The organism is Gemella sp. 27098_8_155 (assembly GCF_041433725.1).
GTDB classification, from domain to species: Bacteria; Bacillota; Bacilli; order Staphylococcales; family Gemellaceae; genus Gemella; species Gemella haemolysans_D.
Genome location: NZ_JAPWCA010000013.1, coordinates 1 through 56,379 on the forward strand (window position 1 = coordinate 1; position 56,379 = coordinate 56,379).

At 30.5% G+C, this 56,379-nt stretch carries 46 protein-coding genes, 1 pseudogene and 1 other annotated feature; of the genes and pseudogenes, 12 read left to right on the top strand and 35 right to left on the bottom strand.

All coding sequences use genetic code 11. The features are described from left to right. The 10 genes and pseudogenes from O5Y44_RS06250 to O5Y44_RS06295 form a co-directional block, all read right to left on the bottom strand. Positions 1-256, bottom strand: a pseudogene (locus tag O5Y44_RS06250) (ribonuclease HII); the annotation flags it as partial. Continuing rightward, positions 246-1,124, bottom strand: coding sequence for a ribosome biogenesis GTPase YlqF (gene ylqF, locus O5Y44_RS06255; RefSeq protein ID WP_271965400.1), 879 nt, complete (start codon positions 1,122-1,124; stop codon positions 246-248). The gene ylqF and the pseudogene O5Y44_RS06250, both read right to left, overlap by 11 nt. Before the next feature lie 276 nt (positions 1,125-1,400). Further along, entirely contained in the window at positions 1,401-2,726 is a 1,326-nt protein-coding gene (locus O5Y44_RS06260; RefSeq protein ID WP_271965399.1) for an MFS transporter, read from the bottom strand. 493 nt (positions 2,727-3,219) lie between these two features. Beyond that, the gene (locus O5Y44_RS06265; protein WP_003146643.1) at positions 3,220-3,882 is read right to left on the bottom strand and encodes a methionine ABC transporter permease; all 663 of its coding nucleotides are present in this window, start codon (positions 3,880-3,882) and stop codon (positions 3,220-3,222) included. Further along, complete coding sequence (locus O5Y44_RS06270) at positions 3,882-4,895, bottom strand: methionine ABC transporter ATP-binding protein (protein WP_003146644.1); 1,014 nt, start codon at positions 4,893-4,895, stop codon at positions 3,882-3,884. Before O5Y44_RS06270 ends, O5Y44_RS06265 begins: the two co-directional genes overlap by 1 nt. Positions 4,896-5,249: 354 nt before the next feature. Continuing rightward, a complete protein-coding gene (locus O5Y44_RS06275) occupies positions 5,250-6,242 on the bottom strand; it encodes a DHH family phosphoesterase (protein ID WP_271965398.1) in 993 nt (330 codons plus the stop codon). Positions 6,243-6,258: 16 nt separating this feature from the next. Continuing rightward, positions 6,259-7,566, bottom strand: a complete 1,308-nt coding sequence (locus O5Y44_RS06280; protein WP_271965397.1) for a DRTGG domain-containing protein — start codon at positions 7,564-7,566, stop codon at positions 6,259-6,261. 270 nt (positions 7,567-7,836) lie between these two features. Beyond that, positions 7,837-9,219, bottom strand: a complete 1,383-nt coding sequence (gene glmU, locus O5Y44_RS06285; protein ID WP_316447219.1) for a bifunctional UDP-N-acetylglucosamine diphosphorylase/glucosamine-1-phosphate N-acetyltransferase GlmU — start codon at positions 9,217-9,219, stop codon at positions 7,837-7,839. Next, a complete protein-coding gene (gene purR / locus O5Y44_RS06290; protein WP_003146651.1) occupies positions 9,212-10,066 on the bottom strand; it encodes a pur operon repressor in 855 nt (284 codons plus the stop codon). The genes glmU and purR overlap by 8 nt, the downstream gene beginning before the upstream one ends. A 215-nt stretch (positions 10,067-10,281) precedes the next feature. Further along, a complete protein-coding gene (locus tag O5Y44_RS06295) occupies positions 10,282-11,583 on the bottom strand; it encodes a hemolysin family protein (protein ID WP_271965394.1) in 1,302 nt (433 codons plus the stop codon). A 200-nt stretch (positions 11,584-11,783) separates the two neighbouring features. On the opposite strand from O5Y44_RS06295, the gene O5Y44_RS06300 reads away from it, so the two are divergent. Continuing rightward, complete coding sequence (locus O5Y44_RS06300; RefSeq protein WP_271987577.1) at positions 11,784-12,707, top strand: alpha/beta fold hydrolase; 924 nt, start codon at positions 11,784-11,786, stop codon at positions 12,705-12,707. Between the two features lie 12 nt (positions 12,708-12,719). Further along, positions 12,720-13,547, top strand: a complete 828-nt coding sequence (locus tag O5Y44_RS06305) for an acetylxylan esterase (RefSeq protein ID WP_271987576.1) — start codon at positions 12,720-12,722, stop codon at positions 13,545-13,547. A 52-nt stretch (positions 13,548-13,599) separates the two neighbouring features. Here O5Y44_RS06305 and O5Y44_RS06310 read toward each other — a convergent pair whose 3' ends face one another. The 4 genes from O5Y44_RS06310 to O5Y44_RS06325 all read right to left on the bottom strand — a co-directional run bounded on the left by O5Y44_RS06310 (position 13,600) and on the right by O5Y44_RS06325 (position 20,069). Then, the gene (locus O5Y44_RS06310) at positions 13,600-14,859 is read right to left on the bottom strand and encodes a Glu/Leu/Phe/Val family dehydrogenase (protein WP_271987575.1); all 1,260 of its coding nucleotides are present in this window, start codon (positions 14,857-14,859) and stop codon (positions 13,600-13,602) included. 262 nt (positions 14,860-15,121) lie between these two features. Next, complete coding sequence (gene polA, locus O5Y44_RS06315; protein WP_271987574.1) at positions 15,122-17,761, bottom strand: DNA polymerase I; 2,640 nt, start codon at positions 17,759-17,761, stop codon at positions 15,122-15,124. A gap of 163 nt (positions 17,762-17,924) precedes the next feature. Beyond that, positions 17,925-19,127 carry a glycosyltransferase family 4 protein gene (locus tag O5Y44_RS06320; RefSeq protein WP_271987573.1) on the bottom strand — a complete coding sequence of 401 codons (1,203 nt, stop codon included), beginning with the start codon at positions 19,125-19,127 and terminating at the stop codon, positions 17,925-17,927. Between the two features lie 213 nt (positions 19,128-19,340). Further along, entirely contained in the window at positions 19,341-20,069 is a 729-nt protein-coding gene (locus tag O5Y44_RS06325; RefSeq protein ID WP_271987572.1) for a rhodanese-like domain-containing protein, read from the bottom strand. Between the two features lie 148 nt (positions 20,070-20,217). Here O5Y44_RS06325 and O5Y44_RS06330 point away from each other — a divergent pair, with 148 nt between their 5' ends. Then, complete coding sequence (locus O5Y44_RS06330) at positions 20,218-21,741, top strand: ClC family H(+)/Cl(-) exchange transporter (RefSeq protein WP_271964592.1); 1,524 nt, start codon at positions 20,218-20,220, stop codon at positions 21,739-21,741. 142 nt (positions 21,742-21,883) lie between these two features. Here the strand turns inward: O5Y44_RS06330 and O5Y44_RS06335 are convergent, their stop codons facing one another. The 3 genes from O5Y44_RS06335 to O5Y44_RS06345 form a co-directional block, all read right to left on the bottom strand. Then, complete coding sequence (locus O5Y44_RS06335) at positions 21,884-22,681, bottom strand: Cof-type HAD-IIB family hydrolase (RefSeq protein WP_271987571.1); 798 nt, start codon at positions 22,679-22,681, stop codon at positions 21,884-21,886. Between the two features lie 2 nt (positions 22,682-22,683). Beyond that, a complete protein-coding gene (locus tag O5Y44_RS06340) occupies positions 22,684-23,688 on the bottom strand; it encodes a LacI family DNA-binding transcriptional regulator (RefSeq protein ID WP_271987570.1) in 1,005 nt (334 codons plus the stop codon). Positions 23,689-23,846: 158 nt separating this feature from the next. Continuing rightward, positions 23,847-23,975: a hypothetical protein gene (locus O5Y44_RS06345; protein ID WP_371465749.1), complete on the bottom strand. Its 129-nt coding sequence runs from the start codon at positions 23,973-23,975 to the stop codon at positions 23,847-23,849. A 143-nt stretch (positions 23,976-24,118) separates the two neighbouring features. Between O5Y44_RS06345 and O5Y44_RS06350 the strand changes: the two genes are divergently transcribed. From O5Y44_RS06350 to O5Y44_RS06365, 4 genes are all read left to right on the top strand, one after another. Further along, positions 24,119-24,853 carry an ATP-binding cassette domain-containing protein gene (locus O5Y44_RS06350; RefSeq protein WP_271987569.1) on the top strand — a complete coding sequence of 245 codons (735 nt, stop codon included), beginning with the start codon at positions 24,119-24,121 and terminating at the stop codon, positions 24,851-24,853. Further along, positions 24,846-25,517 (top strand): methionine ABC transporter permease, encoded by a 672-nt coding sequence (locus tag O5Y44_RS06355; protein WP_271964588.1) that lies wholly within the window; start codon positions 24,846-24,848, stop codon positions 25,515-25,517. The genes O5Y44_RS06350 and O5Y44_RS06355 overlap by 8 nt, the downstream gene beginning before the upstream one ends. A gap of 4 nt (positions 25,518-25,521) precedes the next feature. Then, entirely contained in the window at positions 25,522-26,346 is an 825-nt protein-coding gene (locus O5Y44_RS06360) for a MetQ/NlpA family ABC transporter substrate-binding protein (protein ID WP_271964587.1), read from the top strand. A 90-nt stretch (positions 26,347-26,436) separates the two neighbouring features. After that, on the top strand, positions 26,437-27,267 hold the full coding sequence (locus tag O5Y44_RS06365; RefSeq protein WP_271987568.1) for a MetQ/NlpA family ABC transporter substrate-binding protein: 831 nt from the start codon (positions 26,437-26,439) through the stop codon (positions 27,265-27,267). A gap of 450 nt (positions 27,268-27,717) precedes the next feature. On the opposite strand, the gene O5Y44_RS06370 is transcribed toward O5Y44_RS06365, so the two are convergent. The 4 genes from O5Y44_RS06370 to malQ are packed head-to-tail and all read right to left on the bottom strand — an operon-like array spanning position 27,718 to position 33,893. After that, positions 27,718-29,304 carry an alpha-glucoside-specific PTS transporter subunit IIBC gene (locus O5Y44_RS06370; protein ID WP_271987567.1) on the bottom strand — a complete coding sequence of 529 codons (1,587 nt, stop codon included), beginning with the start codon at positions 29,302-29,304 and terminating at the stop codon, positions 27,718-27,720. A gap of 18 nt (positions 29,305-29,322) precedes the next feature. After that, complete coding sequence (locus O5Y44_RS06375) at positions 29,323-30,117, bottom strand: endonuclease/exonuclease/phosphatase family protein (protein WP_271964584.1); 795 nt, start codon at positions 30,115-30,117, stop codon at positions 29,323-29,325. A 25-nt stretch (positions 30,118-30,142) separates the two neighbouring features. Then, positions 30,143-32,401, bottom strand: a complete 2,259-nt coding sequence (gene glgP, locus O5Y44_RS06380; protein WP_271987566.1) for a glycogen/starch/alpha-glucan family phosphorylase — start codon at positions 32,399-32,401, stop codon at positions 30,143-30,145. 1 nt (position 32,402) lies between these two features. Continuing rightward, on the bottom strand, positions 32,403-33,893 hold the full coding sequence (gene malQ / locus O5Y44_RS06385; protein WP_271964582.1) for a 4-alpha-glucanotransferase: 1,491 nt from the start codon (positions 33,891-33,893) through the stop codon (positions 32,403-32,405). Between the two features lie 251 nt (positions 33,894-34,144). On the opposite strand from malQ, the gene O5Y44_RS06390 reads away from it, so the two are divergent. Continuing rightward, positions 34,145-34,852 carry a UTRA domain-containing protein gene (locus O5Y44_RS06390; RefSeq protein ID WP_271964581.1) on the top strand — a complete coding sequence of 236 codons (708 nt, stop codon included), beginning with the start codon at positions 34,145-34,147 and terminating at the stop codon, positions 34,850-34,852. A gap of 204 nt (positions 34,853-35,056) precedes the next feature. Here O5Y44_RS06390 and O5Y44_RS06395 read toward each other — a convergent pair whose 3' ends face one another. The 7 genes from O5Y44_RS06395 to O5Y44_RS06425 form a co-directional block, all read right to left on the bottom strand. Further along, on the bottom strand, positions 35,057-36,406 hold the full coding sequence (locus tag O5Y44_RS06395) for a glucose-6-phosphate isomerase (RefSeq protein ID WP_271964580.1): 1,350 nt from the start codon (positions 36,404-36,406) through the stop codon (positions 35,057-35,059). 22 nt (positions 36,407-36,428) lie between these two features. Continuing rightward, positions 36,429-37,412, bottom strand: a complete 984-nt coding sequence (locus tag O5Y44_RS06400; RefSeq protein WP_271987565.1) for a gluconeogenesis factor YvcK family protein — start codon at positions 37,410-37,412, stop codon at positions 36,429-36,431. Positions 37,413-37,416: 4 nt separating this feature from the next. Next, a complete protein-coding gene (gene rapZ, locus O5Y44_RS06405; protein WP_271987563.1) occupies positions 37,417-38,277 on the bottom strand; it encodes an RNase adapter RapZ in 861 nt (286 codons plus the stop codon). 182 nt (positions 38,278-38,459) lie between these two features. Further along, complete coding sequence (locus O5Y44_RS06410; RefSeq protein ID WP_371465750.1) at positions 38,460-41,021, bottom strand: transglycosylase domain-containing protein; 2,562 nt, start codon at positions 41,019-41,021, stop codon at positions 38,460-38,462. A 367-nt stretch (positions 41,022-41,388) separates the two neighbouring features. Next, positions 41,389-44,025, bottom strand: coding sequence for a pyruvate, phosphate dikinase (gene ppdK / locus O5Y44_RS06415; protein ID WP_371465751.1), 2,637 nt, complete (start codon positions 44,023-44,025; stop codon positions 41,389-41,391). 53 nt (positions 44,026-44,078) lie between these two features. Beyond that, a complete protein-coding gene (locus O5Y44_RS06420; RefSeq protein WP_371465752.1) occupies positions 44,079-44,888 on the bottom strand; it encodes a pyruvate, water dikinase regulatory protein in 810 nt (269 codons plus the stop codon). 1 nt (position 44,889) lies between these two features. After that, entirely contained in the window at positions 44,890-45,507 is a 618-nt protein-coding gene (locus O5Y44_RS06425; protein ID WP_048803178.1) for a CBS domain-containing protein, read from the bottom strand. 251 nt (positions 45,508-45,758) lie between these two features. Here O5Y44_RS06425 and O5Y44_RS06430 point away from each other — a divergent pair, with 251 nt between their 5' ends. Together O5Y44_RS06430 and O5Y44_RS06435 are read left to right on the top strand one after the other, a co-directional pair. Beyond that, positions 45,759-46,358: a hypothetical protein gene (locus O5Y44_RS06430; protein ID WP_371465753.1), complete on the top strand. Its 600-nt coding sequence runs from the start codon at positions 45,759-45,761 to the stop codon at positions 46,356-46,358. 17 nt (positions 46,359-46,375) lie between these two features. Next, positions 46,376-46,513, top strand: coding sequence for an LPXTG cell wall anchor domain-containing protein (locus O5Y44_RS06435; protein ID WP_371465754.1), 138 nt, complete (start codon positions 46,376-46,378; stop codon positions 46,511-46,513). 135 nt (positions 46,514-46,648) lie between these two features. Here O5Y44_RS06435 and O5Y44_RS06440 read toward each other — a convergent pair whose 3' ends face one another. Next, entirely contained in the window at positions 46,649-49,291 is a 2,643-nt protein-coding gene (locus O5Y44_RS06440) for a valine--tRNA ligase (protein WP_271987557.1), read from the bottom strand. 101 nt (positions 49,292-49,392) lie between these two features. Then, positions 49,393-49,611: a binding site (T-box leader), on the bottom strand. Between the two features lie 178 nt (positions 49,612-49,789). On the opposite strand from O5Y44_RS06440, the gene O5Y44_RS06445 reads away from it, so the two are divergent. Then, positions 49,790-50,062: a type II toxin-antitoxin system Phd/YefM family antitoxin gene (locus O5Y44_RS06445; RefSeq protein ID WP_271987556.1), complete on the top strand. Its 273-nt coding sequence runs from the start codon at positions 49,790-49,792 to the stop codon at positions 50,060-50,062. Further along, a complete protein-coding gene (locus O5Y44_RS06450) occupies positions 50,049-50,363 on the top strand; it encodes a type II toxin-antitoxin system RelE/ParE family toxin (RefSeq protein WP_271987555.1) in 315 nt (104 codons plus the stop codon). Before O5Y44_RS06445 ends, O5Y44_RS06450 begins: the two co-directional genes overlap by 14 nt. Before the next feature lie 78 nt (positions 50,364-50,441). Here the strand turns inward: O5Y44_RS06450 and O5Y44_RS06455 are convergent, their stop codons facing one another. The 6 genes from O5Y44_RS06455 to O5Y44_RS06480 form a co-directional block, all read right to left on the bottom strand. After that, the gene (locus O5Y44_RS06455) at positions 50,442-51,872 is read right to left on the bottom strand and encodes an alanine/glycine:cation symporter family protein (protein WP_271987553.1); all 1,431 of its coding nucleotides are present in this window, start codon (positions 51,870-51,872) and stop codon (positions 50,442-50,444) included. 217 nt (positions 51,873-52,089) lie between these two features. After that, complete coding sequence (locus O5Y44_RS06460; RefSeq protein ID WP_316447216.1) at positions 52,090-52,917, bottom strand: hypothetical protein; 828 nt, start codon at positions 52,915-52,917, stop codon at positions 52,090-52,092. A 13-nt stretch (positions 52,918-52,930) separates the two neighbouring features. Next, positions 52,931-53,704, bottom strand: a complete 774-nt coding sequence (locus O5Y44_RS06465; protein ID WP_316447215.1) for a hypothetical protein — start codon at positions 53,702-53,704, stop codon at positions 52,931-52,933. A gap of 32 nt (positions 53,705-53,736) precedes the next feature. Beyond that, a complete protein-coding gene (locus tag O5Y44_RS06470) occupies positions 53,737-54,600 on the bottom strand; it encodes a restriction endonuclease (RefSeq protein ID WP_371465757.1) in 864 nt (287 codons plus the stop codon). A gap of 268 nt (positions 54,601-54,868) precedes the next feature. Further along, positions 54,869-55,345 carry a 23S rRNA (pseudouridine(1915)-N(3))-methyltransferase RlmH gene (rlmH, locus tag O5Y44_RS06475; RefSeq protein WP_048803186.1) on the bottom strand — a complete coding sequence of 159 codons (477 nt, stop codon included), beginning with the start codon at positions 55,343-55,345 and terminating at the stop codon, positions 54,869-54,871. Between the two features lie 16 nt (positions 55,346-55,361). Next, a complete protein-coding gene (locus tag O5Y44_RS06480) occupies positions 55,362-56,174 on the bottom strand; it encodes a Cof-type HAD-IIB family hydrolase (protein ID WP_316447213.1) in 813 nt (270 codons plus the stop codon). Between the last annotated feature and the right edge of the window lie 205 nt (positions 56,175-56,379).

A 56,379-nucleotide genomic window follows, 5' to 3' on the forward strand; every position in this document is an offset into this window, starting at 1 on the left:
CTACTGGTCCAGCGAGCGGTCCTCTACCTACTTCATCTATTCCACAAATATACTTACATCCATTATTATAACATTTATTTTCGTAAAATGACTTTTTTTCATACTCTTTTTTATAAAAAAGTTTTTTCTCTTGCTTCTTAGCATAACTTAGTAGTAGCTTTTGAACTCCCGATCTTTCATCTTTTTTTAGTTCATTTAATATTTCCTCGGAAATGATTTCTTGGTTTAAGAGTTCTTTTACCTCACTAATTTTCATTTTGTTCCTCATTTTCTAATAAATCATTATAATTATCTAACGTAATAAGTCCAAATTTTTGTGTTCTAAAATCTTGAATTAATAGTTTAATTGTTGAATCATAATCATAGTCTCCACCAATTTTTTTAAATCTTTTTTCAGCTACTTTCTCCATGATAAATACATTTTCATCATCACTATTAACATTTATCTTATATAGATTATTTAGATTTTCTAAATAATTTTCTTTTAAAAGCTCAATTAAATATAAACTAACATCATCAAGTGGAGTAATGTCATCTTTTATAGAACCAATTAAACTTAATTTTTTACCAATTTCTTGATTATCAAACTTTGGCATAAGTATTCCTGGAGTATCTAATAATTCTATATCTTTGTTTAATTTTAGCCATTGTTGTTTTTTAGTAACACCAGGTTTATTAGCAGTATTAGCTACATTTTTCTTAATCAGTTTATTTATAAACGTCGATTTACCAACGTTAGGTACACCTATTACCATTGATCTGATTGCTCTTGGTTTAATTCCTTTTGCAACTTGGCGAGCTATTTTTTCTGCTAATTCTTCTTTTGCTTTATCGATTACTTTGTTTAAGTTATTACTATTTTTTGCGTCAGTGTACACCACAGTATACCCTTTATTCTCGAAATAATTTTTCCATTTTGCTGTTTCAGCTCTGTCACATAAGTCAATTTTATTAAATATAATTATCTTCTTTTTATCTTTAACAACTTCATCTAGGTACATATTATGTGAAGAAAGCGGACAGCGTGCATCTACTAACTCAAAAACTATATCTACTAGTTTCAGTTTCTCTTTCACTTCTCTTGTTGCCTTGGCCATATGACCCGGGAACCATTGAATAACCATAAATTTAACTCCTTATCTTTTTATTTTTAAAATTTCTATTATTTTATACATTCTTTACTATTTTACCACATTTTCAAGTTTTTTTAACCTATTTTGATGCTAATTATTCGTAAAACATTAATATTTTCAAATTTTCCAATTCTATAATTAATATTTTATTTTATAAAAATAAAAAAAAGGGAATGACCCAACAAAATCGTAACTTCCGAAAAAATGATTTTATTTGGTCAGTCCCATTACAAATATTTATTTTCAAATTTTATATTTTGGTATTATTTAGATAACGAAATTAATACCAAAAACTTTTAGTTTAATATTACTTGTTTTCGGCCTTGTTTCAGGAAACTCAGAAACAAACACTATATAAATTACACTTCCTAATAAGTAGAATATTAAAGATGATTTATACCCCATATGATTTAATACAATACTCCACATAAAATTAAATAAAGTATAAATTGCGTATCCAAAAGCCCAAAATATTCCAAACATTATAGTTAATCTTTGCGAATTCATTTTAGGTAATTCGTATGGTATGTTTAAGTATATTGGATATTGAGAATACATGAAGAAACCTGATAATGCAAACATTAAATATGAGATGATAGCACTGCTAGAAACACATAAAAGTCCAATCGCCATAAATCCTATCATTAATACTCCATGAATCATTAAAAATGGTTTTCTTCGAAAATCTAATCGTCTTGTAACTAACAGACTAAATAGTGTTCCAAACAATCCTCCTATTGTAACAGTTAGTATCATTACTTCTGGTTTAAAATGAGTATTGTTCGCATGTTCTGCTATTACTCTAGGTAGAGATACAAGTGGCATAACATATAAGAATAAGAAGCCACCAAATCCTAACGAGAATACATAAATAAATTTATCTTTAAAACCATCAGCATAAGTATATTTTTTCTCTTCAACTTGGTGTATAGCTTCTTTTGATCTCATCAAAGATTCGTAGACAAAATGATTCGGATGCTTCCAAGTAATTGTTGGCTCAAAATCACGAGATATTAATAACCATAACACTAGAAGTATTATACTGAAAATACTAAATCCTATCATCGTGTATCTCCAGTCTACTATAAAATACTTCTTAAATAAAAGAAATAAAATTGCAACTAAAGCAGCTCCGATATTATAAGATGCTGTAATAATTGTACTAGTAATAATTTTTTTATCATTTGGAATAAATTTTGCAACAAATGAGTTTATAAAAACGATTATCATAGAACCACCGAATCCCATTATCATTCTTGATATTGTATATAACCAATAACTATGTGTAAATATTGCAAAAAATGAAAAGCATAGACAAAATAATGCGATTAAAGCAGCCTTTTTAGGATGTAATTTAATCAATATAAATGCAGCTAATAAATTAGCAACAATTCTTGAAATAGTAATAGTATAGTTTACAACCTCAGATATTATAGGAGATACCTTCTCACCATTAAAATAATAATCTGTAATCTGTTTTGATAAAGTAGAACCCGCCACCCAGTTAGTAGCAAATACTACATAAGCTGTAATAAGAATCGAAAACATAATAATTCCTTGTTTTCTAGTAGGGGAGTTAGATATTGTTTGCATAATATTGTACCTCTTTCTTTATTAAAAATATTACAGGTCGACCTTGTTGTATAACTGTTTTTTAATGTAACCTTAGTTTATTACAAAAAGAGAAAAAAATCAAGAAAACCTTTTCTTTTACATAGATTTATCATAGAATATTTTCATATTTTCAATGGTGAAAGCATGAAAATGAACCTTCTTAATTACTGAAAGTTATTGCATTCTAATTAATTAAATTAAAACAATAAAAATACAAACAAATATATAATCGAAAATAAAATTATAATAATTTTTTATAAAAAACACTTTTAAAATCCCCTAAGTGTCTTTAACCTCTAAATATATACTTTTCAAATAACTAATCATTTAGAAACATATCATTAATTAACAATTTCTTAGCTCTTATATTTATAATTTAAATAAACAAAACACCCATTTTACTAGATAATAATTTATCCAATAAAATGGGTATTCATAATTTTTATAAACTTCTATTGTAAACTGTAAACTCTTATCTTTTATCTACTTTCTTAACAATAGTATCACCAAGAATTTGAAGTGCAAATACTATTATTAATATTAACACTGTTGCAACAAATGTTAAAGTACTGTTATTTCGTTGGAAACCATCTAAGTAAGCTAAGTTACCTAGTCCACCAGCACCGATAACTCCTGCCATCGCTGTTGATCCAACTAATGCTATCGCCGTAACAGTTAATCCTGAAATTATTGCAGGTAAACTCTCAGGAATTAAAACTTTCAGAATAATAGTAGTTTTTTTAGCTCCCATTGCACGAGCTGCTTCGATTACTCCTTTATCTACTTCACGTAATCCGATTTCTACTAAACGAGCATAGAATGGTGCAGCTGAAATAATAAGTGCTGGAATTGCAGCTTGAACACCTATAATTGTACCGATTAACGCCTTAGTGAAAGGAATTAATAATACAATTAAGATAATAAACGGAATCGCTCTAAAGATATTAACAATTGCTGTAACAACTGTGTAAAATCCACGTCCAAATGTACTCTTACTATTAGATGTTAAGTATAGCAGTAATCCTAAAAATAAACCAATGATAAACACTGCGATTAATGACTCAAAAGTCATAATTAGTGTTTCAATTGTTTTGTCTTGTACTTTATCCCAATTAACTCTTGAAAAATCAAACATTATAACACCTCCGTTAAAATACCTAGTTCATTTAATCTAGCTATTACTTTATCTGTATTTTCTTTAGAACCAATTAATTGAACGAACAGCGTACCTATATTCGCATTTGCTGTCTTATCAATGTGACCATTAATAATATTAAAATCAAAATCAATTTCTTTTATTAATGTACTAAGAATAGGTTTTTTCGAAGTATTATTGTCAAAAGTAAATTTAATAATAATACCATCTGTGAATACCTTCTTCCACTCTTCGATATTTTCTCTCTCTTCAAATTCCGAAGCAAATGAAGTTTGAGCTAAGAATTTCTTCGTAACTTCTTGTGTTGGGTGATAGAAGACTTCAGACACAAGTCCATTTTCAGCAATTGTACCACCATCTATAACAGCAACTTTTGTACAAATAGTTTTTATTACATTCATTTCATGAGTAATTAAAACAACAGTTATGTTAGTTTTGTTGTGAATTTCTTTAATAAGATTTAATACTTCAGCAGTTGTCTCAGGGTCAAGCGCACTTGTCGCTTCGTCACAAAGTAAAATTGAAGGATTACCTGCTAATGCACGTGCAATACCTACCCTTTGCTTTTGACCACCTGATAATTGAGAAGGATAGGCATTTAATCTGTCTTCTAATCCAACTAACTTAGCCAATTCCTCTACTCTTTCTTTAATTTCAGTTTTTGATTTTCCTAAAATTTCTAATGGAAATGCAATATTTTCAGCAACAGTTCTACTCCATAATAGATTGAAGTGTTGGAAAATCATTCCGATTCTTTGACGTTTTAATCTACGTTGTTCTTCAGTAATTTTATTGAAATCATCCCCATCAATAATTACCTCTCCATCTGTTGCCACTTCAAGTCCGTTTAACAGCCTCACTAACGTACTTTTTCCAGCACCAGAATAACCAATTATACCGTAAATATCACCTTTTTCAACTTTTAAATTAATATCCTTTAGCGCATGAACTTTATTATTATAAATCTTATTTACTTTTTTTAATTCAATCATGTCTAGCTCCTTTCTCTTTTTAAAAAATAAAAAACACCCTTACTCCATCACGGAATAAGGGCGTTATACGCGGTACCACCTTATGTTTTACTTATTACAACTACTAACATAGTCTATCCTATAACGTGGATCGCCGAACAAAGTTTACAATTCTGTTTACCTTATTAACCACTCGAACCATTTTCACATATTTCATATTATACCTTTTCAGCTTACGGTACTCTCTTTAAATATTACATATATTACTTATACGAGTATTGGTTTTTATTAATTTCTATTAAGTATATCATTATACTTTTATAGTGTCAAGTATAATTTTTGAAATTATACTTTGAAAATTCTGAAAATATCACACTAATTTTCCAATTTAATATTATTCTCAACAAGGTAATCTCTAACTACTCTTGCCATATCATCTAATAGATCATCTAATTCTTCCCAGTTTTTGACTGTTGCACCACTTGCTAATGGATGTCCACCACCAGCATATTTTTCTGCTAGACTATTTATAACTGGACCTTTAGAACGAAGACGAACACGTACTTTATTTCCTTCATCTATTGCAAAGCACCATGCATATAAACCTTTCAAGCTTCTAAGTAAGTTTACTCCTGTTGAAACTTCACCTGGATCAACACCGTATTTATCCATATCTTCTTTTGTAATTTTTAAATACGCAACTCCGTCTTGATAAACATCATAATTTTCAAAAATAAATGCTCTAAAGCGCATAATATTTTCACTGATAATTTCCATTTTATCTAATAATGCGCTCATATTGAAATCATACTTTATAAGTTCTGAAGCAACTTTTAGAGTATTATTTGAAGTATTCGGGAATAAAAATCTACCAGTATCTCCCACGATACCAAGATATAATAATTTTGCCGCTTCATCATTCAATTTTACATTATATTTTTCATTTAAATATGTATAAAAATTATATATTAATTCACTACAAGATGATACCTCTGTATCAACTAAATTAATACTTCCATAATTATCTAATGGTGGATGATGGTCAATTTTAATTAAGAAGTTATTTTTAGTAAATAACTTCCCATCAATTCTTGGAAAATTAGCCGTATCTGTTACAATAACTAAAGCATCTTTATAGTCTTCTTCTGTTACTTCTGAGTTTTTGAACAAGAAGTCTAATGAAGGAGAATCCTTACCTACAGTTATTAGAGTTTTTTCTGGAAAGTTTTCTTTAATAATTTGATACATCGCCCCTTGAGAGCCATATGCATCTGGATCTGGTCTCTCATGTCTATGAATTATAATTTTATCATTTTCTTTAATCTTTTGAAAAATTTCCTCATATAAATTTTCGTAGTTTGTAGTCATTTAATTTCTTCTTTCTCTAATTTCTTTGGAATACTTGACAAGTTACCATAGCTTTTGCTACTAATTCTGTCTTATCATAAACTTCAACATCAAATTTAGCTGTTTTACGACCTATATCCAAAATGTTTACTTTTGTTGTTATTGTTCTATCTAATGGCACAGATTTTAAGAAATAAAGTGTAGTATTTTGCATAAGAACTTCACTTCTATTGTAGTTGTAACTTGTAATATGAATAGATTCATCAATAATACTTAGTAAAGCTGAACTAGAGAATGTACCAAATTGATCTAACATTTGTGGAATAACTTTAACCTGTAGTCCATCCGCTCTAGGAACAATTCCTTTACGCATAATTTCATCAAATGTATCATTGTTATGACCTTCTTGGAATCTATTATTTGTTAATAATGAGTTTATAACTATTTTTCTAGTAACCACACCAAGTAGCGTATTTTTCGCATCAATAACAGGCATTAATTCATAACCTTCTGATAACATAGTATTAGCTACAGAAGAAATAGGTGTTTCTAAAGTTGTAGTTGCTACTTTTCTTTCCATTACTTCTTTTATAAGCGAATCTTTTTCTTGTAAGAAAACGTCACGAGCTGTAACAATACCAACTAATTTACCATATTCATTTATTACTGGGTATCTAGTATGACCTACTTTTAATTGTAAATCATACCAATCTTTTACAGTATCATTTAGATTTATTGTATATAGATTTTCTACTTTCATATAAATACTTTCAACAGTAATTATATCTCTCTTAATTATTTGGTCATTAGTTACACGGTTTATTAAATGAGTTACTGAAAAAGTATCATGTGGAGTAATAATTAAAGGTAAATTTTTACTATCAGCAAGTGCTTTAATAGAATCGTTTGGCACATATCCACCTGTTACTAAAATAGCACAACCTTTCTCCAGTGACATTTCAATAATTTTTGGACGATTTCCTATTATTAACAATGTTCCTTTGCGTATGTGTTGTCCTACTTGTTCAGAATCCATTGCCCCAATTGCGAAGTCTTGCACTATTTCATGAACTCCACCACGTCCTGCGATTAATTGTCCACTTACTATATTTACAATCTCTGAATATGATAATTTTTCTACATTATCACGTTCTTTTTTCTGAATTCTCACTGTACCGACACGTTCTATCGATGATACAAAACCACGATTTTCAGATTCTTTTATAGCTCGATATGCTGTTCCTTCACTAACTTTCAGTTCTTTAGCTACTTGACGTACAGAAATCTTGCTACCAATTGGTAAGCTCTTTATATATTCTAATATTTTTTGGTGTTTTGATTTCATAATGATTCCTCCTTATATTTTTATTATAATACAAATATTTTATTTGTAACACATTCTATACATATGTAATTATATACTTTTTATAGAACTATTTCAAGATGAAAGAGGACGAAAAATAACTAATTTTACTTATTTCTCATCCTCTTTTATATTATTTACGTATATTTTTAACTTTGAAAAATATATTGAATATTTTTGAAAAATTTAGTGATACAGTTTATTTTCCATATTTTTACTATAACACCCTTTTAATTGTATCATATTAATATTTTACGATTTTCTACCCGCAGGCATTTTTTTAGCATAGCCTTCTTTGTTCTCTTGTTTCACTCGAGCAATTACTAAAGCATCCGAAGGTGCATTCTCTGTAACAGTAGTTCCTGCAGCAACCACAGCACCATCACCTATTTCTAAAGGAGCTATTAAGTTTGAGTTACACCCTATAAATGCATCGCTTCCTATTTTTGTTCTATATTTATTTTTTCCATCGTAGTTTACAGTAATTGTTCCACAACCAATGTTTGTATTACTTCCTACTTCAGTATCACCTAAGTAACTTAAATGAGCTGTTTTAGATCCATCACCATAAGTAGTATTTTTTAATTCTACAAAGTTACCAACTCTTACATGTTGACCTAATTCGCAATTATTTCTAATGTGAGAATATGGACCAACGCTAGTATAATCTCCAATTTTTGAATCACTAATAGTTGAAGATAAAACTTTTACTCCATTTCCTATCTGTGCGTTTTCTAAGTATGAATTAGGTTTGATTTGACAGTCTTCTCCAATTACAGTATTAGATTTAATTGTAACGTTTGGATAAATTGTTGTATCACGACCAATTACAGCATTAGGTGCAATATATGTATTTGTAGGATCTACTAGAGTAACTCCCGCTAACATATGTTTAGTATTAATTCTATTTCTCATAACATTTTCAGCATAAGCTAACGCAACTCTATCATTTACACCAAATGTTTCATCAAAATCATCACATAGATAAGTTTCAATAATTTCTTTTTGTTCACGGATTAAAGCTAGTACATCCGGAAGATAATACTCACCTTGATTATTATCATTTTTAACTTTTTCTAACATTTCAAATAATAATTTATTATCAAAGCAATAAATTCCTGAGTTAATCTCTTTTATTTTCTTCTCTTGTTCTGTTGCATCTTTTTCTTCAACAATTTTCACTAACTTTCCATTCACATCACGAATAATTCGACCATAAGCAAATGGATCATCAGCTATCGCTGTTAATACAGTTGCTTTTGCATTTGTATTTTCATGGTGATCTAGCATACTATTAATAGTCTCTGGACGAATTAGAGGAGTATCTCCATACATTACAATAGTTGTACCCTCTTTATCTTTTAATTTATCTTTGGCTACTTTTACAGCATGAGCAGTTCCTAATTGTTCTGCTTGTAAAACAAACTTTGTTCTATCTCCTAACACCTCTTTAACTCGTTCCGCACCATGACCAACTACAGTTATTACCTCTTGCATTTCTAAGTCATTAAGACTATCTAATACAAGTTCTACCATAGTTCTATCACAAACTTTATGCAATACTTTATATAGTTTTGATTGCATTCTAGTTCCTTTTCCTGCTGCAAGAATTACTGCATATCTATTATTACTCATTTTCAACATCCTCTTTTTCTACTTGTCTTAATTTTTCAATAACATTCCCTAATTTTACATCGAAAGTTCCATTAAATTCGTCAATATTTTCAATTTTTGAAAGGTATAAGTAATCATCTTCATGTTCTCTTGGCGAATCAAAACACTGTGTAATTATTACTTTACCAACAACATTAACATCAAACTCATTCATAAGACTTTCCATACCTGTAAGGACTCCTCCTCCACGCATGAAGTCATCAACTAAAAGCACTTTTGATCCAGTATTTAAACTTCGTTTAGATAAAATCATTGTTTCTATTTTCTTAGTAGATCCTGAAACATAATTTATCGCAACAGTAGTTCCTTCTGTAACTTTATTATCTCTTCTTATGATAATTACAGGTTTATTTAATATCGAAGCTATTGCATAAGCTACTGGAATACCTTTTGTCGCAACAGTTACCACTGCATCCACTTCTTTATTTTTATAGACAGTAGCAACCACTCGTCCTAACTTATTCATCAGACTAGGATCACCTATTATGTCCGACATAAAAATATATCCACCTGCTAATAAACGATTTCCATCATTTATTTTATCAAGAAAACTACTTAGAATTTCTTTGGCATCTTCTTCTACTAAAGTTGGTGTAAAGATTACACCTCCACTTACTCCTGCTAAAGTTTTAACTTCTCCAATGTTTTCTTCTTTGAAACCATTTTTTATTATATGTATATCCTCACTTATTGAAGATTTGGCTTGATTAAACTTTGAAACGAAATACGTTAATGGAATTAATTTATTTGGATTATTTAATAAATACTCCGTCATCACTACTATTCTTTCACTTCTCTTTAACTTCATCTTATACTCCTTACATTGTATAAACGGCAACTTTACCATAGATTATACAATCAATATATTTTATTCGTATATTATATGTATATAATACCACTATTGTTCGGAATAGTAAAGGGTATACAAGAATTTTTAAGTTGATTTTAATAAACTAAACTTTTTATCACATCACCAATAATAAAGAGAAGATAGCTTTATTAAACTATCTTCTCTTTTTCTATTTATTTTTCTTTCCAAACTTCTAAAGTTCGTATTTGATTTTCTTCTACTTTTCTTACAACAAAAGTCAATTTATCAATAGAATACACAGCTCCTACTTTTGCTTCATATTTTTCTAAATAAATATACGCACCTATTGTATCAACTTCCTCATGTGGTAGGTGAGCATGGAATAATGCATTGACATCTTGGATTGGTACCCATCCATCAATTAAATAATGTCCATTTTTTAATTTTTTAACTAAACTTTGCTCATCTTCATCGAATTCATCTCGAATTTCACCAGTAATTTCTTCTACTATATCCTCTAGTGTAACTACTCCACTAGTTCCACCATATTCATCAGTAATAACAATCATATGCTCTCTATTTTGCTTAATAGTTGCTAATACTTGAGAAATCGGTGTATGTTCAAATATTTTAATTGCTGGTGTTATATACTCTTCTAAATCTTTAGTGTTCACTAGCGGTTTATCAGCAAATAACAGCTTTTTAACATTTAAAATACCAAGAATTTTGTCTTTATCCCCATCTTCAATTACTGGATATCTAGTGTATTCTTCTTGTTTTAATTGTCTCATGATAATTCCTAGAGAGTCACTCATATCTATTGCTTCAACCTCTGTTCTAGGTGTCATAATTTCCTTAGCAATTTTATTATCAAATTCAAACACTCTTTCTACATAACGATACTCTACATCATTTATCTGTCCATGAGCTCTTGAAGATTTCATTATCGTTCTCAATTCTTGTTCACTGTGAATATCATCGTGTTCAGATGCTGGTTCATATCCAAACATTTTTGCTATAACATTCGCTAATGAATTAAGTAGCCATACTAACGGACGCATTACTTTATCAAACATATACATTGGCCAAGCAACTCGCAGACAAGTTGTTTCTGCAGATTGAATTGCTATAGTTTTAGGAACCAATTCCCCTAAAACTACGTGTAATAACGTCATAAATCCAAATGACACTACTAACGATATTGTATGTGTTAGCGCCTCATTCAAATGTAGCAACTCAAATATAGGATTGAATAATGAGTGGAAAGTCGCTTCCCCTATCCAACCTAGTCCTAAAGAAACGATTGTTATACCTAGTTGTGTGGCAGATAAATAATGATCCAATTGCTCAACCATTACTGCCAAAATTTTTGCTGTTTTATTTCCAGATTCAACTAATTCATTTACCCTTGTAGGTCTAAGCTTAACAAGTGCAAATTCAAACATTACAAATATTGCCGAAGCAATAAGTAATAATATAATTATTAATATTTTAATTAAGATACTGAGATCCATATGGTTTTAATTTAACCTCTTTCCTTATTTTTTAATCATTAATAAATAATTTTACTACATATAAACTTTTTTTTCAATTATTATACTACCCATAAGTTCTATCACTATTTCTAATTTATAAATAATTCTTATTAATGGATATTTCATCTTTCAGGTGATACTATATTAAGTAATTGAGAACGCTAAAACGGGAGATTACTATGAGCAATGAGATAGAATTCAAAAACTTTTGGTCTAAAAAAATAAACTACATAAATAATATTCAAATTTATTATAATATAGAGCAGACCAAGTTTTCGAAATTTGAAAATATAGAATTTTATAACTTAACTTTTAATAGCTACGATAATTCAAAAATCTATGCTAAATACATAAAAAATATTAAATATAGAACTAAATATCCAGATAAACCCATCCCTATTCTATTTTATTTCCACGGATATCCCGCTTCGAGTAGAAACTGGTTAGAAAAATCTGCTTTCTCCTCTTTAGGGTATGATGTGGTTGCTATAGATTTTAGAAATCAAGGTGGTTTAAGTAAAGATAATGGAAGCTCCTCGCCTTCAGTGTTTGGTCACCTTACAGTAGGAATCGATGAGAGTATTGAAAATATGATATTTTATAAAAACATTTTAGATACTTTGTTACTTTCTAGAATTATTACATCTTTCGAAGGAGTTGATTCTAATAGTATTGTTACCTACGGTGCTTCTCAGGGTGGAGCATTTTCTATAATATTTGCTGCTTTAAATAAAAATGTAAAAAAATGTATAAGTCTATATCCTTTCCTTTCGAACTTCAAAGCTATCTATGAACTCGACAATAGAAATAATGCTTATGCAGAATTTACTCATCATGCACGCTGGTTTAACACAAAAGGAAGAAATACTAAAAACTTTTTAAATAATCTTTATTACATCGATACTATAAATTTTGCAAAACTTCTGAAATGTAATATATTATTCGGAATTTCTAATCTCGATGCTGATTGCCCTAGAGAAACTCAACAAAATATTTTTAATAATATAAAAAGTAATAAAAAAGTCTTAGTTTATAAAAAGTACTATCACGAGAATATTCCAAGCTTCAATAATGAAGTAGTTAACTTCTTACTAAATAAATAATGGGAGTATATAATGAAATTAGAAAAATATAGAAAACTAAATTATACAGAACAGTTATTGCATATTAATCATCCATTTGTTCAATATAAAACAATTAATTTTAAAGGAATAGACAGCTCTTATATTGAATTAGATATAGTCACTCCAAATACCAATATCAAGGGAGTGATTATCGACTTTCCTGAATTTAAAGTGAAAAATAAAGATTATTTAACATTAACTAAATATAGTATGTTAGACTATGCTATAGTATCTTTACATATTAGAGGCCAAGCTGGAAATAGTGAAAATAATATTCCTTGCTCTCATTTTCCATTTTTAGACAATAGTTCTGAATTTTCCTATTATAATTTAGTATTTCAGGATGCTCTTGATACTCTACAAATTATTGAATTATTATTTCCAAATAAAGATATATATGCGACTGGTGTTGGGCAAGGTGCTGCTATTTCCCTAGTATGTGCTAGTTATTACAATTCAATTAAGGAACTATTTATTTCTGATTGTTCTCTCTGTGATATAAAAAATACTTACATTAAAAATAAGAAAAATCCAATCTTTAGAAAAATATATAATTTTGAAATTGATTTCCCAGATAAAATAGACTATCTATATAAAACATTAGACTCAATCGACATACTTAATATTAGTATCTCTATCTCACAAAAAGTACATTATGGACTTTCATATCTAAGTCCTAAAACACCACATTGTGCACAATTAAAATTAATTGAATCACTAAAAAATATTGACATCCAGCATTACAAATTTCTAGATTATAAAAAAATATTCCAACATCAATTCGATGATTATATACTTGAAACACTCTCGAATAAATAAAAGATGAATCGACAGAAAACAGAATTCTGTCGATTCATTATTTTTAATACAATTAGCTTAATCTACCTTTTAACTTCATGTTTTTAACAATTTTCTCAATAGAATTTACATAAGCAGCTTTTCTCATTGGGATATCAAATCTTTCTTTCACTTCCCAAATGTCATTAAATGCTTTTGTCATAACTCTTGCTTGTTTTTCTACTACTTCTTCTTCAGTCCAGTAGTAACCTTGTAAATTTTGTACCCATTCAAAGTAAGATACAGTAACACCACCACTATTTGCAAGAATATCAGGAATTACAACCACACCTTTTTCTCGTAATACTTTATCACCTTCTAATGTAGCAGGACCATTAGCTCCTTCTGATATAATAGGCGCTTTAATTAAATCTGCTTCCTTAGCATCAATTGCATTTTCTAAAGCACATGGACAAAGAACATCTACATCTAAAGCCCAGAATTCGTCTAAAGTTAAACGTTTTGTATTTGGTAATTTATGGAATCTAACTTTATTATCTTTACACTCTTGAAGTTCAGCATATGATAAACCATCTTCACGATATACAGCATATTGAATTCCATCGTCATCACGTTCAGTTACAGCAACTACTTTAGCTCCAAAGTTTACAGCAGTTTTTACTGTATAGCTACCTACATTACCAAATCCTTGAACAGCGAACTTAGATCCTTGTGTAGATTTCCCTAGTTTTTCTAATGCTAATTTCGCAGCAAGAGCTACCCCATATCCAGTTGCTTGCGTTCTTCCTAATGATCCACCTAGTTCTAATGGTTTTCCTGTTAAAGTACCAATTCCTTGCTCACCGGTAAGAACGTTAAATTCATCAATCATCCAAGACATGATTTGACCATTTGTATTTACGTCTGGTGCTGGAACATCTTGTTTTTCACCTAAATATTTGTAAATTCCTCGAATATATCCTCTAGAAAGTCTTTCTAGTTCTCCTTTTGATAATTCTTTTGGATCTACAATAATACCACCTTTACCACCACCATATGGTAGATTAGCAACAGCACACTTGAACGTCATCCAAATAGACAACGCTTTAACTTCATCACCTGTTACAAGTGGGTGAAATCTTAAACCACCTTTTGTAGGTCCAATTGCATCGTTATGTTGTGAACGGAATCCTTTAAAGTATTTTACTTCACCGTTGTCCATTCTAACTGGAATAGATATTTCAAAGAATCTTTGTGGATCTTTTAGTGATTCATATACTTCTTCTTTGTACCCTAAAACTTCACAAGCACCTTTTATTTGTTCTCTTGCATTAACCAATGGATTGTTATTCATAATTACTACATCTCCTTAAATTGTTATTTTACACTTTTAATGTAATATCTTCTTAGTTAATTATATCAAATATAACATATTTTTGTAAACGTTTTTGTTCTCCGTTTTTCTTATTTATATCTTCAATTTCCAATGTGAATTTCTCATGAAAAAAACTAATGATAACAATATGTCTATCGTTATCACTAGCTTTTTATAACAATTTTTCTTTTTCAAAAAACTATATGGGGGAGCTTACTTTAAATTAATATAGTCTATCACTCTATTTCGCATCATACCATGAAGACCCACTACTCGCTTCTGCTTTAAGCTGAACATCTAAATTAGCCGCTTCTTCCATAATTTTAATCATTTCTTTTGTAAACTCTTCTTCTATATCTTTATTTACATCGAAGATCAATTCATCATGTACTTGTAATAATAATTTTGCATCTACATTTGTTTTTTCTAGATACTTAAATACATTAACCATAGCTATCTTGATAATATCTGCAGCAGTACCTTGAATCGGTGAATTCATCGCAATACGTGCATTTAGATTAGCTACAATCTTATTTTTGGCATTAATATCCGGTAATGCTCTTCTTCTATTAAATAATGTTTCTACATAACCGTGTTCTTTTGCAAAATCTACAATATCACTCATATATTTATCAACACCTTTAAATGTTTCTAAATATTTATCGATAAATTCTTTAGCGCGTTTTCTAGTAATGCCTAGATTATTAGATAAACCAAAATCAGAAATTCCATAAACAATACCAAAGTTAACAGCTTTAGCTTCTCGACGCATTGAAGATGTTACTTCATCAAGGCTTACTCCATTAACATCACTAGCTGTTTTAGTATGAATATCCACATCATGCTTAAATGCATCTATCATTCCTGCATCTTGAGCAATATGAGCTAATACTCGAAGCTCTATTTGAGAATAGTCAATAGATAATATTACTCTATCATCAGAAGCTGGAACAAATGCTTTTCTAATTTTTTTACCTTCTTCGATTCTTGTAGGAATATTTTGAAGATTTGGATTAACTGAAGATAAGCGTCCTGTTTGAGCTAATGTTTGCTCATAACGTGTATGGATTTTCCCTTCACGAGTAATATCTTTCACTAACCCTTTTGCATAAGTTGAGTTCAGCTTTGTAATGGTTCTATATTCCATAATTAATGGAATAATCTCATGACTATGTTGAAGTTGTTCTAACACTTCTACAGCTGTAGAATATCCAGTCTTTGTTTTCTTAATTGGTGGTAAACCTAAATCTTCAAATAACACAACACCTAGCTGTTTAGGTGAAGCAATATTAAATTCAGAACCAGCTAAAGTATAAATACTAGATTCCAATGATTTAATTCTCTCGTCAAACTCAGCACTCATTTCCTCAAGAGCTTTCTTACTAACATGTATTCCTTCAAATTCCATATTAGCTAATACTTTAGCAACTTTAATCTCTATGTCTTTATATAAATCCATCATATTCTCTTCAGCGAGTTTTTCTTCCAGCAATGATTTCATAAGTGAAATACTCTCTGCAATTTCTGCAATATACGGATTAATAACTTCTTGAGGTGGTAAAGTGCGTTTAGTCCCCTTACCATAAATTTCTTCATCACTACTTATTATTTTTCCTAGATAGTTAAAGACGATTTTATCAATTTCAGTTTTTGCATTCACATCGATCAGATAAGATACAATTTTCACATCGAAAACTTCTCCGTTAATATCCACACCGTTTCTCTTCGCTATAAATAAAATCTTTTTGAAGTCATATACTGTTTTAAGCAATTCACTTTGAAGATATTCTACTACAAATTCATTAGTGAAAAATTGTTCTTCGCTAAATATATAAGCATCTCCTTCTCTATAAACTACTATTCCTACTACATCTGAATTATGATAGTCCTCTGTATAACACTCTACATGTAGAGCACTATCGGTAAAATCTATTTTCGTATTTTTATCTGCTAAAATAATATTAATTTCTTTTTTAGGAGTAACTGTTTCTTCATTAGTTACCTCTACATCTTCAGTAGAATTTTCTTGTGATAATTTTCTTAAAAATGAAACAAATTCAAGTTTTTCAAACAACTCTCTTTTAAGCTCTATATTCTCACTATAAGTTAAATCTTCTAACTTATTGTCAACTTGAACTTCTGTATAAATAGTTGCTAATTTTTTGCTTAACAGGGCATCTTCTCGACCTTCTGTTAGACGTTCTTTAAGTTTTTTACCACTAATATTATCAATATTTTCTAATACATTCTCTACAGTTTTATATTCGGTTAATAATTTTATGGCAGTTTTTTCACCTACTCCAGCAATCCCTGGGATATTATCGCTCTTATCTCCCATAAGACCTTTCATGTCAACGATCTGTTCAGGGGTTAATCCGTATTTTTCAGCAATAAATTCTGGCGTGTAATAATCTATATCAGTAACTCCACGTTTAGTATAATAGATTGTTATATTCTTACTAGCAAGTTGAGTTAAGTCCTTATCTCCAGTTACTATTATAACTTCCAAGCCTTCTTTTTCGGCAATTTTAGCGTAACTACCGATAATATCATCCGCTTCATAATCAAAGTGTTCTTCATACTTTATTCCATATGAATCCAGAAGTTCTCTAACATAACCGAATTGCTCTACTAACTCACTAGGAGTTTTATCCCTAGTACCTTTGTACGCTTCATAACTTTGGTGTCTGAAAGTTTGTTTTCCTTTATCAAAGGCAACTAATGCATACTTTGGATTAGTATCCGCTAATATTTTTTCTAACATCAATGTAAATCCATAAACACTATTAGTATATAGCCCTTTTTTATTTTTTAAAGCTGGCATAGCATAAAAAGCACGATAACTTAAGCTATTCCCATCTATTAACATTATCTTATCCATTTAAATCTCCTAATTTTAATTCTAGAAATTATAAAGAGGTACGAAACAAAAATCACATTTTTTAAAAAGTGATATTTGAGTCGCCCTCGTACTATACTTTATATATCACTATTTTTTATAAATTTCTCTTTGTACTTCTACATATATCTTCTAATTATTGATTTTACAACAATTTATAAATTGTTTCTATCTTTTTCTTCCAAGAATGTCGCTCAATTTCTTCAAGTAAATAAGCTGGAATCTCGCGCTCCTCTCTCGTTCTTTCTATCATAACTTCTAAAGATTCAACTAGTCTATTTATAAAAGCTGGCTTTTCTTCTTCGACCGCTTTATCAGTATCATAAATAGTCGGCATTTTCACATACTCAATTATCTCAGAATTATTTATTTTTTCTCCAAGAAATTCTATAAGCCCTTCTATCTCAGTAGCGACTACTCTAAGTCCGCTTCCTAAGGCTTCAACCGCGATTAATCCCAATCCTTCAAAATAAGAAGGTAATACAAATATATCTTTATGACGCATAATCTCACCTAGATGAACTTGATCAACCGCATTATAAATTCTTATTCTCTTAGAATCACCAACTAGAGACTCAACTCTAGGTCTATCTTCATCTTTCAAATTCCCTATTAATTCTAATTCTACTTTAGTGTCTTTTTTCTCTAATAATCTAAAAGCTTTAATTAATTCATAAAAACCTTTTGACTCATCAAATTTTCCTGCATATAAAATTTTCACATTATCATGTTTTTCATATTTTTCTGCAGGATAAAAGATTTTTTCATTATATCCCGCACCAATATTCACAATTTTTTCTACAGGATAATTATAAATATTAGCTATTCCATCTATAACACCACTGCTTAATGCCAATATCTTATCTAACTTCCCAAGACTTTTTACATACTTGTCTTTCATTACATGATTTTTCTCAGCTTGTCTTATATCTGTATTGTGACATATTCCTATAATTTTTTCATTTTCAAAAACATCACAAACCATAGAACTCAAAATCCATAAATGATGTGTGATTACAACATCTGGTTTAAATGTTTCTTTAGCTTGAATCAATTTTTTACGAAAAGCCTTTTGCCAAGATTCAATCATTTCATCTGTCATATTTTTATATAGTGTATTATCATACGGCATAATATCACTCATTCCAACAATCGGAAAACTGATATCTTTCCCTTGAAATTCAACTTCAAATTTTTCGTCTACAAAGTTAAAATTATACTCTGGTGTCGTAGCATAAATAGCAGCTTGCTCTACGTTAAATCCCTTTAATCCATCTATAACATTAGTAAAATATACACCACTTCCTGTTTTTATCGGAAGTTGAGCTAACACATGTAAAATCCTCATATTTTTATCCTCTATTTCATATTTTCCATCATCTCTATTATAACCTAATTTGTGTATTTTTTATAGTAAACGCATTAAATTAATATAATAGAACACAAAAATAAAGAGTAACTCATAAAATAAGATTATTTAAAAATCTATTTTATCTAGTTACTCTCAAATTTGATTGAAAATCATTATAAACGATAACCTATCGTTTTTAAAATTCTATCCTCAAGCACTGCAAGTCGCAGCTTCTTTTTCATCTTGACTTTCGATATAATCATTTTTGTTATAAAATGCATTTCTATAACTAGCAGTACTAAACGGTTCAACTAAATTAATAATTGTATATCCATCTAAACCAAGTTTCTTACATACCGCTTTACTTGACTCAGGTTTTTCACTATAAACAAAAATTTCTGAAGATTTATCTAATCTATCTAATACACTATCTATTTCCTCAGGTGAAACTTTAATTTCTTCATCACTTAACACTTCAGAACCAAGGTTTAATAATTGTTTATTTTTACTTACTGAGATTCGATATTTGAATTCTGATAATAAAGCATTGCTATAGATAGCTTTTCCATAGTCATATTGTTTTATACCATCACCAATATGAAGTTTTGTGAATCCACGTTCTCTAAGCAACTTCTCAGTAGCACGTGATGTTACATCGACTACACAATATAAAATTATATCTTTATCCTTGTAGTCATCAAGCACATCGCTACCGTTTTTAAAAAGTTTAATCGGAAGATTCACGGCATTTATAGCGTGACCTCTTGCATATTCTTTTCGCCAACGAACGTCAACAACTAAAGCTTCTTCAAATGTTTTCTTCTCAACATCTGCTCCAGCAATTCTTCCTGGTTTTCCTTTTAGTAATTTAAGCCAAAATGCATATAATCCAGCTACAATAATTAATAATACAATTACTATAATTAAGAATATTTTCATTGCGTTTACTCCTTTCATCATATAATTATATTTTAGCATACATTTTGTATTTTTAATAATAAATTGTATAAATAAAATATTTTTTTGATTTTTTTAAAATTTAGGAGTAAAATGTTATTATACACCATTTTTAAGAAAGGAGATCTGGATGAAAATATCAAAAATTAGTAAAATTGAAAATAAAAATTTAAAAATTGAATCCTCTTTATTAATTGATGGAATTTTAGTAGGTTTAGCTGCTGGAATTGTCGGTGCTAGTTACAGACTTCTTATTGGTTATAGTGAAAAACTTGTTCACTATATGGCCGATTTCATTAAAACTGGGCTTATTTATAAAATAGGTCTTTTACTAATTCTAATCTTACTAGCCTTGTTTTCTGGTTTTCTATTAAAACGTGAACCGATGGCTAGTGGAAGTGGAATTCCTCAAGTCTCTGCTGAAATTACCGGTAGATTAAATTCAAATCCATTACGAGTTCTAATTTATAAAATAACTGGTGGATTAACGGCAAGTCTCGGTGGTTTATCACTTGGACGCGAAGGTCCCTCTATTCAACTAGGTGCAATGAGTGGAAAACTTGTCTCTAGAATACTAAAAAAGGATAGCGTAAAAGAAAAGTATCTTATTACTTGTGGTGCTAGTGCAGGTCTATCCATCGCCTTTGGAGCTCCACTTGCTGGTGTTTTATTTTCTATAGAAGAAGTACATAAGCAAATAACTAAAAAAATCGTTATCTGTTGTTTCAGTGCTGCTGTAATAGCAAATATAGTTGGTCAGTATATTTTTGGACTTACTGCTATTTTCAAATTTCCTGAAATCCCCTATGTTGAAGTAAGTATTTATCCTTGGGTTGTTTTATTAGGAATTCTATTAGGAATATTTGGGACATTTTATAATGTTACTATAAAAATACTTTTTAAAATTTATGAATATTTTAGATTAAATATAGTATTTAGACCTCAAGTAGCATTTATAATTTCATTCGGATTATTTATTTTTTATCCAATAGTGCTTGGTAGCGGTCATAGTTTAGTAGAATTTCTGATAGAGAATAAATTTAGCTTTATGTTTTTATTAACCTTATACTTCATAAAAACTTTATTTTCACTTATTTCTTTCACATCAGGAGTCGCAGGCGGTATATTCTTACCTATCTTAATACAAGGTGCTGTACTCGGAACATTGTTTAGCAACTTTTTTGATGCTAAATATACTGCATTATTTGTAATACTATCTATGTCAGGTTACTTAACTGCAATTGTACGAAGTCCTATTACTTCAATAATTTTATTATTTGAAATGACACAAAAACTAAATTATTTCCTGCCGATCGCACTATGCTGCTTATTTGCATATATCACTGCAAATATACTTGGAACAAAACCGGTTTACGAATATTTACTTGATCGAATTTTAACTAGTAATAAACTAGGAGACAATGAACTTGAAATGGAAGTAGAAATTCTAACTACTATATCAAATGATAGTACATTAATAGGAAAAGAAATTCGTGAAATCGATTGGACAAAAGGAGTACTTGTTTCTCATATCGAACGTTCTGGTCGAGAAATAGTACCAAAAGGAAGTACAATTCTAGAAGCAAATGATAAACTTACCGTCATTATGCCAAAAGAATGTGTCAATCTATTTTTAAAACAATTTGGTGAATAAAAAACAGGCTCACTAAAAATCCCAAAATTCAAAATAATTTTTATGATAACTCATAAATGCAGTGGTTTATCAATATCTAATAAACTTTAAGGGAGTGACTCGATAAAATAACAATTTTGCCGAGTCACTCCCGTTTTTATCCTTATAATACATTAAAATGTTTTAGAGCATGAGTAATTCCATCATCATCTACACTAGTTGTAATGTAATCCGCTATTTCTTTAACATTATCACCTGCATTTTCCATTGCTACACCAATTCCAGCATGTTTTAACATATCTATATCATTTCCACCATCACCAAAAGCCATAGTTTCTTCTAATTTAATACCGAAATGAGAAATAATCGCATCAATCCCAGTATTTTTTCCACCATCTTTTGGAATAACATCTGTAAAATGAGTTGTCCAACGGGCTGCTTTTGAATTAGGCATATAAGCTAAGAATCCTGCTTCTTCCTCTTCAGAGACAAATACATTAAGTTGATATATTTTTTCACTAACAGCCTTATCGTAAGCTGATGGATCTTCTTTAAATCTTTCTGGATCACCTAATTCATCTTCCAACCATTTAACCCTCGGGTTTTTCAGATTCATGAAAGCTCCATCTAATAATGCAAAATCACAAGCTATATTATTCTCTTTAAAATAAGGAAGAACATTTTTTATATCATCTTTTGATAAAATCTTATCATTTAAAACTTCTCCAGATTCTAAATAGCAATACTGTCCATTTATTGTAATATACCCATCAAACTTAAAATCTAACAAATCATTTAAAAATGTCGTATGAAATGGTGCTCTTCCTGTAGCTATAAAAATTTTAATTCCTTTTTCTTTTAGCTTTCTTAAAGTATTTGCAGTGTTTTCCGGAATAGTTTTAGTTTTAAAACTTCTTATCGTTCCATCAATATCAAAAAAAATCGCTTTTATATTCATCATTCTTATTCTCCATATTTATTTAAATCAACTACACTATTTCTTGTTTTTAAATCATAACCTATTAATAGTTTCATAGCTGTCTCTTCTTTTTTTATAACATTAAGTAACATGCTGACTGTTTGCTTCGCTGCATCTTTTAAATCAAATTTTATAGTTGTTAATGGGGATTTTAATAAAGCAGATGAAGTATAATCTCCAAACGCAGCAACTGAATAATTTTCACCAACACTTAAACCTTCTTCTTCAAGAGCCTTCATGGCACCATAAGCTAGATTGTCAGTGGCACAAATTAAACAACTGTCATCTTTCAACTTTTCTATATTTTCTTTTACAACATCATATGCTTCTTTCATACCAAAACTACTAATAAGTATATTTTTAGGACTTAAACCATACTTTTCTAAAGTTCTTACTACTCCTAATTTCCTATAGTATCCTACAGCAATATCTTCCTCACTTACCCCTAAGTAAGCAATTTTCTTATGTCCATTAGCTAGAACATAATTGGTTAAATCCCTAGCAGCATTAAAATCATTATACTCAACACTATAAGTATATTCTCCTTCTTGCCCTAGCACTACAACAGGAACATCTACAGATTTTATTGTATCTTCATACGTTTTACTCATAGTTGTCGGTAATAAAATTATCCCATCTACGTTCATTCTTGCTAATTTCTTAATATATTCTAATTGTTTATTTTCATCAAAATTAGCATTCATTATTAATGTCTCATAATTATTTTCTTTTAATTCTTTATCTAGATATTTTAAAGTATTTCCACTTACAAAAGAGTGTAAACATGGTACTATTACACCAATAATTTTGCTATCCGTACTTTTTAATGCCTTAGCAAAAGTATTCGGTGTATAATTGTATTTATCAACTATTTCTTTAATTCTCTCATAAGTTTCTTTTTTTAAATTTCCACCATTAAAATATCTAGAGACAGTAGTAGTACCTACTCCAGCCATTTTTGCTATATCTACTATTGTCAATTTCCTCATAGATTACCTCCTTAAGTCACAACTTTAATTATATACGATTAGAGTAAATAAATAAAGAATTATATAAGAACAATTTCAGAAAATATGTTCTATTAATTTTTATTATTTCACTGAATACTACTACATAAAAAAATACACTCAAAAATACAATAATCAAATTATTCTAATACAATTTCACTAGAAGAAAACTTTATATTTCTTATAAGCATTGCTATGATAATAGTTATTTTTTCTAAAAATAATCTCCTAATTTCTACCATCGCATCTACAATGTTAAACTGTATCATTACAGAGTTGGAGGTTTTTGTTAACAGATCCACAAACACTATCAAACAAGCACTGAACAATACAAACATTTTTTTGAAAAATATTAAACAAAGCTCTTGAAATCCTTTTCCGAAAGTGGTATAGTGTACTTTGGAGGTATATTATGATAGTTCAATTAAAAAACGTATCAAAACAATATAAAGACGCTAACTTCAAACTAGAAAATATATCATTTGATATTAATAAAAAAGAAGTTATTGGAATTATCGGTAGAAATGGTACAGGTAAAAGTACAATTCTTAAAATGATTAATGGTATTGTTTCATATGATAGCGGAGATATTCTTTATAAAAACTCTTCTATTAAAAATATGGATGCAAGTACCCTTAGAAATACAAGAAAAAATCTAGCCTATATATTCCAACACTCTAATCTTATTGATAACAAAAGCGTATATTATCATTTGAGTTTAGTGTACAAATTAAATAAGGTTTCTGTTGATAAAAAGAAAATAGATGATATTCTTGAATTCATGAATATCACAAGACTTAAAAATAGTCTTTGTGGGAGCCTAAGTGGTGGAGAACAACAAAAAGTTGCTATCGCTATGGCACTGTTACAAGAACCAGAAGTTCTACTTTGTGATGAAATCAGTTCAGCATTAGATACTAATAGTGAAAAAGAAATATTTGCACTATTAAATAAATTGCGTACAACAACTGACATTTCAATAGTTATGATTTCTCACAGTTTATCATTACTTAAGAACTTTTGTGATCGTGTAGTAGTTATTGATGATTCTACAATTAAAGATATTGTCGTACCTAATAAAAATGCAAAAGACGATTACGACAGTAATTACTATAACTACGTAAAGGAGTTTTTATTAAATGATTGATTTATTTAAAGCCAATTACGATGGTATTATGAAAGCATTTTGGGAAACAAACTATATGATGCTTTACTCAATGTTAACAGTATTTTTCATTTCCCTACCATTAGGTATTATGCTTTTTGCTTTCAGTCGTGATTATTTATTAAAAAATAGAGCAGTTTATGAAGGACTTAGCATTTCTCTTAATGCCCTACGTAGTGTTCCATTTCTAATTTTTGTGTTCATATTAATCCCTGTAAATAGATTTCTATTTAAAACATCTTTTGGAAATATTGCAGCAATCTTGCCTCTTACACTAGTTGGTGTAAGTATTTATGCTCGATTTGTTGAACAAGCATTAATTAATGTTCCTAAAAAAATTGTAGATAGAGCTATAAGTATGGGAGCTACTAAAATTCAAATTATTAGATACTTCTTATTACCTGCTACAATGGATAACTTAATCTTATCATTCACCTATACTACTATTAGTTTACTAGCTTATACTACTGTAATGGGTGTAATTGGAGCTGGTGGTCTTGGAGAATTTGCCTTTAGATATGGGTATCAGGAATACAATTATGATCTAATGTATTTAATAGTAATAATATTTATTATATATGTATTTATTATTCAATCTATAGGTTATGGATTAGCTAAACGTTTTACAAACAAGAAGGAGAAATAGATTAATGAAGAAAGTATTATCTATTGTTGCTAGCCTACTAGCGCTTGTGCTTGTGTTAACAGCATGTTCAAGTAAAACTAGCGATAAAAAAGAAGAAAAAAAAGAAGACAAGACTATTAAAGTTGCTGCTCATGTCCCACCATTTACTGATATGTTAGAATTAGTTAAAGAAGATTTACAAAAAGAAGGATACACTCTTGAAATTGTAAAAGTATCTGATAATGTTCAAGCTAACGTTGCTTTAGCAAACAAAGAAGTCGATGCTAACTTCTTTCAACACGAACCATTCATGAAACAATACAATGAAAAAAATAAAACTAACTTAGTTGCTGTGGCGAAAGTTTATAATTCTATTCCAGCATTCTACTCAAAAACTGTCAAAAACATAAAAGATCTTAAAGATGGTGCTGATGTAGCTATTCCATCTGATGCATCAAACATGGCTCGTGCATTAAGATTATTAGCTCACGGTGGATTAATTACATTAAATGATCCAAACAGCTATAACGTTACTGTAAAAGACATTAAAGATAATCCAAAACATCTTAAATTTACAGAAGTTGGGCTTTTAAACTTAAGTGATGCATATGCAGAAAAAGATTTAGTTTTCAACTACCCAACTTATATTGCTAAATTAAACCTTACACCAATGAAAGATGGACTTCTAATGGAAGACAAAGCTGACTTTACATACGCTGGTGTACTTGCAGCTCGTGAAGATAACAAAGACGACGCTAAAATTCAAGCAGTTAAAAAAGCTTTAACTAGTCAAAAAGTTAAAGACTTCCTACAAAAGAATTTCGAAGGTAAAGCTACTGCAGCTTTCTAATAAATATATATTATTACTAATCCAAAATCTATAAATACAATCAACAACCTTACCTCTAAATAAAAAATATACTTAATAGGAGATAAAATAATGAAGAAAATAATTTCATTTATTGCTAGCTTAACAGCATTATTATTAGTTTTAACAGCTTGTTCAAGCAAAACTGAAACTAAAAAAGAAGAGAAGAAAGAACCTGTTACTGTAAAAGTAGCTTCTCACACTTCTCCAATGACAGACATGTTAGAAATGATCAAAGATGATCTTAAAAAAGAAGGTTACAACTTAGAAATCGTTAAAGTTTCTGATAACGTTCAAGCTAACGTTGCATTAAACAATAAAGAAGTTGATGCTAACTTCTTCCAACACAGACCATTCATGGAACAATTTAACAAAAAAAATAATGCTCATCTTGTAGCTATTCAACCAATTTACAACGCGACTGTATCATTCTACTCAAAAACTCTTAAAGATATCAAAGATCTTAAAGATGGTGCTGATGTAGCTATCCCTTCAGATCCAACAAACTTAGCTCGTGCTTTACGTTTATTAGATCACGCTAAAGTTATTACTCTTAAAGATCCAAATAGCTTTACAGTAACAGAAGCAGATATCAAAGATAATCCAAAACACCTTAAATTTACTAAAGTAAGCTTACTAAACCTTAACGAAGCATACAATGAAAAAGATTTAGTATTTAACTACCCAACTTACATCTCTAAATTAGGATTAACTCCTGACAAAAATGGTCTAGCTTTTGAAAAAGAAGGAGACTCAACATTCGCTGTCTCACTTGTTGCTCGTGAAGATAACAAAGACGATGCTAAAGTTCAAGCAGTTAAAAAAGCATTAGCAAGTGAAAAAATTAAAGATTACATCAACAAAGAACTTAAACCAAAAGGACACGCTACTCCAGCGTTCTAATATATAGTGAAAATACTTGGTAGACATTGTTTACCAAGTATTTTTTTATCTCAATTATTATTACCAGCTTCTTTTAAATAATATAACTATTAGTCTTAAAACACATACATCACTATTTAACTAGTAACTACTTATACCTAAAATATGGGAGTGACTCAAAATCGTGATTTCGAAGAAGTCGATTTTGTAGAGTCGCCTCCACACAGTTTATTAGATATCAAAAAAGCTTTTATAAAGCAAATTTAGATATTAATAAACCACTGCATCTTTAAATTTTCATATAAACCTTGTTAAAATTTAGGACTTTTGGATCATCCCCGATTAGTAAATTTAGATTTTAAACTTATTGAACTAATACTATTTAGTTTATAGTTCTCTAAAATCTAAATATTAATATACAAAAAAAGAAACTGACTTTTACGTCAATTTCTTTTTTCTGTCATAATAGGCTTATTTGTGTAATTCTTTTTCGAAAGCTTCTCTAACTTGTCCTACAGAGAATCCGATGATTACTTGAATAGCTTTACCGTTACGAGCAACTCCAAGAGCTCCAGAACGTTTTAAGAATTCATCACCTTTAACTAGGCTTTCGTCTTTAACGTTAACACGTAGTCTTGTTACACAGTTAGTAACGTCTACGATGTTGTCTTTACCACCTAAACCTTCAAGAATGATAAGAGCTTGATCATCGTGAGTAGCTGCATCATCTTTAACTTCTGGTTTAGCTGCTTCTTTACCTTTTTCACGGTACTCTTGTTTAGAGTAAAGTTTAGTTTCAGCATCATCTGCTTCACGTCCAGGTGTGTTTAATTGGAATTTAAGGATTAAGAATCTAAATACTAAGAAGTAGATTACAGAGAATACTAATCCAATTCCGATTTGAATGAACATTTGTGAAGAGTGGTTTTTGAACATTGGTAACCAGTTAAGAGCTAAGAAGTCGATTAATCCACTTCCGAAGTTACCTACAACTCCAAATTGATACATAGTTGCTGACATTAATGCACCTAATACTGCGTGAGTAGCGAATAATACTGGTGCTGCGAATAAGAATGTGAACTCGATTGGTTCAGTGATCCCTGTTAAGAAACCAGTAAGTGCTGCTGGGATTAATAACCCTGCTACAACTTTTTTCTTGCTGTCTTTAGCTGTTACATACATAGCTAAAGCTGCTGCTGGTAATCCAAATACTTTTGAGTTACCGTGCAATGAGAATCCACCTTGAGGGAATAACTCTTTTAATGGAGTTGAGCTTTGAGAGAACTCGTGAATGTGTTGTACCCAGTAAGCTGTGATTCCATTTTCTACTACTGCTGGTCCAAACATGAATGGCCCATAGATGAAGTGGTGTAATCCTGTTGGGATTAAAATTCTTTCTAGGAATGTGTAAGTGAATACTCCCGCAACTCCTGATACTTTTAAGAATCCTTGTAAAGCAGCAATTCCTAATTGAACTTTTGGCCATAATAGAGCTGTTAAGAAAGCAGCTGGAATCATGATAAGGAATCCTACTAAGATTACGAATGTTGATCCTTGGAAAATTCCTAATAATTCAGGAAGTTTTTTATCGAAGTATTTGTTGTGAATCCATACTGAGATAGATGCAATAACGATAGATCCAATGATTGAAGTATCTAAAGTAATTGCTCCAGCGATTCTTGTAATACCTGTAGGTAATTTAAGGGCAGGCGTTACATCTACACCAAAGAATTTGAATTGAGTTAAGAATCCGTTGATGAAGTAGTTATAAACCATGTAGATTAAGAACGCTTCTAATGCTGCACGACCATTTGCTTTTTTAGCAAGACCGATTGGAATACCAAGTGCGAATACTACTGGCATTTGGTTAAAGATAGTCCATCCTCCTTGCTCTACTACGAACCAGAAGTTGTACCAAAGAGTACCTTCTGTCGCGATGCTCCCTACTAGGTTAGGGTTTTTTAAGATTGAAGTTAATCCAACTACTAATCCGAAGAATGCGAATAAAATAGATGGCATTAACATCGCGCCTCCAAAGCGCTGAATTTTTTGTAACATAACATTTTTCCTCCTTTTTTATTTTTCTGCTAATGTTACTTCTAAGCCATTATGATCAGAAATAATTGGATAATTTTCATCATTAAATATAACAAAACTTTCTTTTACATCTAATTTTCTATTAATAAATACATAATCCAATTTTTTCTGACACATAGAATCTTCCCAACCACTTATATTTTTATATACGGTAACTCCCCCGTCTTTTTTCTCGGCTAATTCATAAGTATCATATAACCCTTTATCAAGTATTCTCTTATAATCGTCTACTTGATGGAAATAATCTGTATTGAAATCTCCCATGAAAACTTTAAGATTATTGTTATCTGTATAATTAATTAGGTTGCTAAGATTTTGATCTATGTCTTCCCCTTTACAAGTTGGCAAATTCATATGACAACTGTAAAATTCTACGATCTCATCATTTATTTTAAGATCGACTTTTAAAATTTTTCTTGATTCGATAGAAGTTACGGTTTGTTGTGCCGTACAGTAAAAATCCTCTACGGCAACAACTTCACCTTTAGCGAGTATTGCTAAACCTTCTTCGAATTTATCAAATCCTATGTGAGAATAAGTCCAGTAGTAACTGTATCCTTCTTCTCCATATTCTCTAATTTTATCTAGTAATAATTTTCCGAAGTTATCTTCTTTTATTCCTTGGTAAACATCTGCACTATTAATCAATTGATTTACTTCTTGCATGGCAACAACATCGTATTTTTTCTCCACAATAGTTTTTGCCAAGATATTTAATTTTTCAAGTTGATTTTCTTCTAACCAACTATGTACATTAATCGTTAATAGTTTCATGCTATGTTCCCCACTTCTTTATTTATTATTTTTTGTTCCAAATATCTTCGTTGTATTGAGCTATAGTACGGTCAGATGAGAAGAATCCAGCTTTTGCAATATTCGCAATAACTTTTTTCAGCCATAATTCACGGTTTTCGTAATCTGCTAACATTTCTTCTTTCTTAGCGTAATATTCTTCAAAGTCAATAAGTGTCATGAACCAGTCTTTGTTAAGTAGTTCATTGTATAATCTTTCTAATCTTTCTTTATTTCCTAGTTTAACTAAGTCTTTAGAAACGATGAAGTCTACAACTTCTTTAACACCATCTTTTTCATAGTATTCTTTAGACACATATCCTGCAGTTTCGTAAAGTTTGATAATTTCATCACTTTCTTTACCGAAGATGTAGATATTTTCACGTCCAACTAACTCATCGATTTCCACGTTTGCTCCATCTAGAGTTCCTAATGTTAGAGCTCCGTTTAACATGAATTTCATGTTACCAGTTCCACTTGCTTCTTTAGAAGCTAATGAGATTTGTTCAGAGATATCAGTTGCTGGAATTAATTTTTCTGCAACACTTACATTATAGTTTTCAACTAAGAATACGTTTAAGTATTTGTTAACTTCTGGATCATTGTTAATTAATTCTGATAGACATAGAATTAAGTGAATGATATCTTGAGCTATAATATATGCTGGTGCTGCTTTACCACCGAAGAATACTGTAATTTTTCTTTCAGGTAATTTACCATTTTTGATATCTAAGTATTTTTTGATTACATATAAAGCGTTCATTTGTTGACGTTTATATTCGTGGAATCTCTTGATTTGAGTATCAATAATACTATTTTCGTCTAATTCAATACCTTGAGTTTCTTTTAGGTATTCTTTAAGAACTAGTTTGTTCTCGTGTTTAATTTCTTCTAATTTCGCTGCTACTTCTTTACTATCAACAAATGCTAGTAATTTTTCTAATTTAGTTGCATCAGTTAAGTACTCATCACCAATTAGTTCTTTTAAGTAGGCTGCTAATGGTCTGTTAGAAAATTCTAACCAACGTCTGAATGTAATACCATTAGTTTTGTTATTAAATTTCTCTGGATATAATTCATAGAAGTGTTTTAATTCAGAGTTTTTAAGAATTTCAGTGTGTAAGTATGCAACCCCGTTTACACTGTTAGAGAAGTGAATATCCATGTTTGCCATGTGTACTCTATCGTCTTTATCGATGATTTGAATATCTTCACCTTCATATTTTTCTCTAATAACAGCATCTAATTGTTTGATGATTGTTACTAAGTGTGGCACTACTTCTTCTAAGTATGCTAATGGCCATTTTTCTAATGCCTCAGCTAAGATAGTGTGGTTAGTGTAACCAGTCATTTTTTGAACAATTGTGTATGCTTCTTCAAATTCAATTCCGTGTTTTTCAGTTAGTAAACGAATTAATTCAGGAATTACCATACTTGGGTGAGTATCGTTAATTTGAACATATGCATATTCGTATAAGTCGTGAACATTACTTCCTTTAGCAATTGCTTCATCTAAAATCAGTTGAGCAGCATTTGATACCATGAAGTATTGTTGGTAAATACGTAGTAATTCACCATTTTTATCACTATCATCTGGATACAAGAATAATGTTAAGTTTTTCGCAATTTCAGTTTTATCAAATGAAATTCCTTTTTCAATGATACTGCTATCAATTGAATCAATATCGAATAGGTTTAGATAGTTTTTAGTATCTTTTTTGTATCCTAATACATCAATTCTTTTTAATGTTGAAGTTAGGTTGAAGTTTTTGAAAGGTACTGTATATTTAACATCAGTATCTCTTAGCCATGAATCATCTTCAATCCAGAAGTTTGGCTCAGCATGTTGTTCATTTTTAACAAACACTTGTCTGAATAAACCACAGTGGTAGTTTAATCCAACTCCATCACCAGTGATTCCTAATGATGAAATTGAGTCGATGAAGCATGATGCTAAACGTCCAAGACCACCGTTACCTAATGAAGGTTCTAATTCAGCTTCTTCTACATCACTAAGACGTTTGTTAGCAGCTTTTAATTCTTTTTCAATTTCTTCATAAATACCTAAGTTGATTAAGTTGTTTGATAAAAGTTTACCAATTAAAAATTCAGCTGAAATATAGTAAACTTTTTTCTTATCACTATTTAAAGCTTTTTTGTCAGCTTCATCTTTAACATAGTTTAATAATTGTTTATAAATTTCTTTGTTTTCTAATGTACTAAGTTCTTTATTTGTTTTATCCAATACATATTTAGTGAATGTCATTTTATGCCCTCTCTCTTGAATATCTTACTGTAATATTTTTTAAAAATTCTTTTCTCTCTTCTGTTAAATCTTCTGCAAGCATTCTCCACTCCCAGTTTCCTCCAACTGTTGATGGAACATTCATTCTGCTTGTTGCATCTTTATCTAATAAATCTTGCATTGTTACGATTGCATAATCACTTACTGAAGAGTATATTCCTCTAATCATCGCTTCAGTAATTGTTTCATCATTACGGCGATTTAAGTATTCAGAAACTAGTTCTTGTTCTGACTCACTCAATTTCTCATACCATCCATTAACTACATCATTATCATGTGTTCCTGTGTAAGCAACACTATTTTGAGTATAGTGATGTGGACGATCTAGATTATCATCACCTGGGAAAGCAAATTGAAGAATCTTCATTCCAGGATATCCAGAATCATCTAATAATTTTTCTGCTTTCTCATCAATAAATCCAAGATTTTCTGCGATAATTGGTAAATCACCTAATTGTTCTTTAATTTTTTGGAATAATTCAATTCCTGGACCAGCTTCCCAAGTACCATTTACTGCATTTTCAGCATCTTTATCAATTTGCCAAAAATCAGAGAATCCTTTGAAGTGATCTATACGAAGTACATCATAGATTTTAAAACTTTCTTGTACTCGATAAATCCACCATGAGAAACCTTGTTCTTTGTGTTTTTCCCAATCGTAAATTGGATTACCCCAAAGTTGTCCAGTTGGACTGAAGTCATCTGCAGGACATCCAGCTACATAAAGTGGTTCATTGTTATCATCAACTTTAAATAATTCTGGCATTGTCCACATTTCAACACTATCAGCACTTACATAGATTGGCATGTCACCAATGATTTTAACTCCTTTACCATTAGCATATTCTTTTAATGCTAACCATTGTTTAAAGAAAAAGTATTGTGTAACTGTGTAGTATCTTATGCTATCTTGAAGCTCCGTACGATATTTTTCTCGTGCGGCTTTTTCACCTTTTTTAATATCTTCATCCCAGTGAATAAAACTTTGATATCCGAAACTTTCTTTAATTGCCATATATTCAGCATAATCAGCTAACCAACTTGAGTTGTCTTTTTCGAATTCTTCTATCTCAGCTAATACATTGCTATATTTTGCAGTGTTAGCAACAGCTTTTTCTAAAATTGGTCTTCTAACTTCAAATAATAAAGCATAATCTATTTTTTCAGGATTTTCTCCAAAGTTAACATTTGAGTAATCACTTTCTTCTAATAATCCTTCTTCTTTTAATAAAGAAAAATCGATTAGGTTTAAATTCCCTGCTACAGCTGAGAAACTTTGATAAGGTGAATCCCCATAACTTGTAGTTGTTAATGGTAAAATTTGCCAATATGTTTGTTTTGTTTCTTCTAAGAAATCAACGAAATCATATGCGCTTTTACCAAAAGTTCCTATACCAAACTCACCTGGTAATGATGTGATATGCATCAATACACCACTTGAACGTTTTGTCATTCTATTTCCCTCCGTCATACTTTTAACTTGTATTTACAAAATAAGTTTTTATAACTTAACAATAATTATTATAATAAAACACTTTCATTTTGTCAATGACATTTATGTAATTCTTTTTATTTTTTTCTACAACATATACGTAAATGTTACAATATGTATGTAAGATGTACTTAACCCTTGCAATTCTTATCAACTACATTTATAATTAAATAGGTAATTTTTAAAAGGAGAACAGTAAAGGTAAATCATATATGAGTAAATACAAAAAGGTCTATAATGATCTCAAGGAAAAAATAGATACTCGTTTTTATAAGCGTAATACAGAACTACCAAGTGAAAATGAGTTAGTAAAAGAATACGGTTATTCAAAAGATACTATTAGAAAAGCTTTGTCTTTATTAGAAATTAATGGTTATATCCAAAAGATTAAAGGTAAAAATTCTTTAATTCTTGGACACGGAAGAATAAAAAATAATTATTTAGGAAATATTAAAACTTCTTCTGAATTAAACATCGACGGAAAGTACGAAATTAAGACTACACTAGAGTCACTTTATATTATTCAAGGCGAAAAGAAAATAATGGATATTTTTAGTGCAGATGAGAATAATGATTTTTATAGAGTTAGTCGTAGTAGAACGATCAACGGCGAAAAATTAGAGTATGAGGTATCATATTTCGATAGAAGTCTTGTTCCATTTATTAATAAAGAAATTGCAGAATCATCTATTTACAAATACTTAGAAAAAGAATTAGGATTAAATATAACGCACTCACGACGTCAAATATCATTTAGATACGCTACAGATGAAGAAAAACAATATATGGACCTTGGTGAATACAATATGGTAGCTGTTGTTGAAAGTATCACTTATTTGTCCAATGGAAACATACTACAATATGGAATACTTTCATATAGACCAGATAAGTTCACATTTGTAACAATGGCCAAAAGATAAAGAAGACTCATAAATTACGATTTTATTTGAATCTAATTTATAGAGTCGTTTTCTTTTTGTTTTTAATTTTAAACTTACTGTTTTAGTTGTAGCTTGCGACACCTCCATACTTAAAATATTTGATAGTAAAATTTAATTATTAAACATTAACAAAAAACTGATAAAGGAAAATTATTCCTCTATCAGTTTTTAATTTATTCAAGATTATTTTAATCTTTCTTCTAATTCTGCTTTTAATTCTTCGAATCCAGGTTTTCCAAGAAGTGCGAACATATTTTTCTTATATGCTTCTACTCCTGGTTGGTCAAATGGATTTAATCCTTGCATGTATCCAGAAATACCTACAGCTTTTTCGAAGAAGTATACTAAGTATCCGAATGTGAACTCACTCATATCAGGAAGTTCTACTACAAAGTTAGGTACCCCTCCATCTGTGTGAGCAAGAAGTGTTCCTTCAAATGCTTTAGTGTTTACGAAATCCATAGTTTTTCCAGCTAAATAGTTTAATCCATCAAGATTGTTATCAGCTTCTTTAAGCTCGATATCTTTGTTTGGAGATTTAACTTTTAAGATAGTTTCTAATAGAACACGACGTCCTTCTTGAACATATTGTCCCATAGAGTGAAGGTCTGTTGAGAAGCAAACACTTGATGGATATAATGCTTTTCCATCTTTACCTTCAGATTCACCGTAAAGTTGTTTCCACCATTCGTTGAAGTAAACCATTGATGGTTCGTAAGATACAAGAATCTCAATTAATTTACCTTTTTGTTGTAAGATATTACGCATTACAGCATATTGGTAAGCAATATTTTTGCTTAAATCTGGTGTTGATAATTCATCTTGAGCTAATTTGGCACCAGCCATCATTTTATCAATATCAACTCCACTTACAGCAATTGGAAGTAATCCTACAGCAGTAAGAACTGTGAAACGTCCACCTACATCATCAGGTACTACAAATGTTTCATATCCTTCATCATCTGCTAATGATTTTAATGCTCCACGAGCTCTGTCAGTTGTAGCGAAGATTCTTTCTTTAGCTCCTTCTTTACCATATTTTTCTTCAAGTAATTCTTTGAAAATACGGAATGCAATAGCAGGCTCTGTAGTTGTTCCTGATTTAGAGATTACATTTACAGAGAAATCTTTTCCTGTAGTTTTTAAGTAATTTACTAATTCTTGAGTATAAGTTGATGAAATTGTGTGACCTACGAAGAAGATTTTTGGAGTTTTTCTTCCTTCTTCATAGAAGTTATAGAAACTATCATTTAGCATTTCAATCGCTGCACGAGCTCCAAGGTATGAACCTCCAATACCGATAACAACTAGTACATCTGAATTGCTTTGAATTTTTTTACTAGCTTCTTTAATTCTAGCAAACTCTTCTTTATCGTAGTTAGTTGGTAATTCTAACCATCCTAGGAAATCATTTCCTATTCCAGTTTTATTGTGTAATTGATCATGTGCAACTTTCACATAACCTTCCATATTTTTTACTTCTTGTTCGTTAAAGAAGTTTAGTGCTTTCGAATAATCAAAATTTAAGTGCATTTTTGTTCTCCTTTTTTTATTTTCATCTTTTATTATAAATCATTGTTGGCTTGTCGTCTATAATATAATCGTAAATTAATTCAGAAACTTTTTCTGCATTATGTCTAATCGTGTTATTATCAACGATTCCGATGTCATTATTTTTTATCAATTTAATTCCAAGTTCTTCTATTTTTTCTTGATCGATTTTGACCGGTTCTTGTTTTTCTTTGTGATATTTCGATAAAATACTATCACCAAACTCACGAGAATTAGCAATAACCAAATCAAAAATATTCTCTCCAACATGTTTATTGATAGCTGTAATGTGTTCAGAAACTGTATAATTATCAGTCTCTCCATGCTGAGTCATGACATTACAAACATATATTTTCTTAGCTTTACTTTCTCTAATCTTATCAGAAACCTGAGAAATTACTAAATTGGGAATAATCGATGTATACAAACTACCTGGCCCCATTATAATATAATCCGCCTCTTCGATAGCTCTTAACACATCTTCATTAGGTTTTACCCTAGAAGGTGTAATATAAACATGATCTATCTCTCCACCAGCTTCAGTAATTGAAGATTCTCCTCTTATAATTTCACCTGTAGAAAGTACAGCGTTTAAAGTCGCTATATCATTGGTTGTCGGTAATACCGTTCCACGAACATTTAAAATTCTACTCATAACTTTTACTGCAGTTGAAAAATCTCCATGAATATCTGTCATTGCAGCAATCATTAAATTACCTACCGGATGACCCTTAACTTCACCACTATCAAATCGATATTGGAACATTTTTTCTAGATACGGCTCTACATCAGATAATGCAGCAATAACATTTCTAATATCTCCTGGTGATGGAATATTCATATCACTTCTTATCTTCCCTGAACTACCACCATCGTCAGCTACCGTTACTACCGCAGTTATATCAAGAGGATATTTTTTCAACCCTCTTAAAAGAACAGATAACCCTGTTCCTCCACCTATAGTGACTACTCTAATTTTAGTTCTCATCTTTCTACCTACCCTTGTTAATGTCGCGATGTTCTAGATAAACTCTATAGCCAAGTTTCGAGATATCTTCATGTAATTTCCTCGCTATACTCACCGAGCGATGTTTACCACCAGTGCATCCAACAGCAATTGCGACCTTGTCCCTTCCTTCATATTGATACTTATCTACCATGTAAGTCATTAATTCTAGATATTTATCATAAAATTCCTTAGTGACTTCATCATCAAAAACATAATCAAATACTTCACTATCTTGTCCAGTTTTTTCCCTAAGTTCATTTATATAAAATGGATTCCTTAAAAATCGTACATCTACAATGTTATCCGCATCTATAGGTATACCATATTTATATCCAAAACTAGAAATTGTAATATGATAACTATCTTTTTTCTCAATACCAAAATCTTCTAAAATTTTCTTTTTAAGGTCTTTAACGGTTGTATTTGTAGTATCATAAATATAATTCGCTATACCTTTAATAGCATCCATATCTTTTCTTTCTTGAGTAATTCCTTCTAGAAGACTAAATTCACTAGACAAAGGATGATTTTTTCTAGTTTCTTTATATCTATTTACTAATACTTGATCTTCACTATCTAAAAATATTATACGAACATCAAAATATTCATTTTGTTGTATTTTTTTTAATACTTCTTTTAAATCAACAAACAAAAGCTTGCTTCTAATATCTATGCTTATAGCTGTTTTATCTATTTCTTTTTCTTCAATAATTCTTAGAAAATCTTCTACAACAAGTCCCGGTAAATTATCTGTACAAAAATACCCCTGATTTTCAAAGACCTCTAACGCTGTATTTTTTCCTGCTCCACTTATTCCTGTAATTATAACTAATTTTTTCTTCATAGCTTCACATCCGTCTTTATAATAATATAAGTTTTATGGAATAATTTTTTCAGTTTAACAAAGAATAAATAAACTGCTCCATTTCTATATTGTACACCATTTCTAAATATTTGTGTAGTATTTTAAAATTATAAAAAATAAACCTACCGTACAGATTTCCTGTACAGTAGATTTATTACTAATTATCTATTGCCTCTACTAGCGTTGTTATTATTGTTAGCTCCTGAATTCCTTACACCAGGTTGTACTCCATTAGAGTTGCCTCCTCGTGATTGGGAATTACCGTTGCTACCATTCTGTTGACCATTTTGATTTGATAAATTACTATTGTTATCTTCAGAATTATTTCCATTACGATTATTATCATCGTTGCTGTTATTACCGTTGTTGTTATTATTGTTATTTCTATCTTTATCTTTATCTTTTTCTTCTTGATTACGTTTATTTTGTTCTTCAATTTCTCGACGTTCACTATCAGAAATAACTTTAACTCCACCGTTTATAGATCCAACGTTTTCTGGGACTTTAAATCCTTTAGGTGGGTGAATACGCACTATATTTTGCATATTAATTCTATATAACGCTTGAGTTTTCTGCGTATCTTCTTGAGTCATATACTTCGTCGGCCCGTCAATTGCATCAAATCCTTGCCATACAGCCATCGTGTAATTACTAGTATATCCAATTGTCCAAGAATCTTTAGAATAATTATCTATATCAAAATTATACTTTTGAGCTTCTCCTTCACCGAATGTAGTTGTACCTGTCTTAACAGCCATATCAGCTCCACTAATACGAGCAAACGAAGCCGTACCATTTACTACATTTCTTAACATTGAAGTCATAATGTACGCAGTTGATTCTTTAATAACACGTTTTCTGTCATCTTTACTGAAGCTCTTCACTTCAGAACCTTCACTATCATAAACTTTTTTGATAGCTTTTGGTGTTGCATAATATCCACCATTACTAAACGGAACATATGCTCCTGCCATTTGTAATGGCGAGAATCCATCTCCACTTCCTCCAATTGGAGTAGTAATAGAATTATCCTTGATATCCATACCCACATTATTTGCATATTGTTTTACTCTATCGAAACCAACTTCTTGATATGTTTTAATAGCTGGAATATTATATGACCAAACTAATGCGTTATTTATTGTAATATTACCGTGGAATTGTCTATCCCAGTTTTGAATTTGAGATCCCTGAATTTTCGAGTCATTAACCGTATGATCAGAACCCCAATTTAAATATTCTACAGCAGGTCCATAAGCTAGTATTGGTTTAATTGATGAACCTGGTTGTAATTTAGCTTGTGTCGCAATATTAAATCCATGGAATGTTTGTTTTTTACCTCCATAAAGAGCGGCTATACCACTATTTTCGTTATTTAGTACAACCATAGCTACATTACTTGCTTGTTTTATTCCTGCATAGTTAGCATTTACACTTTCTGTTAAAGTATCTTGAATTTTTGAATCAAAGTTAGTATAAATTTTAAGACCTAAGTTTAATACGTCACCTTCATAATCTTTAAATTCTTTACTATTTTTTAATTCATTTACAATTTGATTCATATATGAAGTATATTTTGAATCAAATTCACTTGATAATAATACACGTTCGCTTTCGTCACGTTCTATTAATCCATCTAATACATTAGTTTTTTGAGCTGCTGTTGATTCTGCTTCTGAGATTTTCCCATGATATTGCATTAAATACAATACAGTGTCACGACGAGCTTTAGCCGCTTCAGGATTATCATATGGATTATATGTATTAGGATGTTGAGGTAACCCCGCTAAAAGCGCCATCTGCGAAAGAGTTAATTGATTTAACTCTTTTCCAAAATAGTACTTAGAAGCTGTTTTTAATCCATATACTCCATCTGAATAATAGATTCTATTTACATACATAGTAAATATAGATTCTTTATCGTAGTTTTGTTCAAGTTTATATGCAAGATATGCTTCTTGAACTTTACGCTTCATACTCTTATTATCGTCTAAGAATGTTCTCTTAATTAACTGTTGAGAAATTGTTGACGCACCTTGAGATCCAAACCCACTTGTAAGGTTTGAAAATACCGCTCCTACTAAACGTCTAAAATCGACTGCTCCATGTTCGAAAAATCTATTATCCTCTGTCGCTAAGATTGCATCTTGCATTTTTGTCGGGATGTCTGATGTATTTAAATTTTCACCAATCTGGTTCCCTAATTTTGCCACCTCATTATTATTAACATCATAAACGATTGTTCTTGAGTTATTATCTAGTATCTTAGAGTCAAATGCAGGTGCTTGATAAATCCAGAATACACATAGTAAGAATAGTGATATAATAGCAACACTTGCTGCATATAACCCATATCTCAATATTTTCATCCATAAAGTTTTATTGGATTTTTTAGAATTTGGATTACTAATTCTATTTGGACCTAATGGCCGTCTAGGCCCTCCTGGTTTACCAGTTCTTGCTGATTGTTGAGCATTTCTCGGTCTAACAGGTGGTACTCCTTGTCCTTGATTAGCATTACCTGCTCTTTGTTGTTGATTGGAAGGTCCTGCGTTCTGTGCATTTCTTCTCATTACTTCTTCATTTGTTAATGGTCTTCTTTGTTGCCCATTATTTGTTGGATTATTATTCCCTCTAGATATATATCCACCTGGCATAACACTCTTTCTTTCCTGAGAGTGTCTATCTCTTCTCGATAACCGACTATTATTATTTTCTGCCATAGTATATCCTCTCTTTTTCAATATTTAAACTTTCATTTAACTTTCATTTTGATTTGAACCCTTTTTTCGATATAAAATGGTACAATATACTACATTAATTTTAATGTATAATGAAAAAAAAATCAATTTACTTTGTATAATATTAATTATTATTTAATATTTTTGTAATATTTACAAAGACTTTATAATTATAATTCAGTTAATTAAGACATAATTTAAATCTTTAACCCACATATTTTCTTATACTAAAAAAATAAAGGGTAATTCATTAAGAATCACCCTCATATTCTGCTAATATAATCATTAATTATTATAGCAAAGTCTTAGTAGATAAATTACTAAAAACCTCTATTTCTTCTTTAACATTTTACTTAGTTAACGCTACTTCTATATCGCTAATGGCTGCTTTAGCGGCTGCAATTCTTGCGATAATAACTCGATATGGTGAACAAGAAACATAACCTAAACCAATTTTTGAACAAAGTAGAATTGATTTTTCATCTCCTCCATGCTCACCACAAATTCCTAGTTTAATATTTGGTTTTACAGCTTTTGCTTTATTGACAGCAATCTTCATTAACTCTAGTACTCCACTCTCATCTAAATGAACAAATGGATCTGACTCTAAGATATTTTTTTTCTTATAGATATCGATAAATTTCTCAGCGTCGTCTCTTGAATAACCAAATGTTAATTGTGTTAAGTCATTTGTTCCGAAACTGAAGAAATCTGCATGTTCAGCAATCTTATCAGCTACTACACAAGCTCGTGGTATTTCAATCATAGTTCCTACTTTATAATTAAAGTCCGCATTGTATAACTGTATTTCTTTTTCAACTAATTCAACTATTTGCTCACGTAGAACTACAAGTTCTTTTTCTAAACCTACTAACGGAATCATAATTTCTACATTAACTTCAATTCCTTCTTTACGTGCTCTAATCGCTGCTGAACTGATCGCTTTTGCCTGCATTAAATAAATTTCTGGATATGTTATTCCTAGACGGCAACCACGGTGTCCCATCATAGGGTTGAACTCAGCAATACTAGCAATTTTTGCTTCTAATTGACTAACACTTACACCTATTTCCTCAGCAATAACTTTTACAGTTTTTTCATCTTTCGGTAAGAATTCATGAAGTGGTGGATCTAGTAATCTTATGTTAACAGATTTACCTTTCGCTTCTTTAAAAATTTTATAGAAATCATCACTTTGAATTGGTTGTAATCTATCTAAGAATCTAATTCTTTCATTTGTATCTGATGCTAGTATCATTTTTCTAACTAAACTAATTCTATCTTCTTCAAAGAACATATGTTCTGTTCTACATAATCCAATTCCTTCAGCTCCAAACTCGAAAGCAACTTTTGCATCAACTTCATTATCAGCATTTGCTAATACTTTTAGACTTCTAATTTCATCCGCCCATCCTAAGAGCTTATTGAATCTATCGCTGAATCTAGCATCTATTTTATCAACTTCACCCAGATAAACCTTACCACTGCTTCCATCAACAGAGATTACATCTCCTTCTTTTAATGTAATTCCAGCAATTTTTAAAGTTTTTTCGTCATAATTAATAATCATGTTTTGGCAACCACATACGCAGCATTTACCCATTCCACGTGCAACTACCGCAGCATGTGATGTCATACCTCCACGTAGAGTTACAATGGCTTCTGAGCTAACCATTCCTTCAATATCTTCAGGTGACGTTTCTTCTCTTACTAATACAACCGGTTTTGTTTTAGCCGCTTCTACCGCTTCATGTGCAGTAAAATAAATTGCTCCCACTGCTGCTCCTGGTGAAGCCGCTAATCCTTGAGTTAATTGTTGTGCTTGTTTCAATGATTTTTCTTCAAATGTAGAGTGAAGAAGTTTGTTAATTTCTTCTGTACCTACTCTTAAAATAGCCTCTTCCTTACTAATAACACCTTCTTCTACTAATGAAACTGCAACTTCAACAACAGCATTTGGTGTTCTCTTAGCATTTCTTGTTTGAAGAATATATAGCTTGCCATCTTCAATAGTAAACTCAATATCTTGCATATCTTTGTAGTGTCCTTCTAATTTTTTAGAAAGTTCCACAAATTCTTTATATAAATGTGGCATATCTTCAGCAAGCACACTAATATTTTTTGGAGTTCTAATTCCCGCAACTACATCTTCCCCTTGTGCATTAATTAAATATTCTCCGAATAGTTCATCTTCACCAGTTACAGGGTTTCTACTAAATGATACTCCAGTACCACAATTGTCTCCCATATTCCCGAAAACCATGGCTTGGATATTTACAGCAGTCCCTAGTTTATCACTAATATTATGAAGTCTTCTATATACTTTAGCACGATTATTATTCCAAGATTTAAATACCGCTTCGATAGCTAGCATAAGTTGTTCCTTCACACTCATCGGAAATTCACGTCCTACTTCTTTTTTGTAGATTTCTTTGAACTCTTCAACAACTTTAAATAAATCTTTTTCATTCATATCGCTATCTTGTTCATAGCCATTTTCATTTTTTACTCGTGTTAATACTTCTTCAAATTTATATTTCTCTACATCCATTACTACATCAGAGAACATTTGAATAAATCTTCTATAACTATCATAAGCAAAACGATAATTATTATTTTTCTTAGCTAAGGCAATAGTTGTTTCATCATTCAATCCTAAATTTAAAATTGTATCCATCATTCCAGGCATTGAAAATACAGCACCACTTCGTACAGAAACTAATAACGGATTTTCTATACTTCCCAACTCTTTACCAATCGTTTTCTCTAATATTTCTAATTGTTCATTAATTTGTTTTAAAATCTCAGGTTTAATTCGTTCCCCATTTTCATAATAACTATTACAGCTTTCTGTAGTAATAGTAAAACCAGGTGGTACATTAATTCCTAATCCCTTCATTTCTGCAAGATTCGCACCTTTACCCCCAAGTAAAGATCTCATATCTTTATTTCCTTCACTGAAATTATAAACATATTTTTTTGTCATTTTAAAATTCCCCCATCACATTTTTGTTACAGTATATAATTATTTATTAAATGTTAAACTTCTAAGCCGCGTTCTCTCATTATCCCAATTATCAACTCTGCAGTTTCCTCAATAGCCTTATTTTGAACATCTATTATCGGACAACCAATTTTCCCCATAATTTCTAACGCGTACTCTAATTCTTCAAATATTTGGATTTCATCTGTATAATCAGTATTTCCATCCACTCCTAAAGTTTTTAGTCTTTCTTCCCTCAACTTATTAAGTTGTTCTACTGAATTTGTTAAACCAATAATCTTTCTTTTTACTTCATATATTTGCTCTGGTAGTATTAAATCTTGTACAATAGGAACATTCATAACTTTAATGTTTCTATTCGCTAGATATAAGCTCAATGGAGTTTTAGACGTTCTTGATACCCCCAAAATAACAATATCCGCCTCTTTAAGACCATTAATATCCTTCCCGTCATCATACTTCACAGCAAATTCCAATGCATCAACTCTTTTGAAGTACTCAGTTCCCATTTTTCTGTTTAAACCTGGATTCCCCTCAGACTTTATTCCAAGTTTATCTTCAAAAGTATTTAGCATTTCACTTAACAAATCTATAACTTTTATATTTTTTTCTAACCCTTTTTTCTTCACGTATTCGGCTAAGGTACTATCTACCAATGTTTGAACTATTACATCCCCATCATTTACATTCGACATAATACAATCTATTTTTTCTATCGTACAAACATTTGAATTCTTCAATACCTTAAAATCAGCTTTTCCATAAGAGAACTGCACTAAAGCTGCATCTACAACATCCTTCGCAGTATTCCCTATTGAATCTGAAATTATATGTACAGTTAACATATTATCCCTCCAATATTTCCAATAATAATTTAATTAATGTAGTTTTTGAAATTTTTCCGACGATCACCTTGCCTCCATCCTCATCTCTTACGACAGGTAAGCAGTCAATTTCGTGTAAAATTAACTTCCTTAAGGCATCACTAACTAATTCATCTTCATATATGTATATTACATTTGGTACACGTGTCATCGCTAGTACTATTGGAAGATTTTGACCATCAGCATTTCTTGATAATTTCAACATATCTTTTCTAGATGTTACACCTGCTAGGTGATTATTTTCATCGACAATAAAGATTGTTCCTACATCATATATAAATAATTTAGATAATACATCTGAGAAATTCGCTGTACTTTTAGCCGTTATTGCTATCCCCATAACATCTTTAACTAATTTATTTTTTATTTCTTCACGTTGTTCTCCTGGTGAAAAGTTATAATTGTAATAGTAACCTACATTAGGTTTTGCTTCTAAAATTTCTAGCATCCCTAATACTGCCAAATCGTTTCTTAAAGTAGATTTCCCTAAAGATAGCTTCTCAGCTATCTCATCACTTGTAATTGGCTCGAAATTCTTTACTATTTCAATTATAGCTTTATGTCTCTCAGTAAGTTTCATTGTTCCTCCTTCTTGTATTATATTTTTTATTATACAATATATTACACACTAATTCAATAGTTATATTATATTAATGTGTAATAATAAATTCTATTATGTATGATTATTTCATTTTAAATGGTATTTTCCCTACATTCCAATCCTACTTTATTACCAATATATTAAAATAGAGTTACTCATTGTCTATTTTATTTAAATTTAAATGTTTATATGATATAATTAATCTAATAATATATCGAGGTGAAAATTGTATGTCAAAATTATCAAAATTATTTGCAATCGGTACAGGTATAGCCATTGCTAACTATTACTCAAAAAATCCAAACAAAGTTGAAGAACACACTGAATACGTCAAGAAAAAATCTAAAGATTACTATGGTTACACACGTTGTATGATTCGCTACACTAAGAAAAATGGTGTTGAAGAAGCGGCAATCTACCTATACAATGACTTAGTAAAAAATCTTAAAAAAGCTAAAAATGCTCTAGAAAACAAATATAATAATGCTGTTGATTACGGAAAAGAATTATCTAGTAATGTAACAGACATTAAAGGGCACGTATCTAACGTGAAAGAATATACTTCAGAAGTTAAAGAAAACTTAGGTGACGCAAAAAAAATCGTTGAAGAATTCAAACCTTCAGTAGAAGCTTACAAAGAAAAAGCTCTTTCTTCTTTCGAAAAAATCAAAGATCAAGTATCAAATATTAAAAAAGACGTTAATGAAGCAAATGTTCAAGAAAAAGTTGAAGATTTCACTAACAAATCAACTGAAACACTAGATTCAGTTAAAGAACGCGTTGAAACTGAAGTTCTAAAAAATACTCCTGAACAAAAAGAAGAAAAATAATATAACGAGGATTTAAAATGAATCTATTATCACTAAGTACTCTTCCTAATACAGGAGAAGCAGTTAAAAATTATGGTGCATACATTGGTATAATCATAATAATCACAATAATTTTCTTCCTGATCTGGAGAAAAAAGAATAATAAAGATGATTAATAAACTCTAAGCTAGGTAAAACTAGCTAGAGTTTTTTTATTATAATTAATCTACATCTATTTACTACATAATAAATAAGAGAGTGACTCGATAAAATCTATACGATTTTCGAATCACTCTCTATTTTATTTTATACTATTTTAAATTATCTAATGCAGCTATTCTTTCTTTAACACTATCATATTGTTCTTGATATGTTGCTTGTTTTTCTTTTTCTTTAGCTACAACCGCTTCTGGAGCAGAACCAACAAATTTTTCATTAGAAAGTTTTTTGTTTACTCTATCTAATTCTTGTTGTAATTTTTCTAATTCTTTTCCTAGACGTTCTTTTTCTTTGTCTACATCGATTAAATCGCTTAATGAAACGTAGATCTCAGCACCTGGTAAGATACGACTGATGTCAGTTTCGCTTGCTTCTACTTCGCGTTCAATAATAAGTTCGCTAGGACGAGCAAATTTCTCTAAGTACGCACTACCACTTAATAGCACTTCTTTTACGCTATCTTGTGAGTATTTAATTTTAATAGGAATCTCACGAGACATAGGAGCGTTCACTTCACTACGGATGTTACGTACTGCTGTGATTACATCTTGGATGAATTGCATATCTTCAGTTTCTTTTTCGAATACTAGACTTGCATCAACTTTAGCAAATTCACTAGTTACAATACTATCTCCAGTGTGAGGAATGTGTTGCCAGATTTCTTCAGTTACGAATGGCATAAACGGATGTAACATTTTTAGAGAAGCATCAAGTACATATACTAAAATAGATTTAGTAGTTTTCTTCGCAACTTCATCTTCACCATTTAATGAAATCTTAGCAATCTCGATATACCATGAGCAGAATTCTTCCCATACAAAGTTGTATAGAATACGGCTTGCTTCACCAAATTCATATTTTTCGAATAATCTTTCGAAATCTTCAATAGTTTTAGCAAGTTTTGTTAAGATATATTTATCAGCTAATGTTTTTTCTCCAGTTAAATCAATATCACTGTATTCGAAACCTTCAAGGTTCATAATTACGAAACGAGAAGCGTTCCAAATTTTATTGATATAGTTCCAACTTGCTTCAATTTTCTCAGTTGAGTAACGTAAGTCTTGACCTGGTGTTGAGTTAGTAGCTAAGAAGTAACGTAAGCTATCAGCCCCGTATTGTTCGATTACTTCCATTGGATCTACACCATTACCAAGTGATTTACTCATCTTACGACCTTGTTCATCACGAACTAAACCGTGGATTAAACAATCTTCAAATGGACGTGTTCCTGTAAATTCTAATCCTTGGAATACCATACGAGCAACCCAGAAGAAGATGATGTCATATCCAGTTACTAGACAGCTATTTGGATAGTAACGTTTGAAATCTTCACTTTCTAAATCTGGCCATCCTAATGTTGAGAATGGGAATAATGCTGAAGAGTACCAAGTATCAAGAACATCTTCATCTTGAACATAGTTTTCAATATCTTTTGGTGGGTTTACATCAACATAAACTTCACCAGTTTCTTTGTGATACCATGCTGGAATACGGTGTCCCCACCATAATTGACGAGAAATACACCAGTCTTGGATATTTTCCATCCAAGTATTTAACGTATTTTCAAAACGTGGTGGATAGAAGTTAACTTTTCTATCTGCATCTTTTTGATTTTCTAATACTTTATCAGCAAGAGGTTTCATGTCAACGAACCATTGTTTAGAAAGATATGGTTCAACAACCGCACCACTACGCTCAGAGTGACCTACTGAGTGAAGGTGTTTTTCAATCTTGAAGCATACTCCGCTTTCTTGTAAATCAGCGATAAGAGCCTTACGACATTCGAAACGATCCATACCGTTATATTTATCAGCATGTTCATTCATAACAGCACCTTCATCCATAACGATGATGCGTTCTAAGTTATGACGTTCTCCTACTTCAAAGTCATTTGGATCGTGGGCAGGAGTTATTTTAACTACTCCACTTCCGAAATCTTTTTCTACATATTCATCTGCAATAACAGGAATTTCTTTATTTGTTACTGGTAATAGAACTGTTTTACCAATATATTTTTGATATCTTTCATCTTCAGGGTGAACAGCAACCGCAGTATCTCCGAATAAAGTTTCAGGACGAGTAGTTGCTACTTCTAGATAGTCTCCACTTCCATCAGCTAAGAAATATTTAAGGTGATAGAATGCACCTTCTACGTCTTTGTGAATTACTTCGATATTAGATAATGCAGTTCTTTGAACTGGATCCCAGTTGATAATTTTCTCACCACGGTAGATTGTACCATTGTTGTAGTGATCTACGAAAATTTTCGTTACTGCTTTATTTAATCCTTCATCTAATGTAAATCTTTCTCTTGAGTAGTCTAAACCTAATCCAAGTTTAGCCCACTGTACACGAATATATCCAGCATATTCTTCTTTCCATTCCCATGCACGCTCTAAGAATTTTTCACGACCTAAATCATAACGACTTAATCCTTCTTCACGCATTTTAGCTTCTACTTTAGCTTGTGTAGAAATACCAGCGTGGTCCATTCCTGGAAGATAAAGCACATCAAATCCTTTAAGACGTTTGTAACGTGTTAACATATCTTGTAAAGTTGTATCCCAAGCATGTCCAATGTGTAATTTACCAGTTACGTTTGGTGGTGGAATTACGATTGTATATGGATTTTTTTTACTTTTATTATCAGCTTTAAAAACTTCTTTTTCCAACCACCAGTTGTAGCGATTATTTTCTACTTCGGTCGGATTATATTTTGTAGACATTTCAGTCATGACTGTTCCTCCTAAATTTTTATTTTATTATTAATTATTTTAAATTTCATAGTTATTTTTGTGGTATTTTTTTAGATAAAAAAAATAACCTCCATCCTTAACATAAGGACGAAAGTTTCCGTGGTACCACCTTTATTCTAATTATAACATTAGCACTTAATAAGATTAACGCTCTAACCACGTTTAAAGCTACTTACTTTCACTCTAAATGCTCACCGGCTACTTCAAAGTCCTGCCTAGGAGAAATCTCTCAACCACTGATTTCTTTTCTGTATCCTACGGTACGCAAGAACTTCTACTTATCGGCTCATCGCATATATTTTATAATTAAAATATGTTTAATATAATAACATACTTTTTTTTATAATGCAAGCAAAAGGAAAACTTTGTAAGTGTGGTGCGTAAGAATTTGTTAATTTCTAAGCCCTCTACCTTTTATATTTTTGACATTCTAAAGAAATAATAGTATAATATCTTTAGATTAGAGGAGGTGCTATTATGCCGAACATTAAATCAAGTACAGATTTACGTAATAATTACAATGAAATTTCTTCATTTTGCCATGAAACAGGTGAACCCATCTTTATTACCAAAAATGGGCGCGGTGACCTTGCCGTCATGAGTATTGATTTATTCAATAAATTCATGGGAAGATACGAACTATATCAACTTCTTGAGCAAAGTGAATCTGATTTTACAAACGGTCGTACCCTTACTTTTGATGATTCCATGAAAAGCTTAAGAGAGGATCTAAAAAATGGAACATTATAAAATACTTGTTTCTGAAACCTATCATAAAGACTTAAAAGATATTATCCATTATATTTATCATAATTTAGATGCACCACTTACTACATCTGCCTTACTTGACGAAATAGAATCCGCTGTTTCTGCTCTATCTGTCATGCCTTTTCGCTATGGATTAGTTGATGATGCCTATCTACACCGTAAAAAATTTAGAAAATGTCTTGTTAAGAATTACATCATTTTCTATAAAGTGAACAAAGAAAATAAAACTGTAATGATTCACCGAATTCTTCATGCAAGACAAAAATGGATTGATATCCTATAAAAAACATTCCAGATAAATATAAAAAAGTACTTCAACGATTAGAAATCTAATTCCATCATTGAAGTACTTTTTTAAATATTAATCTTCTTTTTTATTTTTCCATGCAGTTGCATTATCTAACTTAATTGGTAAGTTATCTAGGTAAAACTCTGGATCTTTTCCTTGTTTATGTTGTTTTACATAGTCTTTTAATACTACATAAACTACACCAGAAAGTCCGATAATCGCGATTAAGTTAAGTAAACTCATAATCCCCATTGTTACATCGGCAATTCCCCAAACTAAGTTTAAATCTAATACACTTCCTACATATACGAAGATACATACGATAACACGATAAACATTTACAGCCCATTTTTTAGGAAGTAAATATTGAATGTTTGTTTCTCCATAGTAGTAGTTACCAATTACAGAACTATATCCGAATAAGAAAATAGCCACGATTAAGAAAATTGTTCCGATACTTCCTACTTGTGAAGTTAAGGCAGCTTGTGTAAGTTGGATACCTTGTAACTTACCAGCTCCGTATTCAACACCAGGATATAGTAAGATTAAGAATGCTGTTGCTGTACATACTAAACATGTGTCGAAGTAAACTCCTAGAGTTTGGATAAATCCTTGCTTAGCTGGGTGAGTACTATCAGCTGTAGCCGCTGCGTTAGGAGTTGATCCTAAACCAGCTTCGTTAGTGAACATACCACGCTTAATTCCTAAAAGAATTGATGTCCCCATACCAATTACTCCACCACCTACTTGTTCAAGACCGAATGCTGATTTCACGATTTGAGCAAGAACACCAGGTAATTTGTCAATGTTAATAACCATTATAACTAATACGATAAATAAGTACGCCACTGCCATTACTGGTACTAACCATTGAGTAATTTTAACAACTTTTGTTACACCACCAAAAATTACGAAAATAGTAAGAATTAATAAAGCAATACCTGCAATATTTGCATTAATATCATATACTTGTAAAGCCTGAGCAATAGTGTTAGTTTGAACAGAGTTAAATGCTACACCATATGTTATAGAAATAACAATCGCGAAAAGCACACCCATCCATTTTTGGCCAAGACCTTTTTCCATATAGTAAGCAGGTCCCCCACGATAAACACCTTTTCTATCACGAACTTTATATACTTGGGCTAGCGTTGATTCGGCAAAAGATGAAGCTCCTCCAAAAAGCGCCATTACCCACATCCAGAATACTGAACCAGGTCCACCCATTGCAATCGCAATAGCAACCCCTGCAATTGTACCAGTACCTACTCTTGACGCAGCTGAGATTGTGAAGGCTTGGAAAGCAGAAACACCTTTTTGTTCGCCGTCTTTACCTACTTTAGGTTTTTCTGTAATAAGTCTGAACATTTCTTTAATGTAAGTAAATTGAACAAACTTAGTACTAAATGTAAAATAAATACCAGTTACCATTACCAACCCTATTAGGAAATAAGTCCACATAAAGTCATTAATGTTAGTCAATAATTCTAAAAATCTATCCATTAAGAGTCAACTCCTCGTTTTATTTGTTTTTTACGCTACCTATTATACTTTAAAAAACACTACAATTATAAATATACGTTAGAAAATCTAACATAAGACTATCTTAAATCAACTTTACTTTCAATATTTACTAAAAAACTATAGAAAATACTTGAAATCTCACATAAAAAATCCAGGAGCTTTAAACATTACATTCAAATCACCTGGATTTTTCTCATTAAACATATTCAATTCTATTTACTTCTTCATTGTTGTTCGTTGGATAATTATTCACAGGATAAGGATAGTTACCCATCGGATAGTTATCCATTCCATTATACATAACAGGAACAACTAATTTTCTATCACGAGTCTTCAAAATAGAATCAATCTCATAACTATTTAGATTGTTATAATCTAATTTTTCTTGAAGAACATATTTACCACTTCTAACCCTAGCTCTAATATCTGTAGCAGCAACAAAGTAGACAACCATAAACACAATAGAGAATATGAATTGAGATACTGAGAAAATATTTCTTAATACAAGATCTCCTTGAAAAATAAATCCACTAAATAAAGATAAAATCGTTAATCCAGCTTGGATATATAATACTATTCTTCTACCTTTTGTATCGAATATTGGTAAATACGTAATAAATAACAGAATAAAATTAAATACTGAGATTACTATTCCACCAATTATCAATACGGCAAACCCTAAAATCAGCGTCGTTGCAAATTCTTCATAAAATCTATCACCTGTAATTATCGGTAAGTTAATTAATGCGAATACCAATCCTCCTATGACTGCCATAGGCAACGCAAAAGTTATTATATAGGCAACTCCCCAATTTCTCTTCCAAACGCGCCCTTTATATTCTTTATAAATTCTATAAGTATTATAAAATGGTATAAACGCAAGTCCTGGCCTAACTCCAAGTATATCAAACATAATTTTTGAAAATATCGCTGTAATAATATATCCAAAAAATACTACGATGAGCAACACAATTAAACCTATAGCCAATATCTGACTCATCAGATGTTCATCTATTTCAAACATAAAAATTCCTCCTTTATTTCATATCATTATTTTCTATTACATTATAATTAAGTTCATTAGAAATTATAGGCACTACTAACCTTCTCTTACGAGCTTTTAGAGTTTCATTGATTTCAAAACTATCCATAGTCTCGTAATCTAATTTCTCCTGAAGAACATATTCTCCACGTCTAATTCTAGCTCTAACTTCTCTTGCCGCTAAAAGATAAACAATAGTAAATACAACAGAAAAAATCATTTGTATCATCACTAACCTTACAGTATTAAAATTAGGATCTATTTCAATAAAAATACTAGTTCCAAATATAGTTAATAGTGTTAGTGCGGTTTGAATATTCAATACTACTTTTCTTACTTTTGTATCGAAAATTGGTAAATATATAATAAATAACATAATTACACCAAATACATTTATTATTAGAAAACATATAAAAACTATTATTATACTAACAAGAAAAAGAAGCATGAAATTAAACACAACTTCATTATTCACTTTATAACTCGTCAAATTCAATACTACACCTGTGATTATACCAGCCGGAAAAATAAAAGTTAGTATATACGCAACTCCCCAGTTTCTCTTCCAAACACGACCTTTATACTCTTTATAAATCCTATATGTATTATAAAATGGTACAAGTGCTGAAATCGGTTTAACCCCAAGTATATCAAACATAATTTTTGAAAAGATAACTGAAACAATATATCCAATACTAGCATATAGAGTAGCTATTCCTCCGAAGATATTAAATAATGATTCTAACATATGATTATTGAATCCAAACATAACTTTCCTCTTCTCTTCTCTTCTCTTCTCTTCTATTCTACATCATAAAATTCGTCTAACACATAAGTTGTTACAGGTTTAACATATAATTCATATTTCGCTACTAAATCAGCAATAATATCACCATCAATTAAGGTTATTGTTCTAGTCCCTTGGCGAGAAGCTTCTATAGCTGATTTTGAAAATTTTGATGTTGTGATAAATATACCGAATTCAGCATTATATTTATCCATTGCACCTCTAAACTTATCTATTTCAGGAGAAGGCACATTCCCTTCCCATCTTTTAGCCTGAATAGCAACTCTAGCAGTTCGAAAATCATCACTTGTTATGTATCCAAATCCGTCAAGACCACCATCGTTAGAAACTTGAATCCCTATTTTTTCATCCATCTCAACATTCATTTTTGAAACGAGTTTTCTAGCGAACATCTCAAATTTTGCTGGGCTGAATTTTTTTAATTTTCTAATTAGCTCATCTCTCCACTGATCTTCTACAATTTCTTTTTCATCTTCAGAAATTACTTCTTCAATATCTGTTATCTCTTTTTTTCGTTTAATCTTCTTATTAATTTCTTTATATATAGCTGAAAAATCTAAAGACTCAAGGTTAGCTTCTCGCCCTTTACTTGTCAAAGTATAAACTTTACCATCTTTTTTTAAAAATTCCGCTTTTTCTAAATAACTCAAAGTAAAATTAAAGAAAAACTTGAATGGAGAATACTCTCTATTACTTTTTTTAGAGATACGACGAGAATCAATATATTCTTCAGTTATAACTTCAGAATTTTTTCTAAAATACTCTGCTATCGCTCTTTTTGTGTCACTTCCCCCTTTTTTTCTAAGTGCAATGATTATTTCTTTGGAAATAACATTCTCTTTCTGACTATTTGTCATTTTAAATATATCCACAAACTCCCCTCCTTTCTTATATCTGTTCTTTTCTTTATTATACTAAAAATCTTTATAAATTAATAGTAAAAAAGGGAGTGACTCAAAAATCGTGATTTCGTAGAAATCGATTTTGTCGAGTCACCCCCGCACAGGCTATTAGATATCTAAAAAGCTTTTATAAAGTGAATTTAGATATCAATAGGCCACTGCGTCTATGATTTTTTATATAAACTTTGTAAAAATTAAGACTTTAGTGTCAGCATCTGTTATATTATTTATGATAACTTGCTCCTGTTATTATACGGTAAGCTCTGTACACCTGTTCAAGTAAGACAACACGCATCATCTGGTGTGGAAACGTCATTCTACTAAACGATAATGCAAAATCACTACGTTTTTTCACACTATCAGAAAGACCATAACTTCCACCAATTACCAATGCAACATCACTCTTACCAGTAAGCATTAAATTATCAATTTTTGATGCAAATTCTTCACTTGATAAATTCTTACCTAAAATTTCCAAAGTAATAACATACTGATTATCTTTAATTTTTGATAATATATTATTCCCTTCTTTTTCCATCGCAAGAGCTATTTCTGAATCATTCTCTACCTTTACTTTTTCATCAGAAATTTCAATAGTATTTAACTTAATATATGCTCCAAGACGTTTTTCATATTCTTTTATAGCATCTCTATAAAATTTTTCCTTAACTTTACCTACACAAATCAAAGTTACTTTCATCAGGACCTCTTTCTATCTACACATCTTTACCAAGAACAAATTTTTCAATAGCATAAGCGAAACCATCTTCATCATTTGACTTAGAGATAAAATTCGCCGCTTCTTTTAAAGTAGGATTAGCATTATCAACCGCTACTCCCATACCAGCGAACTCAATCATGCTTAAATCATTAAGCCCGTCACCTAATGCCATTACATTCTCATTTGTTAAACCAAGTTTTTTACATAATGAATCTAATGATACTCCTTTAGAAATACCTTTATCGTTAATCTCGATAAAGAACGGTTTAGACATAGCAACCTCATACTCATCACCTAATTCAAGTGCTAGTTTATCTTTCACTGCAACAGCTTCACCAGGATGTTTAAGAATTATTACCTTAGCTGCACCTTCTTTAATATCATCTTTCATATTTTCACTAATTACTAGTTCTGCACTTACTAAACCAGACTCAATTCGTGCATATTCATTATCACGATTCGTAAGAACTTTCCCACCTTGATAAGTAAGAATATCACAATCATTCTCCAAAGCAACATCTATTAAGAACTTAATTCTCTCAGGAGATAAAAACTTCTCATAGATCACTTCATTCGTCTTAAGATTAGCAATTCTAGCCCCATTAAATGAAAGTAAGTAGTTATCATAACTATCAAGTTGTAAATCTTCTACTATACTCATCATTCCAAAATCAGGTCTACCCGATGCTAAAATAACTTTAATATCTTGTTTCTTACACTCTTCAATTACTTCTCTATTTTTCTTAGAAATCTCACGATCACTATTTAATAGCGTATCATCAATATCTGTAACAACTAATTTTATCATACAAAAGCTCCTTTAGTAGATTTCATTAAATCTATAATCTTATCAATTTATATATTTCACTTCTTTACATTATATCAGATTACACTACTCTCTCATAGCAAAAAAGGAAAAATCATATCAATCTGATATGACTTCTCCGTTTTCCTCATTAAATCACTCTAATATTAAGTTTTTTCTAAAATTAACATAAAAATAAGACCCAAAG

Coding starts and splice junctions, on each gene's coding strand:
- ylqF (WP_271965400.1), bottom strand. CDS start 1,124: ATGGTTATTCAATGGTTCCCGGGTCATATGGCCAAGGCAACAAGAGAA.
- O5Y44_RS06260 (WP_271965399.1), bottom strand. CDS start 2,726: ATGCAAACAATATCTAACTCCCCTACTAGAAAACAAGGAATTATTATG.
- O5Y44_RS06265 (WP_003146643.1), bottom strand. CDS start 3,882: ATGTTTGATTTTTCAAGAGTTAATTGGGATAAAGTACAAGACAAAACA.
- O5Y44_RS06270 (WP_003146644.1), bottom strand. CDS start 4,895: ATGATTGAATTAAAAAAAGTAAATAAGATTTATAATAATAAAGTTCAT.
- O5Y44_RS06275 (WP_271965398.1), bottom strand. CDS start 6,242: ATGACTACAAACTACGAAAATTTATATGAGGAAATTTTTCAAAAGATT.
- O5Y44_RS06280 (WP_271965397.1), bottom strand. CDS start 7,566: ATGAAATCAAAACACCAAAAAATATTAGAATATATAAAGAGCTTACCA.
- glmU (WP_316447219.1), bottom strand. CDS start 9,219: ATGAGTAATAATAGATATGCAGTAATTCTTGCAGCAGGAAAAGGAACT.
- purR (WP_003146651.1), bottom strand. CDS start 10,066: ATGAAGTTAAAGAGAAGTGAAAGAATAGTAGTGATGACGGAGTATTTA.
- O5Y44_RS06295 (WP_271965394.1), bottom strand. CDS start 11,583: ATGGATCTCAGTATCTTAATTAAAATATTAATAATTATATTATTACTT.
- O5Y44_RS06300 (WP_271987577.1), top strand. CDS start 11,784: ATGAGCAATGAGATAGAATTCAAAAACTTTTGGTCTAAAAAAATAAAC.
- O5Y44_RS06305 (WP_271987576.1), top strand. CDS start 12,720: ATGAAATTAGAAAAATATAGAAAACTAAATTATACAGAACAGTTATTG.
- O5Y44_RS06310 (WP_271987575.1), bottom strand. CDS start 14,859: ATGAATAACAATCCATTGGTTAATGCAAGAGAACAAATAAAAGGTGCT.
- polA (WP_271987574.1), bottom strand. CDS start 17,761: ATGGATAAGATAATGTTAATAGATGGGAATAGCTTAAGTTATCGTGCT.
- O5Y44_RS06320 (WP_271987573.1), bottom strand. CDS start 19,127: ATGAGGATTTTACATGTGTTAGCTCAACTTCCGATAAAAACAGGAAGT.
- O5Y44_RS06325 (WP_271987572.1), bottom strand. CDS start 20,069: ATGAAAATATTCTTAATTATAGTAATTGTATTATTAATTATTGTAGCT.
- O5Y44_RS06330 (WP_271964592.1), top strand. CDS start 20,218: ATGAAAATATCAAAAATTAGTAAAATTGAAAATAAAAATTTAAAAATT.
- O5Y44_RS06335 (WP_271987571.1), bottom strand. CDS start 22,681: ATGATGAATATAAAAGCGATTTTTTTTGATATTGATGGAACGATAAGA.
- O5Y44_RS06340 (WP_271987570.1), bottom strand. CDS start 23,688: ATGAGGAAATTGACAATAGTAGATATAGCAAAAATGGCTGGAGTAGGT.
- O5Y44_RS06345 (WP_371465749.1), bottom strand. CDS start 23,975: ATGATACAGTTTAACATTGTAGATGCGATGGTAGAAATTAGGAGATTA.
- O5Y44_RS06350 (WP_271987569.1), top strand. CDS start 24,119: ATGATAGTTCAATTAAAAAACGTATCAAAACAATATAAAGACGCTAAC.
- O5Y44_RS06355 (WP_271964588.1), top strand. CDS start 24,846: ATGATTGATTTATTTAAAGCCAATTACGATGGTATTATGAAAGCATTT.
- O5Y44_RS06360 (WP_271964587.1), top strand. CDS start 25,522: ATGAAGAAAGTATTATCTATTGTTGCTAGCCTACTAGCGCTTGTGCTT.
- O5Y44_RS06365 (WP_271987568.1), top strand. CDS start 26,437: ATGAAGAAAATAATTTCATTTATTGCTAGCTTAACAGCATTATTATTA.
- O5Y44_RS06370 (WP_271987567.1), bottom strand. CDS start 29,304: ATGTTACAAAAAATTCAGCGCTTTGGAGGCGCGATGTTAATGCCATCT.
- O5Y44_RS06375 (WP_271964584.1), bottom strand. CDS start 30,117: ATGAAACTATTAACGATTAATGTACATAGTTGGTTAGAAGAAAATCAA.
- glgP (WP_271987566.1), bottom strand. CDS start 32,401: ATGACATTCACTAAATATGTATTGGATAAAACAAATAAAGAACTTAGT.
- malQ (WP_271964582.1), bottom strand. CDS start 33,893: ATGACAAAACGTTCAAGTGGTGTATTGATGCATATCACATCATTACCA.
- O5Y44_RS06390 (WP_271964581.1), top strand. CDS start 34,145: ATGAGTAAATACAAAAAGGTCTATAATGATCTCAAGGAAAAAATAGAT.
- O5Y44_RS06395 (WP_271964580.1), bottom strand. CDS start 36,406: ATGCACTTAAATTTTGATTATTCGAAAGCACTAAACTTCTTTAACGAA.
- O5Y44_RS06400 (WP_271987565.1), bottom strand. CDS start 37,412: ATGAGAACTAAAATTAGAGTAGTCACTATAGGTGGAGGAACAGGGTTA.
- rapZ (WP_271987563.1), bottom strand. CDS start 38,277: ATGAAGAAAAAATTAGTTATAATTACAGGAATAAGTGGAGCAGGAAAA.
- O5Y44_RS06410 (WP_371465750.1), bottom strand. CDS start 41,021: ATGGCAGAAAATAATAATAGTCGGTTATCGAGAAGAGATAGACACTCT.
- ppdK (WP_371465751.1), bottom strand. CDS start 44,025: ATGACAAAAAAATATGTTTATAATTTCAGTGAAGGAAATAAAGATATG.
- O5Y44_RS06420 (WP_371465752.1), bottom strand. CDS start 44,888: ATGTTAACTGTACATATAATTTCAGATTCAATAGGGAATACTGCGAAG.
- O5Y44_RS06425 (WP_048803178.1), bottom strand. CDS start 45,507: ATGAAACTTACTGAGAGACATAAAGCTATAATTGAAATAGTAAAGAAT.
- O5Y44_RS06430 (WP_371465753.1), top strand. CDS start 45,759: ATGTCAAAATTATCAAAATTATTTGCAATCGGTACAGGTATAGCCATT.
- O5Y44_RS06435 (WP_371465754.1), top strand. CDS start 46,376: ATGAATCTATTATCACTAAGTACTCTTCCTAATACAGGAGAAGCAGTT.
- O5Y44_RS06440 (WP_271987557.1), bottom strand. CDS start 49,291: ATGACTGAAATGTCTACAAAATATAATCCGACCGAAGTAGAAAATAAT.
- O5Y44_RS06445 (WP_271987556.1), top strand. CDS start 49,790: ATGCCGAACATTAAATCAAGTACAGATTTACGTAATAATTACAATGAA.
- O5Y44_RS06450 (WP_271987555.1), top strand. CDS start 50,049: ATGGAACATTATAAAATACTTGTTTCTGAAACCTATCATAAAGACTTA.
- O5Y44_RS06455 (WP_271987553.1), bottom strand. CDS start 51,872: ATGGATAGATTTTTAGAATTATTGACTAACATTAATGACTTTATGTGG.
- O5Y44_RS06460 (WP_316447216.1), bottom strand. CDS start 52,917: ATGTTTGAAATAGATGAACATCTGATGAGTCAGATATTGGCTATAGGT.
- O5Y44_RS06465 (WP_316447215.1), bottom strand. CDS start 53,704: ATGTTTGGATTCAATAATCATATGTTAGAATCATTATTTAATATCTTC.
- O5Y44_RS06470 (WP_371465757.1), bottom strand. CDS start 54,600: ATGACAAATAGTCAGAAAGAGAATGTTATTTCCAAAGAAATAATCATT.
- rlmH (WP_048803186.1), bottom strand. CDS start 55,345: ATGAAAGTAACTTTGATTTGTGTAGGTAAAGTTAAGGAAAAATTTTAT.
- O5Y44_RS06480 (WP_316447213.1), bottom strand. CDS start 56,174: ATGATAAAATTAGTTGTTACAGATATTGATGATACGCTATTAAATAGT.